This window comes from Streptomyces sp. NPDC107500, from assembly GCF_055582785.1.
The window spans coordinates 227212-283552 of the sequence record NZ_JBVJPF010000009.1 but is presented as its reverse complement, the minus strand read 5'-3'; the positions used below and the strand labels follow the sequence as shown (position 1 = coordinate 283552).

General features: G+C 72.1%; 55 protein-coding genes (2 of these 55 running past the window's edge). 43 read left to right on the top strand and 12 right to left on the bottom strand.

Translation table 11 applies throughout. The features are described from left to right. The 5 genes from dop to prcA all read left to right on the top strand — a co-directional run. Window positions 1–555: the 3' end of a depupylase/deamidase Dop gene (dop, locus tag ACZ67M_RS33265; RefSeq protein ID WP_185832704.1), read on the top strand. 957 nt of this gene lie to the left of the window's left edge; the window shows 555 of its 1512 coding nt (coding positions 958–1512); the start codon falls outside the window, past its left edge; its stop codon occupies window positions 553–555. A gap of 181 nt (window positions 556–736) precedes the next feature. Next, entirely contained in the window at window positions 737–955 is a 219-nt protein-coding gene (locus ACZ67M_RS33260; RefSeq protein ID WP_053128307.1) for a ubiquitin-like protein Pup, read from the top strand. A 60-nt stretch (window positions 956–1015) separates the two neighbouring features. Continuing rightward, complete coding sequence (locus ACZ67M_RS33255) at window positions 1016–1594, top strand: endonuclease VII domain-containing protein (RefSeq protein ID WP_469853874.1); 579 nt, start codon at window positions 1016–1018, stop codon at window positions 1592–1594. Further along, window positions 1546–2391, top strand: a complete 846-nt coding sequence (prcB, locus tag ACZ67M_RS33250) for a proteasome subunit beta (protein ID WP_361360682.1) — start codon at window positions 1546–1548, stop codon at window positions 2389–2391. Before ACZ67M_RS33255 ends, prcB begins: the two co-directional genes overlap by 49 nt. 62 nt (window positions 2392–2453) lie before the next feature. Further along, the gene (gene prcA / locus ACZ67M_RS33245) at window positions 2454–3224 is read left to right on the top strand and encodes a proteasome subunit alpha (RefSeq protein ID WP_361360684.1); all 771 of its coding nucleotides are present in this window, start codon (window positions 2454–2456) and stop codon (window positions 3222–3224) included. A 36-nt stretch (window positions 3225–3260) separates the two neighbouring features. Here prcA and ACZ67M_RS33240 read toward each other — a convergent pair whose 3' ends face one another. Further along, window positions 3261–4271 (bottom strand): LacI family DNA-binding transcriptional regulator, encoded by a 1011-nt coding sequence (locus ACZ67M_RS33240; RefSeq protein ID WP_469853873.1) that lies wholly within the window; start codon window positions 4269–4271, stop codon window positions 3261–3263. Between the two features lie 115 nt (window positions 4272–4386). Between ACZ67M_RS33240 and ACZ67M_RS33235 the strand changes: the two genes are divergently transcribed. The 16 genes from ACZ67M_RS33235 (at window position 4387) to ACZ67M_RS33160 (ending at window position 20699) form a co-directional block, all read left to right on the top strand. Next, a complete protein-coding gene (locus tag ACZ67M_RS33235) occupies window positions 4387–5646 on the top strand; it encodes an MFS transporter (RefSeq protein WP_385797170.1) in 1260 nt (419 codons plus the stop codon). A gap of 9 nt (window positions 5647–5655) precedes the next feature. Beyond that, entirely contained in the window at window positions 5656–7017 is a 1362-nt protein-coding gene (gene pafA / locus ACZ67M_RS33230; RefSeq protein WP_064727032.1) for a Pup--protein ligase, read from the top strand. Between the two features lie 144 nt (window positions 7018–7161). After that, a complete protein-coding gene (locus tag ACZ67M_RS33225; RefSeq protein WP_392014124.1) occupies window positions 7162–8169 on the top strand; it encodes an FKBP-type peptidyl-prolyl cis-trans isomerase in 1008 nt (335 codons plus the stop codon). 60 nt (window positions 8170–8229) lie between these two features. Then, entirely contained in the window at window positions 8230–8601 is a 372-nt protein-coding gene (locus tag ACZ67M_RS33220) for an FKBP-type peptidyl-prolyl cis-trans isomerase (RefSeq protein ID WP_122617309.1), read from the top strand. 137 nt (window positions 8602–8738) lie between these two features. Beyond that, on the top strand, window positions 8739–9692 hold the full coding sequence (locus ACZ67M_RS33215; RefSeq protein ID WP_125492886.1) for a helix-turn-helix transcriptional regulator: 954 nt from the start codon (window positions 8739–8741) through the stop codon (window positions 9690–9692). Between the two features lie 18 nt (window positions 9693–9710). Then, window positions 9711–10763 (top strand): helix-turn-helix transcriptional regulator, encoded by a 1053-nt coding sequence (locus ACZ67M_RS33210; protein WP_361360693.1) that lies wholly within the window; start codon window positions 9711–9713, stop codon window positions 10761–10763. A 29-nt stretch (window positions 10764–10792) separates the two neighbouring features. Beyond that, window positions 10793–11053 carry a hypothetical protein gene (locus tag ACZ67M_RS33205; RefSeq protein WP_064727027.1) on the top strand — a complete coding sequence of 87 codons (261 nt, stop codon included), beginning with the start codon at window positions 10793–10795 and terminating at the stop codon, window positions 11051–11053. Window positions 11054–11063: 10 nt separating this feature from the next. Continuing rightward, window positions 11064–11258, top strand: coding sequence for a hypothetical protein (locus tag ACZ67M_RS33200; protein WP_125492888.1), 195 nt, complete (start codon window positions 11064–11066; stop codon window positions 11256–11258). 276 nt (window positions 11259–11534) lie between these two features. After that, window positions 11535–11822: a Sec-independent protein translocase subunit TatA gene (gene tatA / locus ACZ67M_RS33195; protein WP_122617306.1), complete on the top strand. Its 288-nt coding sequence runs from the start codon at window positions 11535–11537 to the stop codon at window positions 11820–11822. 47 nt (window positions 11823–11869) lie between these two features. Further along, a complete protein-coding gene (gene tatC / locus ACZ67M_RS33190; protein ID WP_392014129.1) occupies window positions 11870–12820 on the top strand; it encodes a twin-arginine translocase subunit TatC in 951 nt (316 codons plus the stop codon). A 67-nt stretch (window positions 12821–12887) separates the two neighbouring features. Then, a complete protein-coding gene (locus ACZ67M_RS33185) occupies window positions 12888–15740 on the top strand; it encodes a DEAD/DEAH box helicase (protein WP_361360698.1) in 2853 nt (950 codons plus the stop codon). A gap of 367 nt (window positions 15741–16107) precedes the next feature. After that, window positions 16108–17730 (top strand): sensor histidine kinase, encoded by a 1623-nt coding sequence (locus ACZ67M_RS33180; RefSeq protein ID WP_385797158.1) that lies wholly within the window; start codon window positions 16108–16110, stop codon window positions 17728–17730. Between the two features lie 26 nt (window positions 17731–17756). Next, window positions 17757–18134, top strand: a complete 378-nt coding sequence (locus ACZ67M_RS33175) for a roadblock/LC7 domain-containing protein (protein WP_167308645.1) — start codon at window positions 17757–17759, stop codon at window positions 18132–18134. Next, window positions 18131–18547: a DUF742 domain-containing protein gene (locus tag ACZ67M_RS33170; RefSeq protein WP_122617302.1), complete on the top strand. Its 417-nt coding sequence runs from the start codon at window positions 18131–18133 to the stop codon at window positions 18545–18547. The genes ACZ67M_RS33175 and ACZ67M_RS33170 overlap by 4 nt, the downstream gene beginning before the upstream one ends. Then, on the top strand, window positions 18528–19148 hold the full coding sequence (locus ACZ67M_RS33165) for a GTP-binding protein (protein ID WP_161329729.1): 621 nt from the start codon (window positions 18528–18530) through the stop codon (window positions 19146–19148). The genes ACZ67M_RS33170 and ACZ67M_RS33165 overlap by 20 nt, the downstream gene beginning before the upstream one ends. Before the next feature lie 54 nt (window positions 19149–19202). Beyond that, window positions 19203–20699, top strand: a complete 1497-nt coding sequence (locus ACZ67M_RS33160) for a cytochrome P450 (protein WP_361360703.1) — start codon at window positions 19203–19205, stop codon at window positions 20697–20699. On the opposite strand, the gene ACZ67M_RS33155 is transcribed toward ACZ67M_RS33160, so the two are convergent. Continuing rightward, a complete protein-coding gene (locus ACZ67M_RS33155; protein WP_361360705.1) occupies window positions 20693–21661 on the bottom strand; it encodes an RluA family pseudouridine synthase in 969 nt (322 codons plus the stop codon). The two genes, ACZ67M_RS33160 and ACZ67M_RS33155, sit on opposite strands and share 7 nt — an antisense overlap. Window positions 21662–21740: 79 nt before the next feature. On the opposite strand from ACZ67M_RS33155, the gene ACZ67M_RS33150 reads away from it, so the two are divergent. Further along, the gene (locus tag ACZ67M_RS33150; protein WP_392014136.1) at window positions 21741–22322 is read left to right on the top strand and encodes a GNAT family N-acetyltransferase; all 582 of its coding nucleotides are present in this window, start codon (window positions 21741–21743) and stop codon (window positions 22320–22322) included. Between the two features lie 116 nt (window positions 22323–22438). On the opposite strand, the gene ACZ67M_RS33145 is transcribed toward ACZ67M_RS33150, so the two are convergent. Together ACZ67M_RS33145 and ACZ67M_RS33140 are read right to left on the bottom strand one after the other, a co-directional pair. Continuing rightward, entirely contained in the window at window positions 22439–23281 is an 843-nt protein-coding gene (locus ACZ67M_RS33145) for a siderophore-interacting protein (protein WP_469853872.1), read from the bottom strand. Window positions 23282–23458: 177 nt separating this feature from the next. Then, window positions 23459–24364, bottom strand: a complete 906-nt coding sequence (locus ACZ67M_RS33140; RefSeq protein WP_392239421.1) for a 5'-3' exonuclease — start codon at window positions 24362–24364, stop codon at window positions 23459–23461. 193 nt (window positions 24365–24557) lie between these two features. Here ACZ67M_RS33140 and ACZ67M_RS33135 point away from each other — a divergent pair, with 193 nt between their 5' ends. The 4 genes from ACZ67M_RS33135 (at window position 24558) to ACZ67M_RS33120 (ending at window position 29952) form a co-directional block, all read left to right on the top strand. Continuing rightward, window positions 24558–25646: a quaternary amine ABC transporter ATP-binding protein gene (locus tag ACZ67M_RS33135; RefSeq protein ID WP_360888214.1), complete on the top strand. Its 1089-nt coding sequence runs from the start codon at window positions 24558–24560 to the stop codon at window positions 25644–25646. Further along, window positions 25639–28251 carry an ABC transporter permease/substrate binding protein gene (locus ACZ67M_RS33130; RefSeq protein ID WP_469853871.1) on the top strand — a complete coding sequence of 871 codons (2613 nt, stop codon included), beginning with the start codon at window positions 25639–25641 and terminating at the stop codon, window positions 28249–28251. The genes ACZ67M_RS33135 and ACZ67M_RS33130 overlap by 8 nt, the downstream gene beginning before the upstream one ends. Before the next feature lie 409 nt (window positions 28252–28660). Continuing rightward, window positions 28661–29230: a helix-turn-helix domain-containing protein gene (locus tag ACZ67M_RS33125; RefSeq protein WP_352154770.1), complete on the top strand. Its 570-nt coding sequence runs from the start codon at window positions 28661–28663 to the stop codon at window positions 29228–29230. After that, a complete protein-coding gene (locus tag ACZ67M_RS33120) occupies window positions 29227–29952 on the top strand; it encodes a helical backbone metal receptor (protein ID WP_469853870.1) in 726 nt (241 codons plus the stop codon). Before ACZ67M_RS33125 ends, ACZ67M_RS33120 begins: the two co-directional genes overlap by 4 nt. On the opposite strand, the gene ACZ67M_RS33115 is transcribed toward ACZ67M_RS33120, so the two are convergent. Next, on the bottom strand, window positions 29879–31036 hold the full coding sequence (locus tag ACZ67M_RS33115; RefSeq protein WP_385797141.1) for a TDT family transporter: 1158 nt from the start codon (window positions 31034–31036) through the stop codon (window positions 29879–29881). The genes ACZ67M_RS33120 and ACZ67M_RS33115 overlap by 74 nt on opposite strands. Window positions 31037–31106: 70 nt before the next feature. Here ACZ67M_RS33115 and ACZ67M_RS33110 point away from each other — a divergent pair, with 70 nt between their 5' ends. After that, on the top strand, window positions 31107–32054 hold the full coding sequence (locus tag ACZ67M_RS33110) for a LysR family transcriptional regulator (RefSeq protein ID WP_361360720.1): 948 nt from the start codon (window positions 31107–31109) through the stop codon (window positions 32052–32054). A gap of 27 nt (window positions 32055–32081) precedes the next feature. Here the strand turns inward: ACZ67M_RS33110 and ACZ67M_RS33105 are convergent, their stop codons facing one another. Continuing rightward, the gene (locus tag ACZ67M_RS33105) at window positions 32082–32777 is read right to left on the bottom strand and encodes a gamma-glutamyl-gamma-aminobutyrate hydrolase family protein (RefSeq protein WP_392239419.1); all 696 of its coding nucleotides are present in this window, start codon (window positions 32775–32777) and stop codon (window positions 32082–32084) included. 75 nt (window positions 32778–32852) lie between these two features. Next, entirely contained in the window at window positions 32853–33587 is a 735-nt protein-coding gene (locus ACZ67M_RS33100) for a FadR/GntR family transcriptional regulator (RefSeq protein WP_361360722.1), read from the bottom strand. Window positions 33588–33660: 73 nt separating this feature from the next. Between ACZ67M_RS33100 and ACZ67M_RS33095 the strand changes: the two genes are divergently transcribed. The 4 genes from ACZ67M_RS33095 to ACZ67M_RS33080 are packed head-to-tail and all read left to right on the top strand — an operon-like array spanning window position 33661 to window position 38303. After that, window positions 33661–35025, top strand: coding sequence for a glutamine synthetase family protein (locus ACZ67M_RS33095; protein WP_469853869.1), 1365 nt, complete (start codon window positions 33661–33663; stop codon window positions 35023–35025). Window positions 35026–35033: 8 nt separating this feature from the next. After that, on the top strand, window positions 35034–36464 hold the full coding sequence (locus tag ACZ67M_RS33090; RefSeq protein ID WP_469853868.1) for an aldehyde dehydrogenase family protein: 1431 nt from the start codon (window positions 35034–35036) through the stop codon (window positions 36462–36464). After that, window positions 36461–37243 carry a 3-oxoacyl-ACP reductase gene (locus tag ACZ67M_RS33085; RefSeq protein WP_385797133.1) on the top strand — a complete coding sequence of 261 codons (783 nt, stop codon included), beginning with the start codon at window positions 36461–36463 and terminating at the stop codon, window positions 37241–37243. Before ACZ67M_RS33090 ends, ACZ67M_RS33085 begins: the two co-directional genes overlap by 4 nt. Before the next feature lie 37 nt (window positions 37244–37280). Continuing rightward, window positions 37281–38303 (top strand): DUF2510 domain-containing protein, encoded by a 1023-nt coding sequence (locus ACZ67M_RS33080; RefSeq protein WP_392104126.1) that lies wholly within the window; start codon window positions 37281–37283, stop codon window positions 38301–38303. A gap of 33 nt (window positions 38304–38336) precedes the next feature. On the opposite strand, the gene ACZ67M_RS33075 is transcribed toward ACZ67M_RS33080, so the two are convergent. After that, window positions 38337–39539: an amino acid deaminase/aldolase gene (locus ACZ67M_RS33075; protein WP_392014160.1), complete on the bottom strand. Its 1203-nt coding sequence runs from the start codon at window positions 39537–39539 to the stop codon at window positions 38337–38339. A 1224-nt stretch (window positions 39540–40763) separates the two neighbouring features. On the opposite strand from ACZ67M_RS33075, the gene ACZ67M_RS33070 reads away from it, so the two are divergent. Then, window positions 40764–41771 carry a hypothetical protein gene (locus ACZ67M_RS33070; protein WP_469853867.1) on the top strand — a complete coding sequence of 336 codons (1008 nt, stop codon included), beginning with the start codon at window positions 40764–40766 and terminating at the stop codon, window positions 41769–41771. Continuing rightward, complete coding sequence (gene mycP, locus ACZ67M_RS33065) at window positions 41768–42967, top strand: type VII secretion-associated serine protease mycosin (protein WP_469853866.1); 1200 nt, start codon at window positions 41768–41770, stop codon at window positions 42965–42967. Before ACZ67M_RS33070 ends, mycP begins: the two co-directional genes overlap by 4 nt. On the opposite strand, the gene ACZ67M_RS33060 is transcribed toward mycP, so the two are convergent. Further along, window positions 42952–43728 carry a serine hydrolase gene (locus tag ACZ67M_RS33060; RefSeq protein WP_469853865.1) on the bottom strand — a complete coding sequence of 259 codons (777 nt, stop codon included), beginning with the start codon at window positions 43726–43728 and terminating at the stop codon, window positions 42952–42954. The two genes, mycP and ACZ67M_RS33060, sit on opposite strands and share 16 nt — an antisense overlap. 77 nt (window positions 43729–43805) lie before the next feature. Between ACZ67M_RS33060 and ACZ67M_RS33055 the strand changes: the two genes are divergently transcribed. Beyond that, window positions 43806–44555: an SseB family protein gene (locus tag ACZ67M_RS33055; protein ID WP_469853864.1), complete on the top strand. Its 750-nt coding sequence runs from the start codon at window positions 43806–43808 to the stop codon at window positions 44553–44555. Here ACZ67M_RS33055 and ACZ67M_RS33050 read toward each other — a convergent pair. Next, window positions 44546–44902 (bottom strand): DUF1844 domain-containing protein, encoded by a 357-nt coding sequence (locus ACZ67M_RS33050; RefSeq protein WP_125493101.1) that lies wholly within the window; start codon window positions 44900–44902, stop codon window positions 44546–44548. The two genes, ACZ67M_RS33055 and ACZ67M_RS33050, sit on opposite strands and share 10 nt — an antisense overlap. Before the next feature lie 385 nt (window positions 44903–45287). On the opposite strand from ACZ67M_RS33050, the gene infC reads away from it, so the two are divergent. The 9 genes from infC (at window position 45288) to ACZ67M_RS33005 (ending at window position 55222) form a co-directional block, all read left to right on the top strand. Then, the gene (gene infC / locus ACZ67M_RS33045; RefSeq protein WP_125493105.1) at window positions 45288–45941 is read left to right on the top strand and encodes a translation initiation factor IF-3; all 654 of its coding nucleotides are present in this window, start codon (window positions 45288–45290) and stop codon (window positions 45939–45941) included. A 108-nt stretch (window positions 45942–46049) separates the two neighbouring features. Then, entirely contained in the window at window positions 46050–46244 is a 195-nt protein-coding gene (gene rpmI, locus ACZ67M_RS33040; protein WP_003977225.1) for a 50S ribosomal protein L35, read from the top strand. Between the two features lie 98 nt (window positions 46245–46342). After that, complete coding sequence (rplT, locus tag ACZ67M_RS33035) at window positions 46343–46726, top strand: 50S ribosomal protein L20 (RefSeq protein WP_004002577.1); 384 nt, start codon at window positions 46343–46345, stop codon at window positions 46724–46726. A 182-nt stretch (window positions 46727–46908) separates the two neighbouring features. Continuing rightward, window positions 46909–47757, top strand: a complete 849-nt coding sequence (locus ACZ67M_RS33030; protein WP_392104051.1) for a TrmH family RNA methyltransferase — start codon at window positions 46909–46911, stop codon at window positions 47755–47757. A gap of 50 nt (window positions 47758–47807) precedes the next feature. Further along, window positions 47808–48947: a sensor histidine kinase gene (locus ACZ67M_RS33025; RefSeq protein ID WP_361360741.1), complete on the top strand. Its 1140-nt coding sequence runs from the start codon at window positions 47808–47810 to the stop codon at window positions 48945–48947. 149 nt (window positions 48948–49096) lie between these two features. Further along, window positions 49097–50218, top strand: coding sequence for a phenylalanine--tRNA ligase subunit alpha (gene pheS / locus ACZ67M_RS33020; RefSeq protein WP_161327586.1), 1122 nt, complete (start codon window positions 49097–49099; stop codon window positions 50216–50218). Next, window positions 50218–52740, top strand: a complete 2523-nt coding sequence (gene pheT, locus ACZ67M_RS33015; RefSeq protein WP_469853863.1) for a phenylalanine--tRNA ligase subunit beta — start codon at window positions 50218–50220, stop codon at window positions 52738–52740. Before pheS ends, pheT begins: the two co-directional genes overlap by 1 nt. 454 nt (window positions 52741–53194) lie before the next feature. Next, window positions 53195–54535, top strand: a complete 1341-nt coding sequence (locus tag ACZ67M_RS33010) for a transcriptional regulator (protein WP_469853862.1) — start codon at window positions 53195–53197, stop codon at window positions 54533–54535. A gap of 120 nt (window positions 54536–54655) precedes the next feature. Then, window positions 54656–55222: an NUDIX hydrolase gene (locus ACZ67M_RS33005; protein ID WP_467321011.1), complete on the top strand. Its 567-nt coding sequence runs from the start codon at window positions 54656–54658 to the stop codon at window positions 55220–55222. Here ACZ67M_RS33005 and ACZ67M_RS33000 read toward each other — a convergent pair. Then, complete coding sequence (locus tag ACZ67M_RS33000) at window positions 55219–55476, bottom strand: hypothetical protein (protein ID WP_114528873.1); 258 nt, start codon at window positions 55474–55476, stop codon at window positions 55219–55221. The two genes, ACZ67M_RS33005 and ACZ67M_RS33000, sit on opposite strands and share 4 nt — an antisense overlap. Window positions 55477–55658: 182 nt before the next feature. Then, on the bottom strand, window positions 55659–56341 hold the 3' portion of the coding sequence (locus tag ACZ67M_RS32995; protein WP_361360751.1) for a 3-hydroxybutyryl-CoA dehydrogenase. 190 nt of this gene lie beyond the right edge of the window; 683 of the gene's 873 nt are visible here — the last part of the coding sequence; its start codon lies beyond the right edge, outside the window; the stop codon is at window positions 55659–55661.

Genomic DNA, 56341 nt, shown 5'->3' with positions numbered 1-56341 from the left:
CTGGCCCGCAAGTACGTCGAGGAACGGTACGGCGCGGACGTCGACGACCAGACCAAGGACGTCCTCGGCCGTTGGGAGGACACCCTCAACCGCCTGGAGAACGACCCCATGAGCCTCGCCGGCGAGCTGGACTGGGTCGCCAAGCGGGAGCTGATGGAGGGCTACCGGCGCCGCGACAACCTGGACTGGGACGCGGCCCGGCTGCACCTGGTGGACCTCCAGTACGCCGACGTACGGCCCGACAAGGGCCTGTACAACCGCCTGGTGGAACGCGGCCGGATCAAGCGCCTGCTGGACGAGAACGAGGTCGAGCGGGCCCGTACGAAGCCGCCGGAGGACACCCGCGCATACTTCCGCGGCCGCTGTCTGGAGCAGTACGCGGACGACGTCGCGGCGGCCTCCTGGGACTCGGTGATCTTCGATCTGCCGGGCCGGGACTCGCTCCAGCGGGTGCCAACCCTGGAACCGCTTCGCGGAACGCGTAATCACGTCAAGGAGCTGCTGGACCGCTGCCGCACCGCGGAAGACCTGGTCAAGGTGCTGGCCGGCGGGTAAGGGCACCCAGCGGGTACACCAGAAGGAGACCGCCGGACGAGGTGGAAAGTCACCGGGTCCGGGAACCATCGAGATGGCCCCCGCACGTTGTAGAAACTGCGGGGCCGATGTCGGACCCGGCTTGTAGGGTCTGATCTTGAACCGAGCAACTGTGTCGGGCGAACCGAGCGGGGTGAGGGTTATGGCGACCAAGGACACCGGCGGCGGGCAGCAGAAGGCCACGCGGTCCACCGAGGAGGTCGAGGAGCAGGCGCAGGACGCGCAGGCCTCCGAGGACCTCAAGGAACGCCAGGAAAAGCTGAACGACGACGTGGACTCCGTCCTGGACGAGATCGACGATGTCCTCGAGGAGAATGCAGAGGATTTCGTGCGCTCCTTCGTTCAGAAGGGTGGCCAGTAGGCCCTCTGCACCTTCGAAGCGAAGGTGGATGGGGGAGGATCGTAAGTGCGGGAGGGGAAAATGGAGAAGCGCTGCTCGCGGTGCGGAGAGGTCAAACCGCGGGCGGCCTTCGCCTCCAACCGAGCTGCCCGTGACGGTCTTCAGGCCTACTGCCGCACATGTTGGGCGGAGTATCACCAGGCCCGCCAATTGGCCAAGGGCAGGAATGTCCGACCCAAGGTGGAAGTCCCTGAGGGGCACAAGCACTGTCGAAGCTGTGGTGAGACGAAGCCTCACAGCGAGTGGCACCGCAATTCGAGTGCCTCGGACGGTCTCTCGACGAGCTGCAAGGTGTGCCGGGCGGAGAAGAGTCGCGCGGGTCATCTGAAGCGCCACTACGGCCTCACCGAGGCCGAGCGCGATCAGTTGATCGCCGGCCAGGGCGACGTCTGCTGCATATGTTTGGCGGCTCCGGCCGCACATGTGGATCACTGCCACAAGACGGGTAGGGTCCGAGGCGTACTGTGCTTCAGCTGCAACGCAGCCCTGGGGCAGTTCAAGGATCGGCCCGATGCCATAAGGCGGGCTGCCGCTTACGTGGAGGGAATCGCGTGGAAGCCAACACTCGTAGCACCGGGCGTCTACCAGCTGCCTTCCTGACGCCCGGGTCCTCCTCCTTCATGGACTTCCTCGGTGCGCACCAGCCGGAGATGCTCCCGGGCAACCGGCAGCTGCCGCCGGTGCAGGGCGTGATCGAGGCGCCGCACGGCACCACGATCGTGGCCGTCACGTTCCCGGGGGGCGTCGTCCTCGCCGGTGACCGGCGGGCCACCATGGGCAACATGATCGCCCAGCGGGACATCGAGAAGGTCTTCCCGGCCGACGAGTACTCGGCGGTGGGCATCGCCGGCACGGCGGGCCTGGCCGTGGAGATGGTGAAGCTGTTCCAGCTGGAGCTGGAGCACTTCGAGAAGGTCGAGGGGGCGCAGCTGTCCCTGGAGGGCAAGGCGAACCGTCTGTCCACGATGATCCGGTCCAACCTGGGCATGGCGATGCAGGGGCTGGCCGTGGTGCCGCTGTTCGCCGGGTACGACGTGGACCGGGGTACGGGCCGGATCTTCTCGTACGACGTGACGGGCGGGCGGTCCGAGGAGCAGAACTTCGCGACCACGGGGTCGGGGTCGATCTTCGCGCGTGGTGCGATGAAGAAGCTGTTCCGTGAGGATCTGACCGAGGAGCAGGCCACGACGCTCGTGGTCCAGGCGCTGTACGACGCGGCTGACGACGACTCGGCGACCGGTGGTCCCGACGTCGCCCGCCGGATCTACCCGATCATCACTGTGATCACCGAGGACGGTTTCCGCCGGCTCGGCGACGACGAGTCCGCGGAGCTGGCCCGCTCGGTCCTGGAGCGCAGGCTCGAGCAGCCCGACGGCCCGCGGGCCGCGCTGCTGTAGCGGGAGCCGGTCTCGTGTTGTCAGGTGGTCCAGTGTTTTCCACAGAAAGGGATGGATGACCGGTGTCGACGCCGTTCTATGTATCTCCCCAGCAGGCGATGGCCGACCGGGCGGAGTACGCCCGCAAGGGCATCGCCCGTGGCCGCAGCCTGGTCGTGCTGCAGTTCGCCGACGGCATCGTGTTCGTCGGTGAGAACCCGTCCCGTGCGCTGCACAAGTTCAGCGAGATCTACGACCGGATCGGCTTCGCGGCCGCCGGCAAGTACAACGAGTACGAGAACCTGCGGATCGGCGGCGTGCGCTATGCCGATCTGCGCGGGTACACGTACGACCGGGACGACGTGACCGCCCGTGGTCTGGCGAACGTGTACGCGCAGACGCTGGGCACGATCTTCTCCAGTCAGGCCGAGAAGCCGTACGAGGTGGAGCTGGTCGTCGCGGAGGTCGGTGACAGTCCGGAGAGCGATCAGATCTATCGGCTGCCGCACGACGGTTCGATCGTGGACGAGCACGGCTCGGTCGCGGTCGGGGGCAACGCGGAGCAGATCAGCGGGTACCTGGATCAGCGGCACCGGGACGGCATGACGCTGGCCGAGGCGCTGAAGCTGGCGGTGCAGGCGCTGTCGCGTGACACGAACGGCAGTGAGCGGGAGATTCCGGCGGAGCGGCTGGAGGTCGCTGTGCTGGACCGTACGCGGCCGCAGCAGCGGAAGTTCAAGCGGATCGTGGGCGCGCAGTTGTCGCGGCTGCTGGATTCCGGTGCGAGCGGGGGTGCCGATGACTCCGGCACGTCCGAGGCGGATGACGCAGACGTCGAGAAGACGGACGAGTAGGAGGAGGCGGGGTGGTTTCGCGCCGCCCCGTCCGGCTTACCGCGGTGGTGCCGTGGAGCCCCGTACGACCAGGCTGACGGGCAGGTCCCCTTTCTCGGGGGCCTGCCCGTCCAGTACGGCCAGCAGTGCCCGCATGCCGCGTTCGCCGAAGGCTTCCGCGTCGAGGCGGACCGTGGTCAGTTCGGGGTCGATGGCGGTGGCCAGGCCGAGGTCGTCCAGGCCGGTGACGGAGAGGTCGTCGGGGACGCGCAGTCCGGCGCGTCGGGCTGCCTTGTAGGCGCCGGCCGCCAGTTTGTCGTCGTCGCAGACCAGGGCCGTGGGCCGGAGGCCGGATGCTCTGAGGGCGGCTTCCGTGGCGGTTCGGGCGCCTTCGATGGAGATGGGTGCGCGGACCGTGCGCAGGTCGGTGCCGGGGGCCGCGGAGAGCCGGGCCGCCAGTTCTCGGGCGCGTACCTCGAAGGTCCAGGAGGGTACGTCGGCCGCGAGGTGGAGGAAGCGGCGGTGTCCCAGGGTCAGCAGGTGGTCGGCGACCTGGCGGATGCCGTCGGCGATGTCGAGGTTGACCGTGGCGGCGCCGAGGCTGCCCTCGGGGTCGCTGTCGAGCATGACCAGGGGCAGTTGGTCGCCCCGGATCGCCGTGAGGGCGTCGGCGGCCATGGAGGAGGCGATGACGCCGTCCAGCGCGGCCTGTGCGGAGGCGAAGGGGTCCCGGGCGGGGCCCACGCCCTCGGGGGAGGGGTAGAGCACGACGCCGAAGCCGTGTTCGGCGGCCACGCGTGCGGCGCCGGTGTACACCTCGGCGAAGAACTCGGTGGTCAGGGCGGGGACGACCAGCAGGACGGTGCGGGTGCGGCCCAGGCGGAGGTTGCGCGCGGCGAGGTTGGGGCGGTAGCCGAGTTCGTGGGCCGCCTCGCGGACCCGTTGCGCGGTCGGCTCGGAGACGCGGCCGCGCCATTTGTCGCCGAGTACCAGGGAGACCGCGGCCTGGGACACTCCGGCTGCCTGGGCGACGTCCCGGCTCGTGGGGCGGGTGCTGCCTTGTGCCACCGTTCGCCTGCGCTTTCGTCTGGACTCGTGAACAGGCGACATGGTACGTATGGCGGAGTTAGTTATACGTAACACGTCAGCACGTCAGTGAGTGCAGCAGAGAAGGGGGCGCCGCGTGGTCGCCGGGTATCTGGACATCCTCCGGGCGCGGCACGCCGTGCGGCTGCTGGTCGGCACGCTGGTGGGGCGGTTGCCCAACGCCACGGCGGCGATCGCGATCGTGCTGTTCGTGCGGGCGGAGGGCGGCTCGTACAGTCTCGCGGGGGCGCTGGCCGCCGTGTACGGCGTCGCGAACGCGGTGGGGCAGCCGGTGCTGGGGCGGCTGGTGGATCTGCGCGGGCAGCCCCTGGTGCAGTTGCCGGCGGCCGTGCTGTCGGCGCTGGCGATGGGTGTGTTCGCCTTCGCCGGTACCGGGTCGGCGGTGGTCGCGTATGCGGCCGTGGGCGCGGCCGGGTTGTTCACGCCGCCGCTGGAGGGCGGGTTGCGGGCGCTGTGGCCCAGTGTGCTCGGCGAGGAGGAGCAGGTGCACACGGCGTACGCGATGGACGCCGTGGCGCAGGAGGTCATGTTCACCGTCGGGCCGCTGCTGGTGACGGTGTGCGTGTCGTTGTGGTCGCCGCTGGTCGCGCTGCTGGTGCTCAACGGGCTGGGTGTGCTGGGCGCGCTGTCCGTGGTGGTGTCGCCGCCCTCGCGCGCGTGGCGGTCGGCGCCGCGGGAGGCGCACTGGCTGGGCGCGCTGCGTTCGGGCGGACTGCTGGCGCTGCTGGGGGCGTTCCTGTTCATCGGGATGGCGCTCGGTTCCATCACCGTGGCGTCGGTGCCGTATGCCGACGCGCACGGTGGTGACGCGGTGTACGGCTGGCTGATGGCCGCTCTCGGGCTCGGCGCGCTGGTCGGTGGGGCGGTGTACGGGGCGCGGCGGTGGGCCGGTGAGCCGGCCCGGCGACTGCGCCTCCTGGTGGCTCTGCTGGCGGTCTGTTACCTGCCGCTGATGTGGATGCCGGGTGCCGTCGCGATGGTGCTGCTCACGGTTCTCGCGGGTGTCTTCCTGGCGCCGTGCATCGCTTGTGCGTTCGTCCTCGTCGATGTGCACGCTCCGCGCGGGACGGTGACGGAGGCGTTCTCGTGGCTGGTGACGACCTTCACGGTGGGGGCGTCGGTGGGGACCGGGCTGACGGGGCCCGTGGTGGAGCACGGCGGGGCCCTGTGGGGCTTCGCGGTGCCCGGGGCGGCGGGGGCGGTGTCGTTGCTCGTGCTGGTGGCCACGGGGCGGGTCCTCGCAGCTCCCGCGCGGGGAGCGGTGGTTGCGGCTTCATCGGAAAATGATCCAAACCGTGCCGTCGAACCCCGTTTCAGTTCGGGTCATCAGGCGTAATGTTCAGTCATGGACCGCCGCATTTTCGGGCTGGAGAACGAGTACGGCGTCACGTGCACGTTCAGGGGACAGCGCCGCCTGTCGCCTGACGAGGTGGCGCGGTACCTCTTCCGCCGTGTCGTGTCATGGGGCCGCAGCAGCAATGTCTTTCTGCGCAACGGGGCCCGCCTCTATCTCGACGTGGGATCACATCCGGAATACGCGACACCCGAATGTGACAACGTGATCGAACTCGTCACCCACGACAAGGCGGGCGAGCGCATTCTCGAAGGACTCCTGGTGGACGCCGAACGACGCCTGCACGAGGAGGGAATCGCGGGCGACGTCTACCTCTTCAAGAACAACACCGACTCCGCCGGCAACTCCTACGGCTGCCACGAGAACTATCTGGTGGCGCGGCACGGGGAGTTCTCGCGGCTCGCGGACATCCTCATTCCGTTCCTGGTGACCCGGCAGCTGCTGTGCGGCGCCGGCAAGGTGCTGCAGACGCCGCGCGGCGCGGTGTACTGCGTCAGTCAGCGGGCGGAGCACATCTGGGAGGGCGTCTCCTCGGCGACCACCCGCTCCCGTCCCATCATCAACACCCGCGACGAGCCGCACGCCGACGCCGAGCGCTACCGGCGCCTGCACGTCATCGTGGGCGACTCGAACATGTCCGAGACGACCATGCTGCTCAAGGTCGGCGCCACCGACCTGGTGCTGCGCATGATCGAGGCGGGCACGGTGATGCGCGATCTGACCCTGGAGAACCCGATCCGGGCGATCCGCGAGGTCAGCCACGACATCACCGGACGGCGCAAGGTGCGTCTGGCCAGCGGCCGGGAGGCGTCCGCGCTGGAGGTGCAGCGGGAGTACTACGAGAAGGCCGTGGACTTCTGCGAGCGCCGCGGTATCCGCACCGGCACCGTGGAGCGGGTGCTGGAGCTGTGGGGGCGCACGCTGGACGCGATCGAGGCCGAGGACCTCGACCGTATCGACACCGAGATCGACTGGGTCATGAAGTACAAGCTCATCGAGCGGTACCGGGCCAAGCACAACATGACCATGTCGCATCCGCGGGTCGCGCAGATAGACCTCGCCTACCACGACATCCACCGGCGTCGTGGCCTCTACTACCTGCTGGAGAAGAAGGGCCAGGCGGCCCGGGTCGCCAACGACTTGAAGATCTTCGAGGGCAAGTCGGTGCCGCCGCAGACCACTCGGGCCAGGCTGCGCGGTGACTTCATCCGGCGGGCGCAGGAGCAGCGGCGGGACTTCACCGTCGACTGGGTCCACCTCAAGCTCAACGACCAGGCGCAGCGCACCGTGTTGTGCAAGGACCCGTTCCGTTCGGTGGACGACCGGGTGGAGAAGCTGATCGCCGGGATGTGACCCCGGCCGGGTGAGTTACGCGTCACCGCACGAAAGGGCGGAACGCCACACGGGCACCGTACGTTATCCGTACGGTGCCCTTCTCACGCCGTAGAGTTGCGCGCACGCCATCACGCAGACCCCCATCGATACGAGGCCCCCACCGTGCGCCGACGTTCCCTGCTCATCGCCGTCCCCGCGGGACTGGCCACGCTCGCCGCATGCGGTGACGACGACTCCGGCTCTTCGAGCGACGCGAGTGACAGCCCGTCGCCCGAGGCGTCGGCCACGACGTCGGCACCGCCGCCGCCGAAGATCGTCGACGGTCCGCTGCCGGCCATCACGGCGGGGACGCAGTTCGGCGAGAAGCCGACGGTCGCCAAGGGCAGCGGGGAGCCGTCCAAGGACCTCGCGGTGAAGACGGTCATCGCGGGCGGCGGCAAGGCCGTCGCGGAGGGCGACTTCGTCTCGGCGAACTACCTCGGGCAGGTCTGGCAGAGCGCGAAGGTCTTCGACAACTCCTGGGACCGCAAGACCCCTCTCGTCATCCAGCTCGCCCAGGGCAGCATCATCGACGGCTGGCGGTACGCGCTCACGGGCAAGAAGACCGGCAGCCGCGTCGAGTTCTCGGTGCCGCCCAAGTGGGGGTACGGCGAGCAGGGCAACGAGCAGGCGGGCATCAAGGGCACCGACACGCTGGTCTTCGTGGTCGATCTGCAGGACACGTTCAACGCCAAGAGCTCCGCCAAGGGCAGGGAGGTGCCGCAGGACGACGCGGCGCTGCCCAAGGTCGGCACCAACACCGACGGCAAGGCGCCCTCCATCGAGGTGCCCAAGGCCGACGCGCCGAAGAAGCTCGTGGCGGAGTACGTCCTGGAGGGCGACGGCGCCGAGGTCGGCGCGCAGGACAGCGTCCTCGTGCAGTACAAGGGCGTCGTGTGGGACGGCGGCAAGGAGTTCGACTCGACGTACAGCAGGAAGCAGCTGACGTCGTTCTCCTTGCAGCAGGTCGTCAAGGGCTGGTCGCAGGGTCTGACCGGAAAGAAGGTCGGCAGCCGCGTCCTCATCGTGATCCCGCCGGACCTGGGGTACGGCGACAGCCCGCCGGAGGGCAGCGGCATCGAGAAGGACTCCACGCTCGTCTTCTCGGTCGACATCCTGGCGAAGATGTGACGCTCCGGAGATGTAAGACTTGGCCCGTTGCCTTTCCGCAGACAAGCAGGAGCTGAACACGTGAGCATCGACAAGCCCGAGGTCGACTTCCCGGGCGGCGAGCCGCCGGCGGACCTCGAGATCAAGGACATCTGGGAGGGCGACGGCCCGGTTGCCGAGGCCGGTCAGACCGTGACCGTCCACTACGTGGGCGTGACCTTCAGCACGGGCGAGGAGTTCGACGCGAGCTGGAACCGCGGTGCGCCGTTCCGCTTCCCGCTCGGCGGCGGCCGCGTCATCGCGGGCTGGGACCAGGGCGTGCAGGGCATGAAGGTCGGCGGCCGCCGCCAGCTGACCATCCCGGCGCACCTCGCGTACGGCAACCAGAGCCCGACCCCGGCGATCCCGCCCGGCTCGACGCTGATCTTCGTGGTCGATCTGCTCGGAGTCTGATCCACGTCCGAACGGACAGTGATCAGAGCCGGTCATCAAGGGTCCATGCCTGTCCGGGCATGGGCCCTCGGCTTTTGCCGCGCCACCCCGGGGCGGTACGGTCATCCGTCGTAAGCACCATAGGGAGAAGGGCGTCGATGGCCATTGCCAAGGCCGAGCGGCTGATGAACCTGGCGCTGTGTCTGCTCGGGACACGGCGGCCGCTCAGCAAGCGTGAGCTGCGTGAGTCCGTCGAGGCCTACCTCGAAGCGGGCTCCGACGACTCCTTCAACCGCATGTTCGAGCGCGACAAGGACGACCTGCGCGAACTCGGACTGGTCATCGAGACCGTGGAGAGCCTCGACGGCGAGATCGGCTACCTGGCCCGCCGGGACAGCAACCGCCTGCCGCCCATCACCCTGGACGCCGAGGAGGCCGCCGCGCTGGGGCTCGCCGCGAAGGTGTGGCAGCAGGCCCGCCTCGCGGGTGCCGCGAGCGGTGCCCTTCAGAAGCTGCGCGCGGCGGGGCTGCCGGAGGACGTCGACCCCTACGAGCCGCACGGCGCGCTGGAGCCGCGCATCCCGGTGCACGAGGCGGCCTTCGAGCCGCTGATGCTCGCCTGCCGCGACCGCCGGCCCGTCGGCTTCGACTACCGCAAGGCCAACGCCGCGCAGCCCGAGCCCCGGCACGTGGAGCCCTGGGCGCTGGAGTGCTGGCGCGGGCACTGGTACCTGGCGGGCTTCGACCGGGACCGCGGGGCCGAGCGGGTCTTCCGGCTGTCGCGGATCACCGGCCGGGTCCGCTCGCGCGGCGGGCGCTTCACCGCGCCGGTGCCCGACGTCGTCACCGTCCGCGAGACGGTCGCGAGCTGGGCGGGGGAGACCGCCGACCGCTCCGCGCGGATCCGGCTGCGCGCGGGCGCCGGATACCCCCTGCGGGCGAAGTCCACCGCCGTACGGGAACTCGGTGACGGCTGGGACGAGTTGGAGATTCCGTACGGGCACGGCCTGGACGCCTGGCTGGTCGAGTTCGGGCCGGACGTGGTGGTGCTGGAGCCCGCGGAGTTGCGTGCGGACGTGGTGGACCGGCTGCGTGCCGTCGCCAAGGGCTGAGGGGGAGCGGACAACACAGTGGCAGGCAAACCGGTCAGGGCAGTGAACGCCATCGACCAGACCCGGCGGATGCTGTCCCTGGTGACGTATCTGCGGGAGCGTCCCGGGGCGCGGATCGAGGACGTTGCCCGGGCCTTCGGCATCACCGAGGACGAACTGGTCTCCGACCTCGACGTGCTGCCCATGTGCGGCACGAGTTTCCGCGGCGGCGACCTGCTCGACATCGACACCGACGGCGAGCGCATCTGGTGGCACAACCCGGCCGCGCTCGGCGCCGACGCCGCGGAACCGCTGCGGCTCGCCGCCGACGAGGCCACCGCGCTGCTGGTCGCCGCCCGGGCCGTGGCGACCCTGCCCGGCCTGCGCGAGAGCGACCGGCAGGCGCTGCTGCGGGCGACCGCCAAGGTGGAGACCTCGGCCGGGGAGGCCGCGGGCGCCAGTTCGCGGCTGTCCGTCACCTTCGAGTCCGAGGGCGGCGTCTTCGCCGACGTCGACCGGGCGATCTCCGAGCGCCGCCGGCTGTGGATCCGCTACTACTCACCGGCCCGCGACGAGGTCACCGAGCGCGAGATCGACCCCATCCGGCTGGTCAGCGTCGGGCACACCTACGTGGAGGCGTGGTGCCGCCGCTCCGAGGCGCGGCGCACCTTCCGCCTCGACCGGGTCGCCGAGATCCGCATCCTGGACGAGCCGTCCGCGCCGCCCGAGGTGGAGCTGCGGGACCTGTCGGAGGGCCTGGTGCAGCCCGCGGCCGAGGATCCGGAGGTCGTCGTCGAGGTCGGTCCGGGCGGGCGCTGGGTCGCCGAGTACTACCCGCACGACAGCGCGGACGAACTTCCCGACGGCGGCCTGCGCATCACCCTGCGCACCCCCGAGCCGGCCTCTCTGCGGCGGCTGGCGCTGCGGCTGGGCCGTGACGGCCGGATCGTCTCCCCGCCCGAGCTGGCCGACAGCGCCCGGCACGCCGCCCGGGAGGCGCTGGCCGCCTACGACGGGATCGAGGCGGCCGGTCCGGCAGCCGGCGCCGAGACGGTCGAGGGCCCGCACGGAAGGCAGGAGCGAGGACTGTGAGCGAGCCCCTGGGACCAGGCGGGCCGGGCATGTCGGCGGCGTCCGCGTTCGCGGGCATGAGACGGGTGTCGCCGATCGTGTTCAAGGCGGGCTGCCCGGACTGCCGGGGCCGCTTCGAACTCGCCGCGAGCGCCCTCCGGCTGGCCATCGGCGCCACCAGCCGCACCACCTTCTACTCGTTCACCTGCCCCGAGTGCGGCTCCGCGGTCCGCAAGCCGGCGGGGGAGCGGGTCGTGGAACTGCTCACGGGCGGCGGGGTCAGGACACTGCGGCTGCACTCCACCGTCTAGTCTCGACGTCATGTTCTGGCCGATGCTCGCCGTTGCCCTGGGTTTCCTTGGTCTCGCCGTCCTCACGGTGTTCGCCGTGAAGGTGTTCGTGGAGACGCAGCGACTCGCCAGGCAGGTGACGGACTCGGCCCGCAGGATCGGCCGCGCCGCGGATGATCTGGAGCGGGCCACGGAGAGCGCCGCCCGTTCCGTGGACGCCCTGTGAACGCGAGAACCGCGCCACGCGGCCCCGTGACCGGCCCGACGGACCCGCGCGAGTCGCGTTCTGGACCGATTCGCCCTGTCACCCCACAGGCCCCTGAAGGTACGCTGCTGGTCGCGGCCCGGAAAACGAGGCCCGGCCGCGGACGGGAGTACGCACGGGGATTGCCTCACGTTCACCCCTGAGCGTTACGATCGCTGCACAAGACGATCGATCGGACGTGTGTCCGACCGGTCGGACAGCACCCACCCAGCCGCCTCGGTGAGAAGGTAAAGACTTATGTTCGGAAGGCTCGGAGCCCCCGAGATCATTCTCATCCTCGTCGTCATCATCCTGCTGTTCGGCGCGAAGAAGCTTCCGGACATGGCGCGCTCCCTCGGCAAGTCCGCGCGCATCCTCAAGAGCGAGGCCAAGGCGATGAAGAGCGAGGGCAAGAACGACTCGTCCGCCCCCGCCGACCCGCCGAACCCCGAGCAGTCCGCGGCGCAGCGCACCATCCAGGCCGCCCCCGGTGACGTGACCAGCTCCCGCCCGGTCAACGAGCCGACGGACACGACCAAGCGCTGACGCAGGGCCGGTGACCTCCGGCCCGCCGCACGAGATGGGAACGTGGGTTGCTGAAGCCTGCCCGCACCAAGGAGAGGGACCCGGAGGGGCGGATGCCCCTGGCGGAGCACCTTCGTGAGCTCCGCAACCGGCTCGCGAAGGCACTGTTGGCCATCGTCGCCGTCACCGTCGTCGCGGCCTTCTTCTACCAGGAGATCATCAACGTCCTCACCGAGCCGATCCTCGATTCGATCGGCTGTGAGAAGTCCTTCGCGGAGCTGGCCGAGTCGACGGCCGGCTCCGAGCCGTGCGCGCAGATCACCATCAACGGTCTCCTCGGCCCGTTCACCCTGGCGCTGAAGGTGTCGCTGACGGCGGGCATCGTGCTGGCCTCGCCGGTCTGGCTCTACCAGTTGTGGGCGTTCGTCGCCCCGGGTCTGCACCGCAACGAGAAGAAGTACGCCTACGCGTTCGTCGCCACCGGCGCCCCGCTGTTCCTCATCGGCGCCTACTTCGCCTACGCGGTGCTGCCCACCTCCGCGGAGGTGCTGATCGAGTTCACGCCCAGCGAAGTCGACAACCTGCTGCCGCTGGACGATCTGCTCGACCTCGTGACCCGCATGGTGATCGTCTTCGGGCTCTCCTTCGAGCTGCCCCTGCTGCTCGTGATGCTCAACCTCACCGGGGTGCTGTCCGGCAGGCGGATGCTCGGCTGGTGGCGCGCGATGATCATGGGCATCACGCTCTTCGCGGCCATCGCCACGCCGAGCACGGACCCGCTCACCATGATCCTGCTGGCCGGGCCGATCTGGGTGCTGTACTTCGCCGCCGTCGCCGTCTCCCTGGTCAACGACCGCCGCAGGGCCCGTCGCGAGGCCCTGGAGCCCGACGACGACGAGGCGTCGGACCTGGACCTGACCCCCGAGAGCGTCGGCGAGGTCGAGGCCGTGACCACCGCCCGGGCCCTGCCCGAGCAGGCCACGAAGGACCGGGTCAACGGCTACGACGACGTGACCTAGCGCCACCGGGGCGGTGACGGCAGGCGTCGCCGCCCCCCACGGAACCCCCACAGGGCCGTTCCCGATAATGATCGTCCTGTTGTCAGTGCGGCCCGGTACGCTCGAAAGCACGATGACAGAGGATCTCTCACCGGCCGAGCGGTACGCGGCAGCCCGTCAGCGCGCTGTCGAGCAGGCCACCGCGCTCGCCTCCTTCCGCGAGATGTACGACTTCGGCCTCGACCCCTTCCAGATCGAGGCCTGTCAGGCCCTCGAGGCGGGCAAGGGCGTGCTGGTGGCCGCGCCCACGGGTTCCGGCAAGACGATCGTCGGCGAGTTCGCCGTCCACCTCGCCCTCCAGCAGGGCAAGAAGTGCTTCTACACGACGCCCATCAAGGCACTGTCGAACCAGAAGTACGCCGACCTGTGCCGCCGCTACGGCTCGGACCGCGTCGGCCTCCTCACCGGTGACAACAGCGTCAACTCGGAGGCCCCGGTCGTCGTCATGACCACCGAGGTCCTGCGCAACATGCTGTACGCGGGTTCCCAGACCCTGCTCGGCCTCGGACACGTGGTCATGGACGAGGTGCACTACCTCTCCGACCGCTTCCGCGGCGCCGTGTGGGAGGAGGTGATCATCCACCTCCCCGAGTCGGTGACCCTGGTGTCACTGTCGGCGACCGTGTCCAACGCGGAGGAGTTCGGCGACTGGCTCGACACCGTCCGCGGCGACACCCAGGTGATCGTCTCCGAGCACCGGCCCGTGCCGCTGTTCCAGCACGTGCTCGCCGGGCGGCGGATGTACGACCTGTTCGAGGAGGGCGAGGGCCGCAAGAGAGCCGTCAACCCGGACCTCACGCGCATGGCGCGCATGGAGGCGAGCCGCCCGTCCTACCAGGACCGCAGGCGCGGCCGTGCCATGAAGGAGGCCGACCGGGAGCGCGAGCGCCGGCAGCGCTCCCGGGTGTGGACGCCCAGCCGCCCCGAGGTCATCGAGCGGCTCGACTCCGAGGGACTGCTGCCGGCGATCACCTTCATCTTCAGCCGCGCCGCCTGCGAGGCGGCAGTCCAGCAGTGCCTCTACGCCGGGCTGCGGCTCAACGACGAGGACGCGCGGGACAGGGTGCGCGCCCTCGTGGAGGAGCGCACCGCCTCCATCCCGACCGAGGACCTGCACGTCCTGGGGTACTACGAGTGGCTGGAGGGCCTCGAGCGCGGCATCGCCGCCCACCACGCGGGCATGCTGCCGACGTTCAAGGAGGTCGTCGAGGAACTGTTCGTCCGCGGACTGGTGAAGGCCGTCTTCGCCACCGAGACCCTCGCCCTCGGCATCAACATGCCCGCCCGCTCGGTGGTGCTGGAGAAGCTCGTCAAGTGGAACGGCGAACAGCACGCCGACATCACCCCCGGCGAGTTCACCCAGCTCACCGGCCGGGCCGGCCGGCGCGGCATCGACGTCGAGGGCCACGCCGTGGTGCTGTGGCAGCGCGGCATGAACCCCGAGCACCTCGCGGGACTGGCCGGCACCCGCACCTACCCGCTGCGCTCCAGCTTCCGGCCGTCGTACAACATGGCCGTCAACCTGGTCGAGCAGTTCGGCCGGCACCGCTCGCGGGAGCTGCTGGAGACCTCCTTCGCGCAGTTCCAGGCGGACAAGTCGGTCGTCGGCATCTCCCGGCAGGTGCAGCGCAACGAGGAAGGGCTGGAGGGCTACCAGGCCTCCATGACCTGCCACCTCGGCGACTTCGAGGAGTACGCGCGGCTGCGCCGTGAGCTGAAGGACCGGGAGACCGAGCTGGCCCGGCAGGGCGTCAACCAGCGGCGCGCCGAGGCCGCCGTCGCGCTGGAGAAGCTGAAGCCGGGCGACGTCATCCACGTGCCGACGGGCAAGTACGCGGGCCTCGCCCTGGTGCTGGACCCGGGCCTGCCCGCCGGCCGGTCCAACGGCCACCGCGGCTTCGAGCACCACGACGGACCCCGCCCGCTGGTGCTCACCGCCGAGCGGCAGGTCAAGCGGCTGGCGTCGATGGACTTCCCGGTGCCCGTCGAGGCGCTGGAGCGGATGCGCATCCCGAAGTCCTTCAACCCGCGCTCGCCCCAGTCCCGCCGCGACCTCGCCTCGGCGCTGCGCACCAAGGCCGGTCACATCCCGCCGGAGCGGGCCCGCAAGAAGCGGGCGCAGGCCGCCGACGACCGGGAGATCGCCCGGCTGCGCAAGGACATCCGCGCCCACCCCTGCCACGGCTGTGACGACCGCGAGGACCACGCCCGCTGGGCCGAGCGCTACCACCGGCTGCTGCGCGACACCTCGCAGCTGGAGCGCCGGATCGAGGGCCGGACGAACACCATCGCCCGCACCTTCGACCGGATCGTCGCGCTGCTGACCGAGCTGGACTACCTGCGCGGCGACGAGGTCACCGAGCACGGCAAGCGTCTCGCCCGGCTCTACGGCGAGCTGGACCTGCTCGCCAGCGAGTGCCTGCGCGAGGGCGTCTGGGAAGGGCTCGCCCCGGCCGAACTGGCCGCCTGCGTCTCGGCCCTGGTCTACGAGTCCCGGGTCGCCGACGACGCGATGGCGCCGAAGGTGCCCTCGGGCAAGGCCAAGGCCGCGCTCGGCGAGACGGTCCGCATCTGGGGCCGCCTCGACGCCCTGGAGGAGGACTTCCGGATCAGCCAGACCGAGGGCGTCGGCCAGCGCGAGCCCGACCTCGGCTTCGCCTGGGCGGCGTACATGTGGGCGTCCGGCAAGGGCCTCGACGAGGTGCTCCGCGAGGCGGAGATGCCGGCGGGCGACTTCGTGCGCTGGTGCAAGCAGGTCATCGACGTCCTCGGCCAGATCGCGGCCGCCGCACCCGCCCAGGGCTCCACCGTGCCGAAGAACGCGCGCAAGGCGGTCGAGGAACTGCTGCGCGGAGTGGTCGCCTACTCGTCCGTGGGCTAGCCGGACGGACGGCATACGACGAAGGCCCGGCGGGAGACCGCCGGGCCTTCGCGCGTTCGCGGGGAAGTCCGGCGCCATTCCCTCATCACGGTGAGTGAATTTCGCACACCCGAACACGCTCACGCATCGTGTTCGAATGATTCCCCGGCGTGCAAAAGTGCCGACCTTACTCCAGCCCCGAGGCCCGTTTCAGGCGGTTGCTGAATATGACACGGCGATGATCCGCTCGGACTAAGCTCGCCCGCAGCGCACCGAGTTGAGGTGTAATCGCGCGCTTGTTCCCTATGCGTCGATCATCCCGACAGCTCCCAGACATACCCCGTCGCAAGCTCCCCCATCCCAGCCGATTCGTTTTCAGAGGGCCTACATGGTGAGTGTTGATTCCCCTCCAGGTCGCCGTGAACTTCCCTACGCGCGAACGCTGTTGCTGCCGGCCATACTGATGGCCGCGGCCACCGGGGCCGCCGTCGCCCTCGTGACGGAACCGGCCCGGCTCGCCGTCGGCCTGTGCGGTGCCGTCGCCACCGTGCTGGTGGTCTCCGCGGCGGCCGAAGCGGTACGCCGCGGCCGTGCGCTGCGGGCCGAGCGCGCCGCGCACGCCCGTCACAGCGCGTATCTGGAACACCGGGCGGCGAACCACCACGAGGAGATGGTCGAGCTCGGCGCCGTCGTGCTGCCCGACGTGCTGCACTTCATGCGCAGGGGCAACACGCCCGGCGAGGTGATGCGCCGCCTCGGCGAGGTGAACCCCGCCTACACCGAACTCGGCGAGCCCCAGCGCCGGCTGATCCGCATGGTCTGCGACATCGTCGACCACCAGGACTCCATGCGCGAGTCCGCGGAGCGCTCCTTCGTCGACATCGCCCGCCGCGTCCAGGCGATCGTCCACCAGCAGAACAAGGAACTCCGCGAGATGGAGGAGGACCACGGGCGCAACCCCGAGGTCTTCGACGACCTCCTGCGCATCGACCACGGCACCTCGCTGATCGGCCGCCTCGCCGACTCCATCTCCGTGATCGGCGGCGGCCGGCCCGGACGCCAGTGGCCCGAGCCGGTCGCCCTCTACAGCGTGCTGCGCGGCGCCATGTCCCGCATCCTGGAGTACCGCCGGATCAACCTGGCCTCCATCGCCAAGGTCAACATCAAGGGCACCGCGGTCGAACCGGTCATCCACGCCGCTGCGGAGCTGCTCGACAACGCCACCCGCTACTCACCGCCCGCGTCCAAGGTGCACGTCACCGCGACCGAGGTGCAGAGCGGTGTCTGCATCGAGATCGAGGACGCCGGCGTCAGCCTCAGCGAGGAGTCCCGCGCCCGCATCGAGGGCCTGCTGGAACAGGCCAAGCGCGGCACCGACGTGCAGGACCTCGCCCACCACCCGCGCCTGGGCCTGTCCGTCGTCGGCCGGCTGTGCACGCAGTTCGGCATGGACGTCTCGCTGCGGGCCTCCGCGTACGGCGGGGTCCGCGCCATCCTCATCGTGCCGAGCAAGATGATGACCACCGAGCCCGGCGTCGGCCTCGCCCACGGCATCGGCGCGACCTCGATCCCCACCCCGGGCCCTGACGCGCTGCCCGGACCGCAGCGCAAGCCCAAGAAGCGCCGCCCCACCAGCCCGCGCATCCCGGCCGGTGTCTCCATGGAGGACGACGTCCCCGAGGTCACCGAGTGGACGGCGGGCGGCCTGCCGCAGCGCCGCAGCCGGGTCAAGATGCCGCTCAGCCAGCGCCTCGCCGAACAGGCGGTCTGGGAGCGCGAGGACGCCGAGCGCGAGGCCCGCCTGGCCGCCGAACGCGCCCGCAACGGCATCCCGGCGCCCGCGGAGCCCGAGCCCGCGCAGCACAAGGACCAGGGCCTCCCGCCGGGGCACTTCATCGGGGCCTTCTGGGAGGGCCTCAAGCAGCACCCGGGCCTCACCCAGGCCCACCAGCAGTCCAGCAGTGACGAGCCGGCCCACGCCCCGGCAGACGACGAGGGGAACCTCAAGTGATCGAGCAGCAAGGCAAGTTCGACTGGATGCTCCGGGACCTCTACGACGGCGTCCCGGGCATCGAGATGATCGTCGTGCTCTCCGCCGACGGCCTGCGCATCGCCCGCTACTCGGGGGACCCCGACGCCGCCGACCGGGTCGCCGCCGCCTGCGCGGGCCTGCAGAGCCTGGCGAGCGCCGTCAGCCAGGAGATCCCCACCAGCGACGGCGACATGAAGATGGTGCTCATCGAGATGAACGGCGGCTACTTCTACCTGATGGCCGCGGGCCCCAACGCCTACCTCGCCGTGCTCTCCGACGTCCGCTGCGAACCCGGCCGGATGGGCCTGAGCATGGCCGACCTGGTCGCCCGCATCGGCCCCCATCTCACCAGTCCCGCGCGGCGCAACGGGCAGACCGTATGACTCCTCCCCAACGCCAGAGGCGAACTCCCGGACCGGACCGGCCCGCCGAGTCCACCGGCCCCGCCCCACCCGGCAAAGAGGGCGAGACCCGCAACCCCGAGCGGCTCTTCGTCATCGGCGGCGAGGGCAACGGCGAGCGCGCCGACATCGACCTGGTCACCCTGATCGTGGCCCGCGCGGACCCCCCGGTCTCCGCCACCCCGGAACAGGCCGCCCTGCTGCGGCTGTGTGCCGCACCCCTGTCCGTAGCCGAGCTGTCGGCCTACCTGAGCCTGCCGTTCAGTGTGGTGACCGTGCTGCTCACCGACCTGCTGGCGGCGGAACTGGTGCAGGCCCGCGCCTCGATCGTCCGCCAGAAGGTGGCCGACCGGAACCTCCTCGAAGCGGTGATGCATGGACTTCAAAAGCTCTGACACGATCCCCGGCCCACGCACCGAGGACCGGCTGCCGCACACCGCCGAGGCGGCCGTGAAGATCGTCATCGTGGGCGGCTTCGGCGTCGGCAAGACCACGATGGTCGGCTCGGTCAGCGAGATCAGACCGCTGACCACCGAGGAGACGATGACCCAGGCCGGCATCGGCGTCGACGACAACTACGGCTCCGCCTCCAAGACCGCCACCACGGTCGCCATGGACTTCGGCCGCATCAGCATCACCGACCAACTGGTGCTGTACCTCTTCGGCACACCCGGCCAGGAACGCTTCTGGTTCCTGTGGAACGGCCTGTTCGAGGGCGCGCTCGGCGCGGTCGTCCTGGTCGACACCCGCCGTCTGGAGGTCAGCTTCGACGTCATGGGGCGCCTGGAGGAACGCGGCGTGCCCTTCGTGGTCGCCGTCAACACCTTCCCCGACGCGCCCCGCTACCCCGTCGCGGAGCTGCGGACCGCGCTCGACCTGCCCGAGGAGATCCCCATCCTCGACTGCGACGTACGGCGCCGTGCCTCCAGCCGCGACGTCCTGATGACCCTGATGCGCTTCCTGCACTCCCTCGCGATGAAGGGCGCGCTCACCTGACCGTGCCCGGACGACCCACCCCCTTGACCCACACTTCTGCTGCGGAGCGAGACTGTGACGCCTGAACGCCACTCCCCGACCGGAACGGGCAACCCCCTGCTCGACCCACCCCCCGGCTGCCCCGCGCACGGGCTCGGGCCGGGCGGACTGCACCGGCTGCACGAGGCGGACGACCTGAACGAGCTGTACGACGAACTGCGCGAGCGGCACGGGCCGGTGGCGCCCGCGCTGCTCCACGACGACGTACCCGTGTGGGTGGTCCTGGGACACGCCGAGAACCTGCACATGGTGAGCACCCCCGCCCAGTTCTGCCGCGACAGCCGGATCTGGAACCCGCTCAACGAGGGCATGGTCAAACCCGACCACCCGCTGATGCCGCACATCGCCTGGCAGCCCATCTGCTCGCACGCCGAGGGCGACGAGCACAAGCGACTGCGCGGCGCGGTCACCAGCGCCATGTCCGACCTCGACTACCGGGAGCTGCGCCGGCACATCAAGCGCTACACCCAGCGCATCGTCAACCGGTTCTGCGAGGAGGGCCGCGCCGACCTCGTCGGACAGTTCGCCGAGCACCTGCCGATGGGCGTGATGTGCCACCTCCTCGGCATGCCCGACGAGTACAGCGACCGGATGGTGGAAGCGGCCCGCGACACCCTCAAGGGCACCGATACGGCGATCGCCAGCCACGCCTACGTCATGGAGGCGCTGGGGCGGCTCACCGAGGCACGTCGGGCCAACCCGCGGGACGACATCGCCGGGCGCCTCGTCAACCACCCCGCCGGGCTCACCGACGACGAGGTCAGGGAGCACCTGCGGGTGGTGCTCCTGGCCGCCTACGAGGCGACCGTCAACCTCATCGGCAACGTGCTGCGCGTGGTGCTGACCGACCCCGGCTTCCGCGCCCAGCTCAGCGGCGGGCAGATGACGGTGCCGGAGGCGGTCGAGCAGTCGCTGTGGGACGAGCCGCCGTTCAGCACGGTGTTCGCCTACTTCGCCAAGCAGGAGACGGAACTGGGCGGGCAGCGCATCCGGGCCGGCGACGGACTGCTGCTGGGCATCGCGCCGGGCAACGTCGACCCGCGCATCCGCCCCGACCTCGACGCGAGCATGATGGGCAACCGCTCCCACCTCGCCTTCGGCGGCGGCCCGCACGAGTGCCCGGGGCAGGACATCGGGCGCGCCATCGCCGACGCGGGCATCGACGCGCTGCTGATGCGGCTGCCCGACGTGCAGCTCGCCTGCGACGAGGACGACCTGCGGTGGCGGTCCTCGATCGCCTCCCGGCACCTGGTGGAACTGCCGGTGCGGTTCGAGCCCAAGGAGCAGCAGGACATCATGCAGCAGCCGAGCCACGCGCCCGCCCCCGCGCGGCGCCCCGACTGGCACGTCGGCATCCCGAAACCGGAAGAGCGGACGCAGCCGCCGGTCCCGTCGCACCCGCCGCAGCCGGTGCCCGCGAACGCCGCGCCGCCCCAGCCCGTGCCGTTCCCCGAGCAGCCCCGGCCGCGCGGTGCCTGGCAGCGCTTCCTGCTCTGGTGGCGCGGCTACTGAGAGCCGGCCCACTCCTCGTACGCCGTCCATGCCCCGAGGGACCGTCCGCTGCGGAAGCGGTGCTCGCGCCCCGTGACCGGATCGGTGAACCCCAGCTCCCGCGCCAGCAGTTGCAGCGGGCGCCGGAAGTCGCCGGCCGGCACGGGGGCGGTCACCTCGGGGTAGAGGGGGTCGCCGAGGAGCGGCACGCCGAGGCTGTTCATGTGCACCCGCAGCTGGTGGGTCTGGCCGGTGCCGGGCACCAGCCGGTACCGCCCCAGCTCCGGACCCCCGCCCGGGGCCCGGTGGTGCGCGGTCAGTTCGACGCGGGTGACGGCGTTGGGCTCGCCCTCGATCTCGCGGGCGGCCAGGATCCCGCGTTCCTTGAGGATGCGGCTGCGCACGGTCCGGGGGAGGGCGAGCCCGGGGGCGTACGGGGCGACGGCCTCGTACTCCTTGCGCACCCGGCGCTCGCCGAACAGGCTCTGGTACGCGCCGCGTTCCTCCGGGCGCACGATGAACAGGACCAGTCCCGCGGTGAGCCGGTCCAGGCGGTGCGCGGCACCGAGCGCGGGGAGGTCCAGCTCCCGGCGCAGCCTGGCCAGCGCGGTCTCGGTGACGTGGCCGCCGCGCGGGGTGGTGGCCATGAAGTGGGGTTTGTCGGCGACGACGATGTGCGCGTCGCGGTACACGACCTCCAGTGGGAAGGGGACTGGCACCTCGGCGGGCGTCTCGCGGTGGAACCACACGAACATCCCCGGCTCGTACGGCGCGTCCGCCGGCACCGCTCGTCCGTCCGCCGCGACGAACAGCCCGGCGGCGAACATGCCGTCGACGACGCCGGCGCCCGCGCCGGACAGCCGTTCCGCCAGGTGCTCGCGCACCGTGGACCACGGGCCGTGCGCGGGCAGCCGCACCCGCATCGCGTCGATGCCGTCGCGCTGCGGCAGGGGCGAGGGCGGGGGAGGAGTGCGGCGTCTCATCACCGCCAGCCTACGAGGCGGCCGGCGGTGCCGGAAAAACGCTGGGCCGGCGGTGCCGCCGGTTGGCAGGATGCCGGGCATGCCCTATCTGACGCACCCGGTCCTCGCCGCAGGCACCCTCTCCGGCACCCCGCAGCCCAGGCTCTCCACGGGGGACGGGCTGCTGCTGCGCCCGTGGCGCGACGAGGACGCGCCCGCCGTCCACGCGGCCTTCCAGGACCCGCTGATGCACCAGTGGCACGTCCGTTCCGCCGACTCCGAGGACGAGGTGCGCGGCTGGATCGCCGACTGGCGGCAGGGCTGGGAGCGGGAGCGTAACGCCCAGTGGGCCGTCGTCGGGGCGGCCGACGGTCTGCTGGTCGGCCGGGTCGCCCTGCGGGAGATGGTGTTCTGGGACGGACTGGCCGAGGTCGCCTACTGGACCACCGCGGCCGCCCGCGGCCGGGGCGTCGCGGCCCGCGCCGCGAGGACGCTGGCCGCCTGGGCCCTGGACGAGGTCGGCTTCCAGCGCCTGGAACTCACCCACGCGGTCGCCAACGAAGCGTCCTGCCGGGTGGCCCACAAGGCGGGCTTCGCGCCGGAGGGCGTCAAGCGCAGGGCCGTGCTGCATCCGGACGGCTGGCACGACATGCATCTGCACGCGCGGGTGCGCGGGGACTGAGCGGGCGTGGGCCTGCACGCCGGTGTCGCTTCGCCGGGCGGTCGGCCATGGCGGGCCTGACCGGCGCGTTCGGGGCTTCGTGGCGGGCTTCGCCCCGGGACGGCGTCGAGCGGGGGCTAGGCCGCCGGGGTGCCCTCCTGCTCGGCCTCGATGCGGGCGTTCCACTCGCGCTTCGAGGCCTGCCAGCCGTCCTCGTTGTGGCCGAGCCGCCAGTAGCCGGAGATCGACAGGTCGTCGCGGGAGATCTCCCGCTCCATCCGCAGATAGCGGCGCAGCTCCTTGACGCAGGCCGCCTCGCCGTGCACGAAGATGTGCGGGCGCCCCTCGGGGAAGTCCAGCGCGCGCACCGCCTCGACCAGCGACTGGCCCACCGGACGGGCGCCGCGGTGCAGCCAGACGACCTCCACGTCGGAGTCGATCTTCTGCTCCTCCTCGGGCCCGTCGACCTCCACGAACGCGAAGGCTCGGGCGCCGTCGGGCAGCGCCTCCAGGGAGCGGGCGATCGCCGGCAGGGCGCTCTCGTCGCCGGCCAGCAGGTGCCAGTCGGCCGCCGGGTCGGGGGCGTAGGCGCCGCCGGGGCCCATGAAGCGGACGGTCTCGCCCGGCCGGACGCGCTTGGCCCAGGGGCCGGCCAGCCCCTCGTCGCCGTGGATGACGAAGTCCAGCGTCATCTCGAGGTGCGCGGCGTCCCAGTGGCGCACGGTGTACGTGCGGGTCACCGGCCACTGGTCGCGGGGGAACTCCTCGCGGATCCGGTCGGCGTCCCAGGGCTCGGGATAGGTCACGCCCTCGGCGGCGAACAGCAGCTTCACGTAGTGGTCGGTACAGGTGTCCGCGGAGACATCGGCCAGTCCCTCGCCGCCGATCACCACACGTTGCATGTGCGGGGTCAGCCGCTCGGTGCGGACGACCTGTGCGGTGTGCGGCTTGCGCGGCTTGCGTGCCGGACGGTCTGCCATGACGGCCTCCCTGCTCACTGCGTGCGGATCACTGAGTTAGGTTCACCTAAGTTAGCATCCCCTTCCCGCTTACCGCGTCACGAAGGGGAGATCCGCGACGTTCCGCACGCAGAGTACGACTTCCCCTCGTGCGGGAGCCGACGCGCCGCGCAGGCATTGTCTGCCTGCGCCGCACGCTCAGGCGGTGAGCGTCGTCAGCAGCCGGTGCAGCGATCCGCCCAGACCCCAGCGCGCCGCGAGGGCGTCCAGCGCCGCGGCGTCGCGCGGTCCGTGCGGCAGCGTGGTGGCCACGTCCGGCAGCGGCACGTCGTCGGCGACCCGGACGACCTTCGGGGCGACGTCCAGATACGGCCCGGCCTCGGTGAGCCGCTTGCGCTGCGAGGGCGTGAGCTTCGCCTTCGGGTCGTCCACGGCGGCCCGGATGCCCGCCAGGTCCCCGAACTCGGCCAGCAGCTTGGCCGCCGTCTTCTCGCCGATGCCGGCCACACCGGGCAGGCCGTCGCTCGGGTCGCCGCGCAGCAGCGCCAGATCGGCGTATCCGCGGCCGTCGACGCCGTACTTCTCGCGCAGTGCGGCCTCGTCGGTGAGGTTGAGGGTGCCCACGCCCTTGACCGGGTACAGCACGCGCACGCCGCGGGCGTCGTCGACGAGCTGGTAGAGGTCCCGGTCGCCGGTGACGATGTCCACGGGACCCTCCGCCCGCGCGGTGTACGTGCCGATGACGTCGTCCGCCTCGTACCCGGCCACGCCGACGCGGGCGATGCCGAGCGCGTCGAGGACGTCCTCGATGACCGGCACCTGCGGTGACAGCGTGTCGGGCACCTCCTCCTCGTCGGGGCCCGCGGGGCGCTCCTCGGCGACGCGGTGCGCCTTGTACGAGGGGATCAGCTCCACCCGCCAGTGCGGGCGCCAGTCGGCGTCCATGCAGGCGACCAGGTGGTCGGGCCGGTGGTCCTTCACGAGGCGGTCGATGAAGTCGAGCAGGCCGCGCACGGCGTTCACCGGCGTGCCGTCGGGGGCCCGCACCGAGTCCGGCACGCCGAAGTAGGCGCGGAAGTAGAGGGAGGCGGTGTCGAGAAGCATCAGTCGTCCGGTCACGCCTCGCATCATGCCGCAGAGCGTGTGGACGAGTGAGGGAGGACGTGTGAACTGGGTCACTCATGTGTTTGGTACATAAGCATCGGGGCAGGCGCGCAGCCGGGTCGAAGCTGGTTGATGCATTCAACTGTTAGCGAGGCTTCACACCCTGTCCCTGTCCCCGATGCAAGAGGTAAGCGTGTCAGCGAGACTAGAAGCCGAGGGCCTGTTCAAGGTCTTCGGCAGGAAACCGGACCAGGCAGTCGAACGACTGCGCCAGGGGGACGTGCGGAAGGAACTGCACGCCGACGGCACCACGGCCGCCGTCATCGACGCGTCGTTCACCGTGGAGCCCGGCGAGATCTTCGTGGTCATGGGACTGTCCGGATCCGGCAAGTCCACGCTGCTGCGCATGCTCAACGGTCTGCTGGAGCCGACCGCCGGGCACGTCCGCTTCGGCGGTCAGGACCTCACCGAGATCGGCGAGCGCAAGCTGCGCGACGTCCGCTCCAAGAACATCAGCATGGTCTTCCAGCACTTCGCGCTCTTCCCGCACCGCAGCGTCCGTGACAACGCTGCCTACGGTCTCGAAGTGCAGGGCGTGCCCCGCGCCGAGCGCGAACGCCGCGCCGACGAGGCGCTCGCCCTGTGCGGCCTGGCCGGCTGGGAGAAGTCCTGGCCCGACGAGCTGTCCGGCGGTATGCAGCAGCGCGTGGGCCTGGCCCGCGCGCTCGCCACGGACGCCGATCTGCTGCTGATGGACGAGTCGTTCAGCGCCCTGGACCCGCTGATCCGCCGTGACATGCAGGACCAGCTGCTGGAACTCCAGAAGACCCTGAAGAAGACCATCGTCTTCATCACGCACGACCTCAACGAGGCCATGCGCCTGGGTGACCGCATCGCCATGATGCGCGACGGCCGGATCGTTCAGATAGGCACCGCGCAGGACATCCTGATGCGCCCCGCCAACGACTACGTCGCCTCCTTCACCCAGGACGTCGACCGCTCCCGCGTGCTGACCACCGCCGCCGTGATGGAGACCGACGTGCGCGGCGACGAGGCCGACTGCGACTGCGAGACGGCCACCCCGGAGACGTCGTTCACCGACCTGTGCGCGATCAGCGCCCGCACCCCGCACCCCGTCGCGGTCGTCGACGGCGACGGCGAGCTGGTCGGCGTCGTCCCCACCCGCCGCCTCGTCGGCTTCCTCGGGGACGAGCAGGCCGAGCCCGGCACCTGCGACAGCCCGCGCGACCAGGGTCCGGAGAAGGTGATGGCCCGTGCCTAGGATCCCGCTCGGCGACTGGGTCAACAGCACCGTCGACTGGCTGCTCGAACACGTCGCGTGGCTCTTCGACTTCCTGAAGACCGTCTTCACCGGCACCTACGACGGCATCAACGCCGTCCTCCAGGCGCCCGAACCGCTGCTCCTCGCCGGCATCTTCGCGGTCATCGCCTTCTGGCTGCGCGGCACGCTCGCCGGTGTGCTCACCTTCGTGGGATTCGCGTTCATCGACTCCATGGAGTTGTGGGAGAACGCGATGATCACCCTGTCGCTGGTGCTCGTCGCCACGATCATCGCCCTGGTGGTCGCGGTACCCGTCGGCATCTGGGCGGCCCGCTCCGACCGGGTCAGCGGCATCGTCCGGCCCGTGCTCGACTTCATGCAGACGCTGCCCGCGATGATCTACCTCATCCCGGCCATCCTGTTCTTCGGCACCGGCGCCTCCGCCGGCATCGTGGCCACCCTGATCTTCGCGCTCGCCCCCGGCGTGCGCATGACCGAGCTGGGCATCCGCCAGGTCGACAAGGAACTGGTCGAGGCCGCCGAGGCCTTCGGCACCACCCCCCGCAACACCCTGCTGCGCGTCCAGCTCCCGCTGGCCCTGCCGACGGTGATGGCGGGCGTCAACCAGGTCATCATGCTCGGCCTGTCCATGGCCGCGATCGCCGGCATGGTCGGCACCGGCGGCCTCGGCGGTGACGTCAACGAGGCCATCGGTCAGCTGAACGTCGGTCTCGGCTCCGAGTCCGGTGTGGCCATCGTGATCCTCGCGATCTACCTGGACCGCATGACCAGCGCGCTCGGCACCCAGGTGTCGCCGCTCGGCCGCCGCGCCGCCGCCAAGGCCCGCAGCATGGGCGGCCTGAAGATCTGGTCCTACCGCCCCCGCCCGCAGGTCGCCGTCATCGGCGTCGTCATCCTCGGCCTGGTGGCCGGCGGCATGGGCGTCTTCGGTGGCTCCGGCGACTCGGAGGCCGTCGCGAACGGCAAGAACGTCGGCCAGGGCAAGAAGGTCACCCTCGGCTACGTGCCGTGGGACGAGGGCGTCGCCTCCACGTTCCTGTGGAAGGAGATCCTCGAACAGCGCGGCTACGAGGTCGAGGCCAAGCAGTTCGACGCCGGACCGCTCTACACCTCCCTGGCCCAGGGCGACATCGACATCGTCACCAACTCCTGGCTGCCGACCACCCACGCCCAGTACTGGAAGAAGTACGGCGACCGGCTCGACGACCTCGGCTCCTGGTACGACAACACGTCGCTGGAGCTGACCGTCCCGGCGTACATGAAGGACGTCAACTCGCTCGCGGACCTCAAGGGCAAGGCCGGCCAGTTCGGCGGCAAGATCACCGGCATCGAGTCCAGCGCCGGCGAGATGGCCCTGCTGAAGGACAAGGTCTCCAAGGAGTACGGCCTCGACAAGGAGTACAAGGTCGTCGACAGCTCCACGCCGGCGATGCTGGCCGAGCTGAAGCGGGCCATGAGCAAGAAGGAACCGATCGTCGTCACGCTCTGGTCCCCGCACTGGGCGTACAACGACCTCGACCTGAAGAAGCTCAAGGACCCCAAGGGCGCCTGGGGCAAGGGCGACGGCGTGCACACGCTCTCCCGCAAGGGCTTCGCCGGCGACGACCCCACCGCCGCCAAGTGGATGAAGGACTTCAAGCTGGACGAGAAGCAGCTCACCAGCCTGGAGGCCGAGATCAACAAGGCCGGCAAGGGCAAGCAGCAGGACGCCGTCCGCACCTGGCTGAAGAGCAACCCGGACCTCGTCGACAAGCTCGCCCCGGTCGCGGGCGCCGGCGGCGCCACCCCGGCCGAGGCGAAGCGCGCCCTGGACGTGGCCTGGTTCCCGTGGGAGGAGGACGTCGCCGTCACCTACCTGTGGAAGAACGTCCTGGAGCGCCGCGGCTACAAGATGAACCTGAAGCAGATGGACGTCGGCCCGGTCTACACCGGTCTGGCCTCGGGCGATCTCGACCTCAACTTCGACGCCTGGCTGCCCCACGCCCAGAAGAACTACTGGGACAAGAACAAGGACAACCTCACCGACCTCGGCACCTGGTACGAACCGACCTCCCTGGAGATCGCCGTCCCCTCCTACGTGAAGGACGTCAAGTCCCTCGCGGACCTCAAGGGCAAGGCCGATCTCTTCGACGGGAAGATCATCGGCATCGAGCCCGGCACCGGTGAGATGCAGCTCGCCAAGGACGAGGTGCTGCCGGGCTACGGCCTGGAGGACGAGTACGAGATCGTGGACGGCTCCACCCCGGCCATGCTGGCCGAGCTGAAGCGCGCCTACGCCAAGAAGGAGCCGGTCGCGGTCACCCTGTGGTCCCCGCACTGGGCGTACAGCGACTACGAGCTGACCAAGCTGAAGGACCCCAAGAAGGCCTTCGGTGAGGGCAACACGATCCGCACCATCTCCAGCAAGAAGTTCCCCGAGCAGTACCCGCAGCTCACCAAGTGGATCAAGAACTTCCACATGAGCGAGGACGAGCTGGGCACGCTGGAGGCCGAGATCAAGGACCGCGGTCAGGGCCACGAGGAGGAAGCCGTCGCGGCCTGGCTGGAGGAGCACCCGGACATGGTGGGCCGGATGACCCCGTAGTAGTACCGCACACAGGTCACCCCGAGGGGTGGGCCCGGCAGCGCCTCCTGACGGCGCGCGGCCGGGCCCACCCCTCGGGTCGTGTCGGCCGGGGACACGGTAAGGATTTGGACAACCACGGAGCGCCAACCCCCTGCCCGAGCATCGCCTCACCGGGGCGGGAGGGGCTGGCGGGAACACGCGGGGCCGTCCGCGCCTTGAACCGGTAAGGCGTCCGGCACGTGGGACGGACCGGCCCGCGCGTGGCGAGAACTGTGAGGTCCCGGCCACCGCACCGTGACATCGATGTGACGGCCGCATGAAACGGTTTGCCGAACATGCGTAGGGTGCAGAGAACTCATCAGGAGGACGGCGACCCGAAACGGGCACCGCGGCGGCACGACGACGGGTGAAGGAGGGAGCCGGAGCGATGGGCGACCACAAGGATCAGCACCTCCGGGTCGGCGCGGCCGTGCGGCGCCGGCGACGCTCCCTCGACCTGACGCTCGCCGTGGTGTCCGAGCGCAGCGGCCTGTCCGTCCCCTTCCTCAGCCAGATCGAGAACGACCGGGCGCGGCCCAGTCAGAGCTCCCTGGAGAAGGTGGCCGACGCCCTGCGCACCACCGCCGTGGAGCTGCTCGCCGCCGCCGACCCCGCGTGCAGCGTCGACGTGGTCCGCAACGAGGACCCCGACCCCGAGCTGGCCCCCAAGGTGCGCTCGCTGGTGCGCGGGCACCACCAGATGCACGCCTCCGAGTTCACCGGCGACCATGATGTGGGCCGTGAACTCCAGTACCGCAACGACCAGTTGATGTTCGTCGCCGAGGGCGCCGTGGAGATCGAGGCCGAGGGCCGCGCCTACCGGCTGGGCCGGGGCGACACGCTGTACCTCACGGGCGGCGTGCGGCACCGGTGGCGGGCCACGGTGCCCGACACCCGGCTGGTCGTGGTCGCCGTCGCCGAGCACATCGAGGCGGTCCGGGAGGGGCCCCGCCGGTGAGGGTGGTCTCCCTGGTGCCCTCCCTGACCGAGGCGGTGGCGCGTACCCGCCCCGGTGTCCTCGCCGGTGCCACCGACTGGTGCACCCACCCGGCCGGGCTCGACGCCGTACGGGTCGGAGGCACCAAGAACCCGAAGACCGACCGGATCATCGCCCTCGCCCCCGACCTGGTGATCGCCAACGAGGAGGAGAACCGCGCCCCCGACCTGGACGCCCTGCGCGAGGCGGGCGTCGAGGTGCTGGTGACCGAGGTGCGCACCGTGGCGCAGGCGTGGACCGAGCTGGACCGCGTGCTGACCGCCTGCGGTGCCCCCTCCCGGCCCCGGTGGCTCGACGAGGCCGAGGCGGCCTGGTCGGCACTGCCGTCCCCGCCGCCCGGGGAGCGCCGCACCGCCGTGGTGCCGATCTGGCGCCGGCCCTGGATGGTGCTGGGCCGCGACACCTTCGCCGGTGACGTCTTGTCCCGCCTGGGCGTCGACCACCTCCACGCCTCCCACCCCGAGCGGTATCCGAAGATCCCCGTCGAGGACCTGCGGGCGGCCCGCCCGGACGTCGTGGTCCTGCCGGACGAGCCGTACCGCTTCACCGCCGACGACGGTCCGGAGGCGTTCCCCGGTCTGTCCTGCGCCCTCGTCGACGGGCGGTACCTCACGTGGTACGGGCCGTCACTGGCCGAGGCGCCCCGGGCGCTGGCCGCGGCCCTGCGAGCAGCACACCGCTGAACAGGCCGCGCGTCGTCTGCACGGCGGCGACCGCCCAGGCCGTGACCAGCACGGCGTACAGGACGACCGTGAGCCCGTCGTAGACGACGAGCCCGGTGTGCCGGGCCAGGGCCTCCGCGCCGGTGACACAGGTGCCCACCGGGAAGGTGAACGACCACCACGTCATCGAGAAGCGCATGCCCTCGCGGCGCGCCCGCACCACGTGCGCGGTGGCCAGGCACAGCCACATCAGCGCGAAGCCGGTCACCGGCACGCCGTAGAGCACCGCGAGCACCCCGAAGCCCTCGGCGTACGGCGCCGGAACGACGCCCGGGGCCACGTCCGCGAACTGGCCCACGGCGGTCGTGGACTGCCCGAGCGGGCCCAGGACCAGGAACAGCGACGGGGTGAGCGCGAGCGGCAGCGGGCCGCCGGTGAGCAGCCGGCCGAAGATCACCGGCAGGGTCACCAGGGTCGCGAGCAGGCTCACCCCGAACAGCGCGACGCAGGCGAGCAGCAGCGTCTCGCGGGGCTGTCCCGGCGGGAGGTGCGGGACCAGCAGCGGACCGACGGCCGCCGACACCATGGGCGCGACCAGCGGCAGCAGCCACACCGGGCTGGCCTGCCCCGGCTCCACCCGGTGCCGTACGGCCATCAGGTACGGCACGGCGACCGCCGCCGCGAGCCCGACGGCCGTACCGGCGGTGAACAGCACGGCGTCCAGGGCGACCGCCGCCGAGGTGCCGATCCAGTCCCGGCCGACCGTCAGGGCGCCGCCGCCGACGGCCAGCAGGGCCATCGACAGGCAGCCGTAGAACGGGGCCGCGGCCGGGTCGAGCAGGTGCGCGCGGGCCTGGTCCCGGTGGTGGTGCCAGTGCAGGGAACGGGCCGCCAGCAGCACCGCGAGGAGGACGAGGGACAGCGCCCAGAACGCGGTGCACACGGGGCGCAGCCCGGGTATGTGTCCCGGCAGCGCGGCTCCGGCGCCGCCCACGACAGCGGTGCCCATGACGCAGGCGTACCAGTTGGGCCCGAGATGGCGGACGGCCGGGACGCGCCGGGCAGGGGCCGCGGCGGGGGATTGGGGCTGGGCGACGGTGACCATGCGTCCACGATCATCGCGGCCGACGCCGCTGACCAGGGACCATGCCTCTATGAGGGCATAAGCTGGGGTTATGAGCAGGAGCAGTGCGGAGGGTGAGCGGGCCGGTCAGGGCGGTCAGGGTGTGCCGGGTTCGCTGGCGCACCGGGTCCCCGACCTCGGCGCGATGGAGCTGCTGCTGGCCGTGGCCCGGCTGGGCAGCCTCGGCGGCGCCGCGCGCGAGCTGGGCATCACGCAGCCGGCCGCCAGCAGCCGCGTCCGGTCGATGGAGCGGCAGCTGGGGGTCGCGCTGGTGGACCGTTCGCCGCGCGGCTCCCGGCTGACGGACGCGGGCGTGCTGGTCACGGACTGGGCGCGGCGGATCGTCGAGGCCGCCGAGGCGTTCGACGCGGGCGCGCAGGCGCTGCGGGACCGGCGGGACTCTCGGCTGCGGGTGGCGGCGAGCATGACGATCGCCGAGTACCTGCTGCCGGGCTGGCTGGTCGCCCTGCGCACCCAGCTGCCCGACACGGCGGTCTCCCTGCTCGCCGGCAACTCGGCGACGGTGGCGGCACGACTGCTGGCCGACGAGGCCGACCTCGGCTTCGTGGAGGGCGTCAGCGTCCCCGCCGGCCTTGACTCCGCGGTCATCGCCCACGACCGCCTCGTCGTCGTCACCGCGCCGGGCCACCCCTGGGCCCGCCGCCGGCGCCCGCTGGCCGCCTCGGAACTGGCCTCGACCCCGCTGATCCTGCGCGAGAAGGGCTCCGGCACCCGGCAGGTCCTGGACGCGGCCCTGGGCGGCCTGGCCCGCCCCCTGATCGAGCTGTCGTCCACCACGGCCGTGAAGGCGGCGGCGGTGAGCGGCGCCGGCCCCTCCGTCCTCAGCGAACTCGCGGTGGGCGAGGAACTGACCACCCGCCGCCTGGTGAGCGTCCCCCTCGCGGACGTCACCCTGGCCCGCGACCTGCGGGCGGTGTGGCCCACGGGGCACCGGCCGACGGGGCCGGCACGGCAACTGCTGTCGCTGACGCGGGTGTAGAGGGCTCGGCGTGTCCGCCCTCCAAGCTCAGGAGGGCCGCGCCGCCGCCTCCACCAGAGCCCGCATCACCCGTACGTCCTCGCCCATCTCCGGGTGCCACTGCACGCCCAGGACCCAGGCGGGCGCGGACGGGAGTTCCAGGGCCTCCACCGTGCCGTCCGCCGCGTGGGCCGACGGGGTGAGGCCGGTGCCGAGGCGGTCCACCGCCTGGTGGTGGTAGGTCGGGACGAAGGTCTCCTCGGGGACCACACCGGCGTACAGCGTGCCCGGTACCGGCTTGACCGGGTGACCGCCGAAGACGCCCACCACCTCGGCGTGGCCCTCGATGTGCTGGACCAGGGTGCCGCCCAGGGCGACGTTGAGGAGCTGCATGCCGCGGCAGACGCCCAGCAGCGGGACGTGCGCGGCCAGGGCCGCCTCGATGAGCGCCAGCTCCCACGTGTCGCGGGCGCGCGCGGGCGGGCCGGTGCGAGGGTCCGTGGTCGCGCCGTAGCGGACCGGCTCCACGTCCGGGCCACCCGCGATCACCAGCCCGTCGAGGTGGGCGAGCGTCGCCGCGGCGTGCTCCGGCGCGTCCGGCGGCAGCATCACCGCCAGGCCGCCCGCCCGCTGCACCAGCCGCGGATACCCGGCGGGCAGCAGCGCCGCCTCCAGTTCCCACACGCCCCAGCGCGCCCCGGTCTCCAGGTACGTGCTGACGCCGATCAGCGGTCTGTCCGCCACCATCCGAGCCCTCCGCCCGCCGCTATGGACCGTCCTCATACCTTTGCCCGCGTGGGACACGCCCGCGCGGCACTCTCACGTCAGGAACCCCCGCAGCAGCGCCGCCGTCCCCGCGCAGTGCTCCCGCGTGATCTCGCGGGCCGCGTCCGCGTCCCCGTCGAGCACGGCCTCCACCAGCGCCGTGTGCTGCCGCTGCGAGTGCTCCAGGTTGCGCACCAGCAGCGGGATGCAGTCCAGCAGGTCGTTCAGGGTGGCCCGGACGGCCGCGTACTGCGCCGCGAGCGCCGCCGACCCGCACAGCTCCGCGAGGGTGAGGTGCAGCCTCGTGTCCAGCCGCCGGTACTCCGCCAGTGGCGCGTCCCGGGTCGCGGCGAGGGACTCGCTCAGCCGCGCCGCCCGGCCGTCCGTCAGCCCGTGCGCCGCGCACAGCCCGGCCGCGCCCACCTCCAGCACCTCGCGGAAGCGCAGTACGTCCTCGATGTCGACCCCGGCCACCCGCCGCCGCAGTTCGTCCTCGCCGCCGGCGTCCGCACGCGGCAGCACGAACGTTCCGCCGTACCGCCCCCGCCGGGCCTCCACCAGACCCTGGTCCTGGAGCACCCGCAGCACCTCGCGCAGGGTCACCCGGCTGATCCCGAGCCGCTCCGCCAGCTCCCGCTCGGCCGGCAGCCGCTCGCCCCCGGCCACCAGGCCCAGCCTGACCACCTGAAGGATCTGCTCCAGCGCCTCCTCGAAGCCGTTGCCGGCCCGCACCGGCCGCAACACCGGTGCGAGCCGGTCCGTCACGCTCCCCCCGGTTTCCTCCGGCATGCGGCCGCGCCCCCTTCCCAACCAATGGTTCCCGGCAATACCTTATGGCTCCCGGCCAAAGGAGGCTCTCCCCGTGCCAGACCGCACACCCCCGCTCGGGGTCGAGGCACTGCACGCCCTGGTCGCCGCCGGTGACATCGACACCGTCGTCCTGGCCTTCCCCGACATGCAGGGCCGCCTCCAGGGCAAGCGCTTCGCGGCCCGCTTCTTCCTCGACGAGGTCCTGGCCCACGGCACCGAGGGCTGCAACTACCTCCTCGCCGTCGACGCCGACATGAACACCGTGGACGGCTACGCGATGTCCTCCTGGGACCGCGGCTACGGCGACTTCGCCATGCACGCCGACCTGGCCACCCTGCGCCGCCTGCCCTGGAACGAGGGCACCGCGATGGCCGTCGCCGACCTCGCCTGGGAGGACGGCACCCCGGTGCTCGCCGCACCCCGCCAGATCCTGCGCCGCCAGCTCGAACGCCTCGCCGGTCACGGCCTGACCGCACGGGCCGGCACCGAGCTGGAGTTCATCGTCTTCCGGGACACCTACGAACAGGCCTGGGACGCGAACTACCGCGGCCTGACCCCGGCCAACCAGTACAACATCGACTACTCGGTGCTCGGCACCGGCCGCGTCGAACCCCTGCTGCGCCGCATCCGCAACGAGATGGCGGGCGCCGGGCTCACCGTCGAGTCCGCCAAGGGCGAGTGCAACCCCGGCCAGCACGAGATCGTCTTCCGCTACGACGACGCCCTGGTCACCTGCGACCAGCACGCGGTCTACAAGACGGGCGCCAAGGAGATCGCCGCCCAGGAGGGCATGTCCCTCACCTTCATGGCCAAGTACAACGAGCGCGAGGGCAACTCCTGCCACATCCACCTCTCCCTCGCCGACGAGGACGGCGCCGCCGTCATGGCCGGCGACCAGGAGGGCGGCATGTCCGAGGTCATGCGGCACTTCCTCGCCGGACAACTCCTGGCACTGCGCGAGTTCTCGCTCCTCTACGCCCCCCACATCAACTCCTACAAGCGCTTCCAGCCCGGCTCCTTCGCGCCGACCGCCGTCGCCTGGGGACTCGACAACCGCACCTGCGCCCTGCGCGTCGTCGGCCACGGCCGCTCCCTGCGCTTCGAGAACCGGCTGCCCGGCGGAGACGTCAACCCGTACCTGGCGGTGGCGGGCATGGTGGCGGCCGGACTGCACGGCATCGAACAGCGGCTGGAACTGCCCGAACCCTGCGCCGGCAACGCCTACACCGCCGACTACGCCCACGTCCCCACCACCCTGCGCGAGGCCGCCGAGCTGTGGGAGAACAGCACCCTCGCCAAGGCCGCCTTCGGGGACGAGGTCGTCGCCCACTACCGCAACATGGCGCGCGTCGAGATCGACGCCTACGACGCCGCCGTCACGGACTGGGAACTGCGCCGCTCCTTCGAACGCATGTGAGGCACCCGTTGTCCGACCTGCCCGACCCGTCCGGTCCGTCCGCCGAACCGCCCGACGTACTACGGGTACTGAACCCCGCCACCGAAGAGGTCGTCGCCACCGTCCCCGCCGCCTCCGCGGCCGACGTCGACGCCGCCGTCGTACGGGCCGCCCGGGCGCAGACCGCCTGGGCCGCCCTCGCCCCCGGCGACCGGGCCCGGCTGCTGCGCCGCTTCGCCGCCACCGTCGACGAGCACCTGGAGGAACTGGCCCGGCTGGAGGTCCGCGAGGCCGGGCACACCATCGGCAACGCCCGCTGGGAGGCCGGCAACGTCCGCGACCTGCTCGACTACGCCGCCGGGGGAGTGGAGCGGCTCACCGGACGCCAGATCCCGGTGCCCGGCGGCCTGGACGTGACGATCCTCGAACCGCTCGGCGTCGTCGGCGTCATCGCCCCCTGGAACTTCCCGATGCCGATCGCCGCCTGGGGCACGGCACCGGCGCTCGCGGCGGGCAACGCGGTCCTCCTCAAGCCCGCCGAGACGACCCCGCTGACCGCGCTGCGGCTCGCCGAACTCGCCCTGGACGCGGGGCTGCCCGAGGGGCTGTTCCAGGTGCTGCCCGGACACGGGCCGGTCGCGGGCGACGCCCTGGTGCAGCACCCGGGCGTGGCGAAGATCGTCTTCACCGGCTCCACGACCGTGGGCCGGCGGGTGGCCGCCAAGGGGGCCGCGCTCCTCAAGCCCGTCACCCTCGAACTCGGCGGCAAGAGCCCCAACATCGTCTTCGCCGACGCCGACGTGGAGGCCGCCGCGGCCGCCACCCCCATGTCCTTCCTCGACAATTCCGGCCAGGACTGCTGCGCCCGCACCCGCATCCTCGTCCAGCGCCCGGTGTACGACCGCTTCCTCGCCCTCCTGGCCCCGGCGATCGGCTCCGTCCGGGTCGGCGACCCGGCCGACGAGAGCACCGACATGGGCCCCCTGATCTCCCGCGCCCAACTGGACCGCGTCCGCTCCTACGTCCCCGACGGCGCCGACGGCATCCGCGGCAAGGCCCCCGAGGGCGGCCCCGGCTTCTGGTTCCCGCCCACCGTCCTCACCGGCGCGGACCCGGACGACCGGGTGGCCGTCGAGGAGGTCTTCGGGCCCGTCGCCGTCGTGCTGCCCTTCGAGGACGAGGCCGACGCGGTCCGCCTCGCCAACGCCACCGACTACGGCCTGTCCGGCTCGCTGTGGACGCGGGACGTCGGCCGCGCCCTGCGCGTCTCGGCCGCGGTCCGCGCCGGCAACCTGTCCGTCAACTCCCATGCCAGCGTCCGCTACTGGACCCCGTTCGGCGGCTTCAAGCAGTCCGGACTCGGGCGCGAACTCGGCCCGGACGCGCTGACCGCGTTCACCGAGACCAAGAACGTCTTCATCAGCACCGCCTCGTCGAGCACGGAGGGCCCCGCACAGTGAGCGAAGAGATCGTCTGCCGCAGGCTTGTCGGCCGTACCGCCGTCGTCACCGGAGCCGGCAGCGGCATCGGCCTCGCGACCGTCCGCAGGCTCGCGTCCGAGGGCGCGCACGTCGTCTGCGGCGACGTCGACGAGACCCGGGGCAAGGCGGCGGCCGAGGAGGTCGGCGGGAGATTCGTCATGGTCGACGTCACCGACCCCGAACAGGTCGAGGCGCTCTTCGGTACCGCGTACGACACCTACGGCAGCGTCGACGTCGCGTTCAACAACGCCGGCATCTCACCGCCCGACGACGACTCGATCCTGGAGACCGGCCTGGAGGCGTGGAAGCGCGTCCAGGAGGTCAATCTCACCTCCGTATACCTGTGCTGCAAGGCGGCCATCCCCTACATGCGGCGCCAGGGCCGGGGGTCCATCATCAACACCGCGTCCTTCGTGGCGCGGATGGGCGCGGCCACCTCCCAGATCTCGTACACCGCGTCCAAGGGCGGCGTCCTCGCCATGTCCCGCGAACTGGGCGTCCAGTTCGCCCGGGAGGGCATCCGCGTCAACGCGCTCTGCCCCGGCCCGGTCAACACCCCGCTCCTCCAGGAGCTGTTCGCCAAGGACCCCGAGCGGGCCGCCCGCCGCCTGGTGCACATTCCGGTCGGGCGGTTCGCCGAGGCCGACGAGATCGCCGCCGCCGTCGCCTTCCTGGCCAGCGACGACTCCTCCTTCGTGAACGCCACCGACTTCCTGGTGGACGGCGGGATTTCCGGGGCGTACGTCACACCGCTGTAGATCACCGCGCGCGGCGTCCTACAGTGCCGGAATGAGCATGACGCCGCCGCCCGGCTGGTACCGCGACCCGTCGGCCGCCCACCAGGAACGCTGGTGGGACGGCACGGCCTGGACCGAGCACCGGCGCGCACCGGGAGCCACCGGGTACGGAGCGCCCGGGGACACCGGGTACGGCTCGCCCGCGGCCACCGGATACGGTGCGGCCCAGCACGCGGCGCCCCCGGCGCAGCCCGGCCAGCCGTCGACCGTGCCGCTGTTCGCGGGCGGTGGACAGGGGCAGCAGGGCGGCACCGGGCGAGGGAAGGCCGTCGCCCTCACCGTCGCCGCGGCCGTACTGGTCGCCGCGATCGTCACCGGTGTGTTCGTCCTGGGCGAGGACGACGGAGGCGGCCCCGAGACGCAGGCCCCGCCCGTCACCCCGACCGCCACCGGCCCCGCGCCGGTGACCGAGGAGCCGTCGCCCACCCCTTCCGAACCCTCCGCCGACGACCCCGCCGTGGTCGAGGACCAGCTCAACGGCGTCACCTTCCCGCTGCCGGACGGCTGGGTCCTGCCCGAGCACGTCGCCGAGGACGACGTCATGATGACCACGGACGGCACCTACGACTGCCCGGCGGACGGCGGCGTGTGCCGGCACGGAATGGTCGTCTCCCGCACCGTCACGTCGAACGCCGAGTCCTCCCCGAAGACCCTCGCCCGGCAGGACATCGAGGACGCCGCCGACGACGCGTACGACCGCGACCTGGTCGGCAACAAGCCGTTCGGCGGCATCGAGTCGCACGAGGAGGTGGCGTCCGGGCAGGTCGCGGTCGCCGGACGCGCGGGCTACTACGTGCGCTGGCGCGTGCAGACGGCCAAGGGGCCCGGCGGCTACGTGCAGTCGCTGGTGTTCCCCTCCACCGTCGGCACCGAGTCCCCGATCCTCGTCCGCTACGTCTTCGACGCGGGCGAGGACGGGCCGCCGCTCGCCGACATGGACAGGATCACCAAGGGCATCCGGCCCGTCGGCGACGCGGACACGGGCGGCGGCGTGGGCAGCGGCATCGGCCCGACGGACTGACGGCGCGATGGCGCGTCGGGGACCGGTCGGGGCCTAGAGGAAGGTGTGCCCCTCGCCCCGGTACGTCGGGACCGTCGCCGTCACCGCGTCCCCCTCCACCAGGTGCAGCGTGTCGAACCGCTCGCACAGCTCACCGGCCTTGGCGTGCCGGAACCACACCTTGTCGCCGATCAGCAGGTCGTCGGCGGGCGAACCGAGCAGCGGCGTCTGCACCTCGCCGGGGCCCTCCTGGGGGTCGTAGCGCAGCCCCTCGGGCAGGTACGGCACCGGCAGCCGGTCGGGGCCGGCCGCGCCGGAGGCCGGATAGCCGCCGCCCAGCACGGTCACGACCCCGACGCCGGGACGCCGTACGACGGGCTGCGCGAACAGCGCCGCCGGACGTCCGGTGAACGACGTGTAGTTGTCGAACAGGCGCGGCACGTACAGGCCGGACCCGGCGGCGATCTCCGTGACCGCGTCCTCGGCCGCCGTGTGCTGCACGCTGCCCGTGCCGCCGCCGTTGACGAACTCCAGGCCCGGCACCACCGCCCGCACGGCCCGCACCACCGCGGCACGGCGCTCGGCGAGTTCCCGGCGGGCGGCGGCCTGCATCAGCCGCACCGCACGCGACCGCAGCGGCCGTCCGGCCACCGCGTCCCCGACCCCGGCGACATGGCCCTCGTACGCCATGACACCGACGACCTCGAACCCCTCGCGGCGGGCCACCGCCCGGGCCAGGTCGGCCATCTCGGCGGGGGAGTGCAGCGGGGAACGGCGGGCACCGACCCGCACCCGGCCGCCGAGCAGCCGCAGCGAGGTGTCCAACTCCAGGCAGACCCGCACGACTTCGCGACCGCCGTCGCGGGCCGCGTCGATGAGGTCCAGCTGCGCCGGGTCGTCGACCATCACGGTCACCGCGGAGGCGAGCTTCGGATCGGCGGTCAGCTCGGCGTATCCGGTGCGGTCCGCCGACGGGTAGGCGAGCAGCACGTCCTCGAAACCGGAGCGGGCCAGCCACAGGGACTCGGCCAGTGTGTACGACATGAGGCCGGCGAAACCGTCCCTGGCCAGGGCGCGTTCCAGCAGGGCACGGCAGCGTACGGACTTGCTGGCCACCCGGACCGGCTTGCCGCCGGCCCGGCGGAGCAAATCGTCCGCGTTGGCGTCGAACGCCTCCAGGTCCACGATGGCCACGGGGGCGTCCAGATGGGCGGTGGCCCGGTCGTAACGGGCCCGGTCGGCGGCGCGCGCAGTCATGCCCGCAGCCTGCCAGACAGGATTACCGCAGGGTAGGGGGACGTTCCGGGCCAATGCCACGGGCGTGCGGACTGGTTCCCCGCCGGGCGGAGTCACGCCGTAGAGTGACGCGCACGCACGGCGGAACGACCCCGGGCGGCCGGGCCCCCGGGCCCGCGCCGGGATGGCGGTCCTCGCGTGCGGGTATGCGTGCCCGGGACGGATCGGTCCGCGCCGGGCCGGGGCAGGAGACATCACCGGCCCGCGTCGGAAAACGGCCCGGGCCCGAGAAACGGGGGGTGCATGAGCACGGAAGCGCGCCGCGCCTCCCATCCGCCCCGCCCTACCGCCCCACCGGACTCGCCACCGCCGGGCCCTGACGACCAGGACTCCGCACGGCACCCCTGGACTCCGTCGGCCACCGCGTCCGGCTCGGGCACCGCCGCCCCGGCCCGGCCGCAGTTCCCACCGCGCCCCGCGACGGAGCCCGCTCCGGCCGACGCCTCCCGGACCCCCGGCGTTCCTTCCCGTCCCGCCGCGCCACCGCGCCCCGCGTCGCCCCCGGCTTCCGGAGGGGTCGCGGGTGGTGCCGGGGCCTCGTCGGTCACCGCGTCGGGTTCCGGCACCGCCGATATCACGGGCGCCGCGACCCACCCGCGGAACCCACCGCGCCCCGCCACGCCGCCCCACCCGGCCCAGGCGCCGGCGCCGCACGACACGGACGCGGTGGGAACCGGTCGGCGTTCGTCGGACCCGTCGGACTCCGCCCCCGGGCAGCGCCCGCACGCCCCGTTCCGGGACACCGGCTCCGGAGTCGTCCTCCCGGGGAGCGGCGAGACCCCGGGCCGAGAGCCATCGGCGGCCCCGGAGGCGCCTCCGGAGACCCGGCTCCCGTACCCGCGCCTCCGCCTCGACGACCGCTCACGCGGCGGACAGCGCCAGGACGTACCCCCGCCGCGTGCTTCTGCCCGGTTCCCGGATGCTCCCCCGTCCGTCGGGCGCGACGCCGCACCACACGCTTCCGCCCGCTTTCCCGATGCCCCGCCCACCGTCGGCGGCGATGCCCCGGCGCCCGGCGTCTCGCGCCCGGAGACCCCGGGCACGCGCTCAGCGACGCCCACCGCGCGCCCGGACGTGCCCGCCGCACGCCCCCCGGGCGCCGTGCCGGGCACGCCCCCGCGAGACGTTCCCGCGCCCCAGGACCCGCCTCGCGGCCCGGTCGGACCCACGGCGCACGGCCCCGGTGTGGGCGAGGCCCTCCGGGGAACCGGCGCGTCCCGGTCGTCGGCCCAGCGGACCGGTGCCCCCGCGGAGACCCCCTCCGAGACGACCCGGCGGCTGCGGCCCGTGCCCGCCGAGCCGGTGGCGGACCGCGACTCCGGTCCCGACCCCGCGTTCTCCTGGAGCGCCCCGGTGGTGCCCGGCGACGGGCGGCCCCGGGTGTCGTTCGGGCGGCCCGAGGGGTACGACGGGCTCGCCCGGCCCCGCCCGCTCGGTGGCCGGCTGCGGCCGCAGGCCCTCGCCGCCGCCGTCTGCCTCGTACTCGGCGTGGGCCTCCTCACCGGAGCGGTCACCGGCAGCTGGCTCGCCGGGGACTCCGGGGACGGTGGCGCGCGCAGCGCGTTCACCGAGGCCGGGGACCTGTGGCACAGCGTGCCGGTCGACCAGCTGTTCCCGCCCACCGTGCGGGGCCAGGGCGCCGGTCCCGGCGGCGCCGACCGCACCTGGACCCGGGTCGCGGTCGCCCCGGACGGCGACTGCGCCGCCGCCTTCGACCGGCTGCTCGCCAAGGTGCTGGACCCCGTCGGCTGCCGGCGCCTGCTGCGCGCCACGTACACCGACGCCACCCGGAGCCACGTCACCACCGTCGGCATGCTGTTCACCAAGGCCGACGCCGCCGCCATGACCTCACTGGCGAAGCGGTTCGAGAAGGAGGGCCTGGCCGGCCGCGACGACCTGATGCCGCTGCCCTACGCCGCGAAGGACACCGTCGCCGCCGGGTTCGGCGCCCCGCAGCGGGCCGCCTGGACCGTCTCCGTCCTCACCGACGCCCCCGTCGTCGTCTACGCCGTCTCCGGCTGGGCCGACGCCCGCACCGTCGACGACCCCCAGCCCGCCGAGGAGGCCATGGAGTCCGGCGCCACGTCCGCCCCCGCCCAGGCCGGCCTCGGCCACGAGGCGAAGGGCCTCGCCGACCGCGTCGAACGCGCCCTGCGCAAGAACGTGGGCCAGGCCACGGAGCACCCCTCGTGAACGCACCCCCCCGGGCGAACACCCGCCGGACCCGCCGGGCAGGCACCGCCCTGAGCCTCCTGCTGGCGGGCGCCCTCGTGCTCGTGCCCGCCCCCGCCGCGCACGCCGACGGCATCCGCGCCCAGCAGTGGGCCCTGGACGCCATGCACACCCAGGACGCCTGGCGCACCACCAAGGGCGCGGGCGTCACCGTCGCCGTCCTGGACACGGGTGTGGAGGCCGACCACCCCGACCTGGCCGGCAACGTCCTCACCGGCAAGGACCTGGTCGGCTTCGGCGCGAGCGAGGGCGACCGCGCATGGGCCCGCCACGGCACCGCCATGGCCGGGATCATCGCCGGGCACGGCCACGGCGCCGGCAACGCGGACGGCGTCATGGGCATCGCCCCGGAGGCGAGGATCATGCCCCTGCGCGTGATCCTGGAGGACGGCGACCCGTCCCGTGCCAAGGCCCGCAAGACCCGCGGCAACGCCCTCGCCGAGGGCATCCGCTGGGCCGCGGACAACGGCGCCGACATCATCAACCTGTCCCTCGGCGACGACTCCGCCTCCGCGCACCCCGAACCCGCCGAGGACGAGGCCATCCAGTACGCACTGAAGAAGGGCGTGATCGTCGTCGCCTCGGCCGGCAACGGCGGCGAGAAGGGCGACCACGTCTCCTACCCGGCCGCCTATCCGGGCGTCATCGCCGCCACCGCCGTCGACCGCTACGGCACCCGGGCCTCCTTCTCCACCCGCCGCTGGTACGCCACGGTCAGCGCGCCCGGAGTCGACGTGATCATCGCCGACCCCGACCACCGGTACTACGAGGGCTGGGGCACCAGCGCCGCCTCGGCCTTCGTCTCCGGTGCCGCCGCGCTGGTGAAGGCGGCCCACCCGGACCTCTCCCCGGCCCAGGTCAAGGCTCTGCTGGAGGACACCGCCCGCAACGCTCCCGCCGAGGGCCGCGACGACTCCCGCGGCTTCGGCTTCGTCGACCCCGCCGCCGCGATCGAGGCGGCCGGGCGGCTGAAGCCGGAGGGCCTGAACTCGGCGGCCTACGGCGACAAGTACTTCGGCTCCGGCCCCGACACCGCCGACTCCGACGACTCCACCTCCGCCTGGGCGGCCCCGCTGGCCGGCGGCGCGGGCGGCGTCCTCGTGGTCGCCGCCGTCGTCCTGTGGCGCGGCCGCCGCGAACGCTACGACGACTTCTGATCCCGCTCCGCCCGGCCACCCCCGCCGTCCTCCCCGGCGAGCACGGACACCACCGCCCGGGCCGCCGCCTCGACCAGCGCGATCCCCTCCGCCAGGGTCGTGCTGCCCCGCGACACCACCGCGACCAGCCGGTCGTGGCCGCCCGAGGTGACCCGCCCGACGCTGTTGACCACCCACAACCCGGTGGTGCTCCGCCGCAGCCAGCCGTTCTTCAGTGCCCACGCGGAACCGTCGGCCGCCGCCGACACCCCCCACCGCTGACCGTCCGCGATCCGCCCCATCAACCCGGTCACGTACGCCCGTGCGTCCGCGCTCAGCTCGGAACCGTCCGCGACGAACAACTGCCGCAGCAGCGCGACCTGATCAACGGCCGTCGTCCGCGTCAGCCCCCACAACGTCCCCTCGCCGCCCGCGGTCGCCGTCAGCCCGAACCGCTCGTTCGCCGCGTCCAGCCCCCGCGCCCCGCCGATCGCCCGCCACAGCGCCGACGCCGAGTCGTTGTCACTCCTCTCGACCATCGCGGCGGCATGCGCCCGCTCCGCGACGGTCAGCGCGCGCCCCGCGTCCCGCGCCCGCAGCAGCAGCGCCGCCAGAATGCCGACCTTGACGACGCTCGCCGTCTCAAAGCCTCCCGCCCCGTAGGCCGCCCCCACCCCGGCCTCCGGATCAAACCCCGCCACCGCAACCTCGACACCGTCCCCCACACCCACCGCCCCCATGACACCGGCCAACGCCGCATCCCGCTCCACGACCGTCTCCATCGCTTCTCACCGACGCCTTCCCGCCCCACCGGGGGTCCGCAATGAGCTGCCTACACCCTGAACTAGGGTCGGGGACCGTGGCGAACAAGAACATTCCCGACTCCGGCTACTCCGACGACGACGGCTCCGCCGATCCCCGGCTCGGTGCCGCGCTCGCCGCCTGGGCCGAGGACCGGACCGCCCTGGCGCCGGTGCTGGAGGCGCTCAAGGGTGCGCGGCTGCTGGTGCCCGTCGTGGCCGTGCTCGGTGAGGTGGAGGAGGACGAGAACGGGCTGCGCCGGGAGAAGACCAGTGACATGGCGGTGCCCACGCTGAAGGCCGGCGGCCGGACCGCGCTGCCCGCCTTCACGTCCACCGCGTCGCTCGCCCGCTGGGACCCCGCGGCCCGCCCCGTCGCCGTACCCGTGCACCAGGCGTTGCAGGCCGCCGCGCACGAGAAGGCCGACACGGTCGTACTGGACCTGGCCGGGCCGGTGCCGTTCGAGCTGAGCGGAGCGGTGCTGCTGGCGCTGGCCGAGGGACGTACGACGACCGACCCGCTCGCCGATCCGGCCGTCGCCGACGCCGTACGGGCCGTCCTGGCCGCGGAGCCGGCCGTGCTCCGGGCGCACCTCGGGCGGGGCCGGGCCGACGGCACGCTGGCGCTGGTGCTGGATCCGGGGGAGGACGACCCGGCGAAGGCCGCCCGTGCCGTCGCCGAGCGGCTGGCCGCCGACGAGACGCTGAGGGCCCGCCTGGTGCGCGGCCTCGACCTGGCACTGCTGCCGGCCGGGGCGACGCCGCCGGGCGAGCCCTTGTATGTGCGGGAGGAGCGGGGTCAGCGGTAGACGGGGCCCGTGTACTTCTCGCCCGGACCCTGACCCGGCTCGTCCGGGACGAGCGAGGCCTCGCGGAAGGCCAGCTGGAGCGACTTCAGGCCGTCCCGCAGCGGCGCCGCGTGGAAGGAGCTGATCTCGGTCGCCGTCGCGTCCAGCAGACCGGCCAGCGCGTGCACCAGCTTGCGCGCCTCGTCCAGGTCCTTGTGCGCCTCGCCCTCCTCGGTCAGCCCCAGCTTCACGGCGGCGGCGCTCATCAGGTTGACGGCGACCGTCACGATCACCTCGACCGCGGGGACCTCCGCGATGTCGCGGGTCATGGCGTCGAAGTCGGGCGTCTCAGGCGGGGTGTCACTCATGCCGCACACGATAGGCGCAGCGGGCGATCCGGCCCCACTCGGTCTCGGTTAGCCCTTCCCCTGCCGAGCTGCTAACCTTGTGTAACGACCGGTCGGACACGCACGCCCACGGCAGCGGATCCGGCCCACAAGTGGAGGCTCCGATCTCCCACCTGGCCGTCCTCCGGGACGGCGGGTCACCGGTCAGGCGGTCCCGTCCCAGCGGCGGTGACCGGCCCGAAATCGCGCCCCGCGGTCATCGCGGCGGTGCTCCGGTAGTAGTTCGAGGAGCCCCGCCTGTGATCGTCCGGGGCATTTTTTGTGCGCCGGCGCGGTTAGGTCTATCGAACACAGACGTTACGCGGCTGTTTGCCAGACCGTCGCGTGGTGCTACCGAGGAGGATCCATCAGCGCCGAGCCCCGCATCAACGACCGGATTCGCGTTCCCGAGGTGCGACTTGTCGGTCCCAGCGGCGAGCAGGTCGGGATTGTCCCGCTTGCCAAGGCCCTGGAGCTTGCGCAGGAGTACGACCTCGACCTCGTCGAGGTCGCGGCGAACGCCCGTCCGCCTGTCTGCAAGCTCATGGACTACGGGAAGTTCAAGTACGAGTCGGCCATGAAGGCCCGTGAGGCGCGCAAGAACCAGGCGCACACGGTCATCAAGGAGATGAAGCTCCGGCCGAAGATCGACCCGCACGACTATGACACCAAGAAGGGTCACGTCGTCCGGTTCCTCAAGCAGGGCGACAAGGTCAAGATCACGATCATGTTCCGCGGCCGCGAGCAGTCCCGCCCCGAGCTGGGCTACCGACTGCTGCAGCGTCTCGCGGAGGACGTCCAGGACCTCGGCTTCGTGGAGTCGAATCCGAAGCAGGACGGCCGAAACATGATCATGGTTCTCGGTCCGCACAAGAAGAAGACCGAGGCGATGGCCGAGGCCCGTCAGGCGCAGGAAGCGCGCAAGGCGGACGCGAAGGCCAACCCCGGTAAGTCGCAGAACGCCGCGGAGGCCGACGCCGAGGGCGCCGAGGCTCCGGCCCAGGAACCCGCCGAGGCGTGACCCCGGGGGGACGCGAGTCCCCAGGACCAACCGATACAAGCGACGCTCCACCGTGCCCGGTTTCACGACCGGGCACCGGAGTGCCACCGACGAGGAGAGAACGGCGCTATGCCGAAGAACAAGTCGCACAGCGGTGCCAGCAAGCGCTTCAAGATCACCGGCTCCGGCAAGGTGCTCCGTGAGCGCGCCGGCAAGCGCCACCTGCTCGAGCACAAGTCGTCCCGCGTGACGCGCCGCCTGACCGGCAACGCCGAGATGGCCCCGGGCGACGCCGCGAAGATCAAGAAGCTTCTCGGCAAGTGACGTACGGGCGCCACTGAGCGCCGTACGGCACGACCGGGACCCCATCGATACCGGGTCGCGTGAGTTCTCACCGCGGCCCCGCTACAAGGAGTTAACAAGTGGCACGCGTCAAGCGGGCAGTCAACGCCCACAAGAAGCGCCGGGCGATCCTCGAGCAGGCCTCCGGCTACCGCGGTCAGCGTTCGCGCCTGTACCGCAAGGCCAAGGAGCAGGTCACCCACTCGCTGGTCTACAACTACAACGACCGCAAGAAGCGCAAGGGTGACTTCCGCCAGCTGTGGATCCAGCGCATCAACGCCGCTGCCCGCGCCAACGGCATCACGTACAACCGCTTCATCCAGGGCCTGAAGGCCGCCAACGTCGAGGTCGACCGCAAGATCCTCGCCGAGCTGGCCGTCAACGACGCCGGTGCCTTCGCGGCGCTGGTCGAGGTCGCGCAGAAGGCGCTGCCGAGCGACGTGAACGCGCCCAAGGCGGCGTGACGCTGCGCCGGCTCGAGCCGTAGTTGAAGGGACCCGCAGGCTCCAGCCTGCGGGTCCCTTCGATTGCCGTTGTCCGGTTCGTTGTCTGCCGCGGGTGCGTCGTGGCTGGTCGCGCAGTTCCCCGCGCCCCTGGAGGGGCGCGTGCAGCCCGCGTCGAGATATCTGTGAACGTTAGGAAGAGCATGCGACCCGCCAGCCCCGAGCTGATCTCCCCCCGTTCTCCCCGTGTCCTGGCCGCGCGGCGGCTGGGGAAGCGGAACTTCCGGGGCAAGGAGCGGCTGTTCCTGGCCGAGGGGCCGCAGGCCGTGCGGGAGGCCGCCGGGTACGAGGACACGCTGGTCGAGCTGTTCGCCACCGTCGAGGCCGCCGAGCGGTACGCCGACATCATCGGGGTGGCCCGTGAGGCCGGTGTGCGCGTGCACCTCGCCGCCGAGCAGGTGATCGAGGACATCTCCACCACCGTCACCCCGCAGGGCCTGGTCGGGGTCTGCCGGTTCATCGACACCCCCTTCGACGAGATCCTCGCCGCCCGTCCCAGGCTCGTCGCCGTCCTCGCACACGTCCGCGACCCCGGCAACGCGGGCACGGTGCTGCGCTGCGCCGACGCCGCCGGCGCCGAGGCCGTCGTCCTCACCGACGCCTCCGTCGACCTGTACAACCCCAAGGCCGTACGCGCCTCCGTCGGTTCCCTGTTCCACCTGCCGGTCGCCGTCGGCGTCCCCGTCGAGCGGGCCGTGGCCGGGCTGCGGGACGCCGGGGTCCGGGTGGTCGCCGCCGACGGTGCGGGGGAGCAGGACCTCGACGCCGAGCTGGACGCGGGCACCATGGGCGGCCCCACCGCCTGGGTGTTCGGCAACGAGGCGTGGGGGCTCCCCGAGGAGACCCGCGGCCTCGCCGACGCCGTCCTGCGCGTCCCGATCCACGGAAAGGCCGAGAGCCTGAACCTGGCGACCGCCGCCGCCGTATGTCTCTACGCGTCGGCGCGTGCACAGCGCGCCGCCGGAGGGTGCCGCTCCGTCACCAACGCCTAGTAGGGTGACCTGCCCAGGGCCCCCGCGCGGCTGAGAGGTGGGATACGGGGATGAGTGTCGGCACGAGCAGCGCGCCGGGAGCCCGGGGAGCGCCGCGTCCGCCCGCGCCCCGCACCCCCGGTGGTCTCGCCGGGCTCGGCCTGGACCCGGACGAGCTGCCCGACGGCCTGGTCGTCGCCGACGAGCACGGCCGCGTGGTCTGCTTCAACGCCGCCGCCGCCCGCATCACCGCCGTCCCGGCCGCCGAAGCCCTCGGCCGGCCGCTGGAGAAGGCACTGCCCCTGGAGGACCTGGAGGGCCGCCGCTGGTGGCAGCTCACCGACCCCTACGGCGGCCTCGCCATCCGTGTCGGCCAGCCCGAGCGCAACCTCCTGCTCCCCGGCGGCCGGGAAGTCCTCGCCTCCGCCCGCTACGTCCGCGTCGAGCCGCTCGGCCCCGTCCACCGCGTCGTCGTCACCCTGCGTGACACCGAGGCCCGGCGTCGCACCGAACGCAGCCACGCCGAGCTGATCGCCACCGTCGCCCACGAACTGCGCTCGCCCCTCACCTCCGTCAAGGGCTTCACGGCGACGCTGCTGGCCAAGTGGGAGAGGTTCACCGACGACCAGAAGCGGCTGATGCTGGAGACCGTCGACGCCGACGCCGACCGGGTCACCCGGCTCATCGCCGAGCTGCTGGACATCTCGCGGATCGACTCGGGCCGGCTGGAGGTCCGCCGCCAGCCCGTCGACATCGGCGCTGCCGTCGGCCGGCACATCCAGGCGTACGTCGCCTCCGGCCAGGAGGCCGACCGCTTCCTGCTCCGCCTAGGCCGGCCGCTGCCCGACCTGTGGGCCGACCCCGACAAGGTCGACCAGGTGCTGAGCAACCTGCTGGAAAATGCCGTGCGGCACGGCGAGGGAACCGTCACCATTGACATCACGCCCACGGCGTCCCCCCGCGAAGGGGAGGACACCGGCACGTCGGTCACGGTGAGCGACGAAGGGGCCGGCATCCCGGAGGAGTCCATGAACCGCGTCTTCACCCGCTTCTGGCGGGGCAGCAAGCGCGGTGGCACCGGCCTCGGGCTGTACATCGTCAAGGGCATCGTCGAAGCCCACGGCGGCACCATCACGGTCGGCCGCGCCCCCGGCGGCGGCGCCGAGTTCCGATTTACGTTGCCCGTGGCGGCACCGGCCTACCTGGCCTGAGCGGCCCCACGGGCGCATTCGCGTTCCACCGCCCCGTTAGACTCGGTCTTTGGCACCTTTGCGTCCAGTTCCGCAGACGAAGCGTCCCAGCCCCGTCTCCGGACCGTAGACGGGGCGTTCCAGCCAGCCAATCGGAAGCACGGGAAGAGATGTCGGCACCGAATAAGTCGTACGACCCTGTCGAGGTCGAGGCGTTGAAACCGGAAGAGATCGAGCGCATGCGGGACGAGGCGCTCGCCGCCTTCGCCGCCGCGAGCTCCCTCGACGCGCTCCAGGAGGCCAAGGTCGCCCACACCGGCGGGGCCTCCCCGCTGGCGCTCGCCAACCGCGAGATCGGCGCCCTGCCCCCGCAGGCCAAGGCCGACGCGGGCAAGCGCGTCGGCATGGCCCGCGGCGCGGTCAACAAGGCGCTGGCCGCCCGCCAGGCGGAGCTGGAGGCCGAGCGCGACGCGCGCGTGCTGGTCGAGGAGGCCGTGGACGTCACGCTGCCCCACGACCGTGTGCCGGCCGGCGCCCGCCACCCGCTCACCACGCTCTCCGAGCGCATCGAGGACGTCTTCGTGGCCATGGGCTACGAGGTCGCCGAGGGCCCCGAGGCCGAGGCCGAGTGGTTCAACTTCGACGCCCTCAACATCGGCCCGGACCACCCGGCCCGCGGCGAGGCCGACACCTTCTTCGTCGAGGGCCCGGACGGCGGCACCGAGTCCGGCGTCGTGCTGCGCACCCACACCTCGCCCGTGCAGATCCGCTCCGCGCTCGACCGCGAGCTGCCGGTCTACGTGATCTGCCCCGGCCGGGTGTACCGCACCGACGAGCTGGACGCCACGCACACCCCGGTCTTCCACCAGGTCGAGCTGCTCGCCGTCGACGAGGGCCTGACCATGGCGGACCTCAAGGGCACCCTGGACCACATGGTCCAGTCGCTGTTCGGCGCGGAGATGAAGACCCGGCTGCGGCCGAACTTCTTCCCCTTCACCGAGCCGTCCGCCGAGATGGACATGCTCTGCTACGTCTGCAAGGGCGCGTCCGTCGGCAACCCCGACCGGCCCTGCCGCACTTGCTCCAGCGAGGGCTGGATCGAGCTGGGCGGCTGCGGCATGGTCAACCCGCGGGTGCTCACCGCCTGCGGCATCGACCCGGAGAAGTACAGCGGCTTCGCCTTCGGGTTCGGTATCGAGCGGATGCTGATGTTCCGCCACAACGTCGAGGACATGCGAGACATGGTCGAGGGTGACGTCCGGTTCACCCGGCCGTTCGGGATGGAGATCTGATGCGGGTCCCGCTTTCCTGGCTGCGGGAGTACGTCGACCTGCCGGCCACCGAGACCGGCCGCGACGTGCAGGCCAAGCTGATTTCGGCCGGTCTGGAGGTCGAGACCGTCGAGCACCTGGGCGCCGACCTCAAGGGCCCCCTCGTGGTCGGCCAGGTGCTGACCATCGAGGAGCTGGAGGGCTTCAAGAAGCCGATCCGCTTCTGCACCGTCGACGTCGGGCAGGCCAACGGCACCGGTGAGCCGCAGGAGATCGTCTGCGGCGCCCGGAACTTCGCCGTCGGCGACAAGGTCGTCGTCGTCCTCCCCGGCGCCACCCTGCCCGGCGGCTTCTCGATTTCCGCCCGCAAGACCTACGGCAAGACGTCCCACGGCATGATCTGCTCCGGCGACGAGCTGGGCATGGGCGACGACGGCAGCCACGGCATCATCGTGCTGCCGCCGGAGACCGAGGTCGGCAAGGACGCGATCGAGCTGCTCGAGCTGGTCGACGAGGTGCTGGACATCGCCGTCACCGCCAACCGCGGCGACTGCCTGTCCATCCGCGGCGTGGCCCGCGAGGCCGCCATCGCCTACGGCCTGCCGCTGCGCGACCCGGCCCTCATCGACGTGCCCGGCCCCAACGCCTACGGCTACCCCGTCAAGATCGCCGACCCCACCGGCTGCGACCGCTTCACCGCCCGCACGGTGACCGGCCTCAGCGCCGAGGCGCGCTCCCCGATCTGGCTCCAGCGGCGCCTCCAGAAGGTCGGCATGCGCCCGATCTCGCTGGCCGTCGACGTCACCAACTACGTGATGATGGAGCTGGGCCAGCCGCTGCACGCCTACGACCGGGGCCTCGTCCAGGGCACCATCGGCGTGCGCCGGGCCGAGGAGGGCGAGAAGATCGTCACCCTCGACGGCGTCGAGCGGAAGCTGCACGCCGAGGACCTCGTCATCACCGACGACCGGGGCCCGATCGGTCTCGCCGGCGTCATGGGCGGCGCCAACACCGAGATCGCCGACCACGACGCCGCGGAGAACGGCGGCAACGCGACGAGTGACGTGGTCATCGAGGCCGCCCACTTCGACCAGGTGTCCATCGCGCGCACCGCACGCCGGCACAAGCTGTCCTCCGAGGCCTCCCGCCGCTTCGAGCGCGGCGTGGACCCGCAGGCCGCCGCCGCTGCCGCGCAGCGCACCGTCGACCTGCTGGTGCTGCTCGCGGGCGGCACCGCGGAGGCCGGCGTCACGGAGATCAGCGCCCCCTCCGCACCGCACACCATCAGCGTCCCCGCCGACCACCCTGACCAGGTCGCCGGTGTCACCTACGGCCGCGAGACCGTCGTACGCCGCCTCCAGGAGGTCGGCTGCGACGTGTACGGGCAGGACGAGCTGATCGTCACCGTCCCGTCCTGGCGGCCCGACCTGACCGACCCGAACGACCTGGCCGAAGAGGTCATCCGGCTGGAGGGCTACGAGAACCTGCCCTCCACCCTGCCCAGGCCCTCCGCGGGCCGCGGCCTGACCTCCCGGCAGCGGCTGCACCGCCGGGTCGGCCGTGCGCTGGCCGGCGCGGGCTACGTCGAGGCGCTCAACTACCCGTTCGTCAGCGAGCAGGTCTTCGACCAGCTCGGGCTGGACTCCGACGACCCGGCCCGCCGCGTCGTCAAGCTGGTCAACCCGCTCAGCGACGAGGAGCCCGCGCTGCGGACCACGCTGCTGCCGGGCCTGCTCGGCGCCCTGCGCCGCAACGACGGCCGGGGCTCGCACGACCTGGCGCTCTTCGAGACCGGCCTGGTCTTCCACCCCCGCGACGAGCGGCGGGTCGCCGCCGACCTGCCCGTCGACCGGCGGCCCGGCGACGACGACATCGCCGCGCTGAACGCCGCGCTGCCCGACCAGCCGCGGCACGTCGCCGCCGTCCTGACCGGCGCGCGGGAACAGGCCGGCTGGTGGGGCAAGGGCCGTCCGGCCGACTGGGCCGACGCCGTCGAGGCGGGACGCCTGGTGGCCCGGGAGGCCGGCGCCGAGCTGATCCTCCGCAAGGGACAGTACGGGCCGTGGCACCCCGGGCGCTGCGCCGAGCTGATCGTCACGGTCGACGGTACGGAGCGGGTCGTCGGACACGCGGGTGAGCTGCACCCCCGGGTGCTCAAGGCGCTCGGCCTGCCCGCGCGGACCTGCGCGATGGAGCTGGACCTCGACGTCGTGGCGCGGGCCGGGAACGACACCCCGCAGGCGCCGGGCATCTCCACGTTCCCCGTGGCGACGCAGGACGTCGCCCTGGTGGTCGACGCGTACGTGCCCGCGGCGGACGTCGAGGCGGCGCTGCGGGACGGGGCGGGTGAACTGCTGGAGTCCATCCGGCTGTTCGACGTCTACGACAACGCGGAGCAGCTGGGTGAGGGGCGCAAGTCCCTCGCGTACGCGTTGCGCTTCCGCGCGGGGGACCGGACGCTCACCGTCGACGAGGCGTCGGCCGCGCGGGACGCGGCGGTTGCCCTCGCGGGCGAGCGGGTCGGAGCGGTGCTGCGCAGTTAGGCGGTGCGCCCAAGGGGCGGGGGGCTTCTGCCGGTTGGCGGCCGCGGGTACGTCGTGGCCGCTCGCGCAGTTCCCCGCGCCCCTTGGCTGCGTTCGGGTGACGTCCCTGAAGGGGCGCGGGGAACTGCGCGACCAGCCACAGCGCACCCGCACTCGACAACGCACCCGCACACCGAACGGCGTCGAGTCGCCCCGCGATGCCGGCGGAGCCGTCCGCCCCGCCGCGGAGTGTCGGGCAGGCAGCCGGGCGGACGGCGTGGAAACGGGCCGCCGCACTGTACGAGGGGGAGCCGGCGGCCCGGCCGGCCTCTTTCGAGGCCCCTCAGTCAACCGGCCCGGAACTCTCCGCGACAGTGCGCGCACGCTGCGGATGCGCGTACTCCGTTCACACCCCGTGTGAAGCCCGGCACACTACGCTGTCGGCACCGAGTCACCGCGGCACCGGGGGGCACCCATGCAGCCCAACACCCTGCTCGACGCGATCCTGGACGAGGCCGGGATCTCGCACGCGGGACTGGCCGCGCACGTCAACCAGGCGGGACGCGCGCGCGGGCTGGCGCTGAGGTACGAACACACCGCCGTCGCACGGTGGTTGAAGGGCCAGCGCCCGCGCGGCCAGGTGCCCGACCTGATCTGCGAGGTCCTCGCCTCCCGCCTGCACCGCCCCGTCACCCTCGACGACATCGGCCTCGGTGTGTCCGGCGAACCGGCCGCCCCGCACACCGGCTCGCTCTCCGGGTTCGTGGAGCGCGCCACCGCCCTGTGGCGCTCCGACCAGCAGCGGCGCCCGCACATCCTCGGTGCGCCCGCGCTCACCGGCACGCCCGCCGTGATGCCGGTCTGGGAGTGGGAGAACCCGCCCGAGGACGTCGACGTCTCCCGCGGCGGGCGGCACCGGGTGACCGCCGCCGATCTGGAGATGCTGCGCTGCGCGCGGGCCCACTACGAGCAGATGTACCGCAAGGCCGGCGGCATGGCGACCCGCGCCCGCATCGTCGGCTTCCTCAACTCCGAGGCCGCGCCGCTGCTGCGCGGCGGCTACACCGACGCCACCGGACGCCAACTGCACCGGGCCACCGGCGGCCTGGTGGCGGTCGCCGGGATCTGCGCGTACGACTCCGACGCGCACGGCCTCGCGCAGCGCTACTTCCACCAGGCCCTGCGGCTCGCCAAGGCCAGCGGCGACCAGGGTCTCGGCGCCTACGTCATCGCACTGCTGGTCAACCAGGCGCTGTTCATGCGGGAGTACCGGCAGGCCGTCGCCTTCGCCGAGGCCGCGCTGCGCGCCGCGGGCCGCCACATCACCCCGGCGCTCGCCTCCGACCTCTACGCGATGCAGGCGAAGGCGTACGCGCACCTCGGCGACGGCAGTGGCGCGCTGTCCTGCATCCGCCGGGCCGAGCAGGCCGCCGAACGCATCCGGCGCGGATACGAACCCGACGAGACCGGCTATGTCCAGCCCGGACTGGTCAACGTCCAGGTCGCCGAGGCCCTGTTGAGCCTCGGGGAACTGGCGGCCGCCGGGGAGCACGCCGCGGCGGCGGTCGACAACCCGGCGCACGACCGCGGCCGGGTGCACCGGCTGGCCATGCTCAGCACCATCGAGCTGCGCCAGGGCAACGCCGACAAGGCGGTGGCCACCGCCGTGCAGATGGCCGAACAGGCCCGGGGCATGGAGTCCCAGCGCCTGCGCGACCGACTCCGCGCGGTCCGCGAACACCTGGTGCGCAGTGGCTGCGCGGGCACGACCGAGGCCGCCGAACTCATCGACGGGGCGCTGCGCGTACCGCTGTGATCCGTCCGCCCCTCGGGGCCCACTGCGCCCACCACTGCGCCTTGAGCGGCCGCCGTGCGCCTGCTGCCGGGACGCTGCTGCTGCGATATTGCCACCTACTCCAAGAAAGGTGGCAGAACCGTGCAGTGGACGAAACAGAGCGAACAAAATGTGTACGCAAATCGCTGGTTCAGCGTCAATCTCGCCGATGTCGAACTACCGGACGGTCGGCACCTCGACCACTTCCTCATACGGATGCGTCCGGTGGCCGTGGCCACGGTCGTGAACGAGGCGAACGAGGTCCTCCTGCTCTGGCGGCACCGCTTCATCACCGACAGCTGGGGCTGGGAACTGCCGGCCGGCGTCGTCGAGGACGGCGAGGACGTCGCGGTGGCGGCGGCCAGGGAACTGGAGGAGGAGACCGGCTGGCGGCCGGGACCGCTGCGGCACCTGATGAGCGTGGAGCCGTCCAACGGGCTCACCGACGCCCGGCACCACGTCTACTGGGCCGACCAGGGCACGTACGTCGGGCACCCCGTGGACGACTTCGAGTCGGACCGCCGGGAGTGGATTCCGCTCAAGCTCGTTCCCGACCTGGTCGCCCGCGGGGAGGTCCCGGCCTCCAACATGGCGGCCGCGTTGCTCCTGCTGCACCACCTCAGGCTCGGCCAGGACGCCCCGCCCGGCCTCGGCCGCCGGGCCGGCTAGCGTCCGAGGGCCTGCCATACCGCCACGATCAGCGCGCCCAGGGCCGTGACGACGGCCACCGAGGGGAGGGGCCAGCGGGCGTGCTCCAGCGCGGTCAGCCGGGTACTGAGGTCCGCCAGCTCCTTGGCGGTCTCCTCGGTGCGGTGGGAGAGCAGGGCGTGCCCGCCCTCGACTCGGGCGTAGGCCACATCGAGCCGGCGTCGTAACTCTGCGAGTTCTCCCTGGACGACGGGGTGCTCGGGATCGGCGGTCACGGACCGCTCCTTTCCGTATTCGTCTCACGTCCCTTGCATGTGCATGTCGAGTCAACTCGCCTGGTGGGCGCCTGGGGAGAGTGTGCGGACGGCATATGCGGGCCCGGGGCGCACACGCCGTGTGAAAGCCGCGGGCCCGGCACCACCTGAGGTGCCGGGCCCGTGCGCGTAGCTGCGCGTAATCAGCCGTAGGAGTAGAAGCCCGAGCCGCTCTTGCGGCCGAGGCGGCCCGCGTCGACCATGCGCTGGAGCAGCGGGGGAGCGGCGTACAGCGGCTCCTTGTACTCCTCGTACATCGAGTAGGCCACCGAGGCGACCGTGTCCAGGCCGATCAGGTCCGCCAGCTTCAGCGGGCCCATCGGGTGGGCGCAGCCCATCTCCATGCCGTTGTCGATGTCCTCGCGGCTCGCGATGCCCGACTCGAACATCCGGATCGCGGAGAGCAGGTACGGGATCAGCAGCGCGTTCACCACGAAACCGGAGCGGTCCTGGGCGCGGATGGCGTGCTTGCCGAGCACCTTCTCGGTGAACAGCTGCGCCCGGCTCAGCGTGCCCTCGGAGGTGGTGAGCGCCGGGATCAGCTCGACCAGCTGCTGCACCGGGGCCGGGTTGAAGAAGTGGATGCCGATGACGTGATCGGGCCGCGAGGTGGCGACCGCCAGCTTCACCAACGGGATCGAGGAGGTGTTGGAGGCCAGGATCGCGTCCGGCCGGGTCACGACCTGGTCGAGCACCTGGAAGATCTCGGTCTTGACCTGCTCGTTCTCGACAACCGCCTCGATCACCAGGTCGCGGTCGGCGAACTCGCCGAGATCGGTGGTGAAGCTGAGCCGCGCCTGCGTGGCGTCCCGCTCCTCCTCGGTCG

What these genes read in the sequence shown, in the direction of transcription:
- ACZ67M_RS33155 (WP_361360705.1), bottom strand. Translation starts at nt 21,661, where the DNA reads ATGAGACGCCGCACTCCTCCCCCGCCCTCGCCCCTGCCGCAGCGCGAC.
- ACZ67M_RS33125 (WP_352154770.1), top strand. Translation starts at nt 28,661, where the DNA reads ATGGGCGACCACAAGGATCAGCACCTCCGGGTCGGCGCGGCCGTGCGG.
- ACZ67M_RS33075 (WP_392014160.1), bottom strand. Translation starts at nt 39,539, where the DNA reads ATGACTGCGCGCGCCGCCGACCGGGCCCGTTACGACCGGGCCACCGCC.
- ACZ67M_RS33145 (WP_469853872.1), bottom strand. Translation starts at nt 23,281, where the DNA reads ATGGCAGACCGTCCGGCACGCAAGCCGCGCAAGCCGCACACCGCACAG.
- ACZ67M_RS33175 (WP_167308645.1), top strand. Translation starts at nt 17,757, where the DNA reads ATGCTCCGGGACCTCTACGACGGCGTCCCGGGCATCGAGATGATCGTC.
- ACZ67M_RS33010 (WP_469853862.1), top strand. Translation starts at nt 53,195, where the DNA reads ATGCAGCCCAACACCCTGCTCGACGCGATCCTGGACGAGGCCGGGATC.
- ACZ67M_RS33165 (WP_161329729.1), top strand. Translation starts at nt 18,528, where the DNA reads ATGGACTTCAAAAGCTCTGACACGATCCCCGGCCCACGCACCGAGGAC.
- tatA (WP_122617306.1), top strand. Translation starts at nt 11,535, where the DNA reads ATGTTCGGAAGGCTCGGAGCCCCCGAGATCATTCTCATCCTCGTCGTC.
- pheT (WP_469853863.1), top strand. Translation starts at nt 50,218, where the DNA reads ATGCGGGTCCCGCTTTCCTGGCTGCGGGAGTACGTCGACCTGCCGGCC.
- ACZ67M_RS33060 (WP_469853865.1), bottom strand. Translation starts at nt 43,728, where the DNA reads ATGGAGACGGTCGTGGAGCGGGATGCGGCGTTGGCCGGTGTCATGGGG.
- ACZ67M_RS33205 (WP_064727027.1), top strand. Translation starts at nt 10,793, where the DNA reads ATGTCGGCGGCGTCCGCGTTCGCGGGCATGAGACGGGTGTCGCCGATC.
- ACZ67M_RS33025 (WP_361360741.1), top strand. Translation starts at nt 47,808, where the DNA reads ATGAGTGTCGGCACGAGCAGCGCGCCGGGAGCCCGGGGAGCGCCGCGT.
- ACZ67M_RS33030 (WP_392104051.1), top strand. Translation starts at nt 46,909, where the DNA reads ATGCGACCCGCCAGCCCCGAGCTGATCTCCCCCCGTTCTCCCCGTGTC.
- ACZ67M_RS33100 (WP_361360722.1), bottom strand. Translation starts at nt 33,587, where the DNA reads ATGCCGGAGGAAACCGGGGGGAGCGTGACGGACCGGCTCGCACCGGTG.
- ACZ67M_RS33080 (WP_392104126.1), top strand. Translation starts at nt 37,281, where the DNA reads ATGACGCCGCCGCCCGGCTGGTACCGCGACCCGTCGGCCGCCCACCAG.
- ACZ67M_RS33180 (WP_385797158.1), top strand. Translation starts at nt 16,108, where the DNA reads ATGGTGAGTGTTGATTCCCCTCCAGGTCGCCGTGAACTTCCCTACGCG.
- ACZ67M_RS33150 (WP_392014136.1), top strand. Translation starts at nt 21,741, where the DNA reads ATGCCCTATCTGACGCACCCGGTCCTCGCCGCAGGCACCCTCTCCGGC.
- ACZ67M_RS33110 (WP_361360720.1), top strand. Translation starts at nt 31,107, where the DNA reads ATGAGCAGGAGCAGTGCGGAGGGTGAGCGGGCCGGTCAGGGCGGTCAG.
- ACZ67M_RS33170 (WP_122617302.1), top strand. Translation starts at nt 18,131, where the DNA reads ATGACTCCTCCCCAACGCCAGAGGCGAACTCCCGGACCGGACCGGCCC.
- ACZ67M_RS33260 (WP_053128307.1), top strand. Translation starts at nt 737, where the DNA reads ATGGCGACCAAGGACACCGGCGGCGGGCAGCAGAAGGCCACGCGGTCC.
- pafA (WP_064727032.1), top strand. Translation starts at nt 5,656, where the DNA reads ATGGACCGCCGCATTTTCGGGCTGGAGAACGAGTACGGCGTCACGTGC.
- ACZ67M_RS33140 (WP_392239421.1), bottom strand. Translation starts at nt 24,364, where the DNA reads ATGCTTCTCGACACCGCCTCCCTCTACTTCCGCGCCTACTTCGGCGTG.
- pheS (WP_161327586.1), top strand. Translation starts at nt 49,097, where the DNA reads ATGTCGGCACCGAATAAGTCGTACGACCCTGTCGAGGTCGAGGCGTTG.
- ACZ67M_RS33185 (WP_361360698.1), top strand. Translation starts at nt 12,888, where the DNA reads ATGATCGTCCTGTTGTCAGTGCGGCCCGGTACGCTCGAAAGCACGATG.
- rpmI (WP_003977225.1), top strand. Translation starts at nt 46,050, where the DNA reads ATGCCGAAGAACAAGTCGCACAGCGGTGCCAGCAAGCGCTTCAAGATC.
- ACZ67M_RS33215 (WP_125492886.1), top strand. Translation starts at nt 8,739, where the DNA reads ATGGCCATTGCCAAGGCCGAGCGGCTGATGAACCTGGCGCTGTGTCTG.
- ACZ67M_RS33050 (WP_125493101.1), bottom strand. Translation starts at nt 44,902, where the DNA reads ATGAGTGACACCCCGCCTGAGACGCCCGACTTCGACGCCATGACCCGC.
- ACZ67M_RS33255 (WP_469853874.1), top strand. Translation starts at nt 1,016, where the DNA reads ATGGAGAAGCGCTGCTCGCGGTGCGGAGAGGTCAAACCGCGGGCGGCC.
- ACZ67M_RS33200 (WP_125492888.1), top strand. Translation starts at nt 11,064, where the DNA reads ATGTTCTGGCCGATGCTCGCCGTTGCCCTGGGTTTCCTTGGTCTCGCC.
- ACZ67M_RS33115 (WP_385797141.1), bottom strand. Translation starts at nt 31,036, where the DNA reads ATGGTCACCGTCGCCCAGCCCCAATCCCCCGCCGCGGCCCCTGCCCGG.